This window comes from Exiguobacterium aestuarii, from assembly GCF_020171655.1.
GTDB classification, from domain to species: domain Bacteria; phylum Bacillota; class Bacilli; order Exiguobacteriales; family Exiguobacteriaceae; genus Exiguobacterium; species Exiguobacterium aestuarii_A.
Genome location: NZ_JAIVAC010000007.1, coordinates 1 through 43,904, shown reverse-complemented (window position 1 = coordinate 43,904; position 43,904 = coordinate 1). Strand labels below are relative to the sequence as shown.

At 47.4% G+C, this 43,904-nt stretch carries 43 protein-coding genes, 2 tRNA genes and 1 rRNA gene; 1 reads left to right on the top strand and 45 read right to left on the bottom strand.

The features are described from left to right. Positions 1–389: 389 nt before the first annotated feature. The 35 genes from lysS to metG form a co-directional block, all read right to left on the bottom strand. Positions 390–1,880, bottom strand: coding sequence for a lysine--tRNA ligase (lysS, locus tag LCM29_RS14915; RefSeq protein WP_214786226.1), 1,491 nt, complete (start codon positions 1,878–1,880; stop codon positions 390–392). A gap of 148 nt (positions 1,881–2,028) precedes the next feature. Then, positions 2,029–2,967 carry a tRNA dihydrouridine synthase DusB gene (dusB, locus tag LCM29_RS14910; RefSeq protein ID WP_243834802.1) on the bottom strand — a complete coding sequence of 313 codons (939 nt, stop codon included), beginning with the start codon at positions 2,965–2,967 and terminating at the stop codon, positions 2,029–2,031. A gap of 70 nt (positions 2,968–3,037) precedes the next feature. Then, positions 3,038–3,535 (bottom strand): 2-amino-4-hydroxy-6-hydroxymethyldihydropteridine diphosphokinase, encoded by a 498-nt coding sequence (folK, locus tag LCM29_RS14905; RefSeq protein ID WP_224863743.1) that lies wholly within the window; start codon positions 3,533–3,535, stop codon positions 3,038–3,040. Next, positions 3,532–3,897: a dihydroneopterin aldolase gene (gene folB, locus LCM29_RS14900; RefSeq protein WP_224863741.1), complete on the bottom strand. Its 366-nt coding sequence runs from the start codon at positions 3,895–3,897 to the stop codon at positions 3,532–3,534. The genes folK and folB overlap by 4 nt, the downstream gene beginning before the upstream one ends. Beyond that, positions 3,890–4,675 (bottom strand): dihydropteroate synthase, encoded by a 786-nt coding sequence (gene folP / locus LCM29_RS14895; RefSeq protein ID WP_224863739.1) that lies wholly within the window; start codon positions 4,673–4,675, stop codon positions 3,890–3,892. Before folP ends, folB begins: the two co-directional genes overlap by 8 nt. 11 nt (positions 4,676–4,686) lie before the next feature. Then, positions 4,687–5,505 carry an aminotransferase class IV gene (locus tag LCM29_RS14890; protein WP_214786217.1) on the bottom strand — a complete coding sequence of 273 codons (819 nt, stop codon included), beginning with the start codon at positions 5,503–5,505 and terminating at the stop codon, positions 4,687–4,689. Continuing rightward, entirely contained in the window at positions 5,489–6,073 is a 585-nt protein-coding gene (pabA, locus tag LCM29_RS14885; RefSeq protein WP_214697212.1) for an aminodeoxychorismate/anthranilate synthase component II, read from the bottom strand. The genes LCM29_RS14890 and pabA overlap by 17 nt, the downstream gene beginning before the upstream one ends. Then, a complete protein-coding gene (locus LCM29_RS14880) occupies positions 6,070–7,449 on the bottom strand; it encodes an anthranilate synthase component I family protein (RefSeq protein WP_318247835.1) in 1,380 nt (459 codons plus the stop codon). Before LCM29_RS14880 ends, pabA begins: the two co-directional genes overlap by 4 nt. Before the next feature lie 94 nt (positions 7,450–7,543). Further along, positions 7,544–8,497, bottom strand: a complete 954-nt coding sequence (gene cysK / locus LCM29_RS14875; RefSeq protein WP_214749862.1) for a cysteine synthase A — start codon at positions 8,495–8,497, stop codon at positions 7,544–7,546. A gap of 84 nt (positions 8,498–8,581) precedes the next feature. After that, on the bottom strand, positions 8,582–9,511 hold the full coding sequence (gene hslO, locus LCM29_RS14870; RefSeq protein ID WP_318247834.1) for an Hsp33 family molecular chaperone HslO: 930 nt from the start codon (positions 9,509–9,511) through the stop codon (positions 8,582–8,584). 19 nt (positions 9,512–9,530) lie between these two features. Continuing rightward, positions 9,531–10,295: a type III pantothenate kinase gene (locus LCM29_RS14865; protein ID WP_214697208.1), complete on the bottom strand. Its 765-nt coding sequence runs from the start codon at positions 10,293–10,295 to the stop codon at positions 9,531–9,533. 93 nt (positions 10,296–10,388) lie between these two features. Continuing rightward, positions 10,389–12,413 carry an ATP-dependent zinc metalloprotease FtsH gene (gene ftsH / locus LCM29_RS14860; protein ID WP_074036633.1) on the bottom strand — a complete coding sequence of 675 codons (2,025 nt, stop codon included), beginning with the start codon at positions 12,411–12,413 and terminating at the stop codon, positions 10,389–10,391. Positions 12,414–12,518: 105 nt separating this feature from the next. Then, complete coding sequence (gene hpt, locus LCM29_RS14855) at positions 12,519–13,064, bottom strand: hypoxanthine phosphoribosyltransferase (RefSeq protein ID WP_012727721.1); 546 nt, start codon at positions 13,062–13,064, stop codon at positions 12,519–12,521. 35 nt (positions 13,065–13,099) lie between these two features. Then, positions 13,100–14,326 (bottom strand): tRNA lysidine(34) synthetase TilS, encoded by a 1,227-nt coding sequence (gene tilS / locus LCM29_RS14850; protein WP_224863737.1) that lies wholly within the window; start codon positions 14,324–14,326, stop codon positions 13,100–13,102. 68 nt (positions 14,327–14,394) lie between these two features. Further along, positions 14,395–14,466: transfer RNA gene (locus LCM29_RS14845), tRNA-Glu, on the bottom strand. 9 nt (positions 14,467–14,475) lie between these two features. Continuing rightward, positions 14,476–14,552 (bottom strand) — tRNA-Met (locus LCM29_RS14840). A 142-nt stretch (positions 14,553–14,694) separates the two neighbouring features. Further along, positions 14,695–17,307, bottom strand: a complete 2,613-nt coding sequence (locus LCM29_RS14835; RefSeq protein WP_224863735.1) for a YhgE/Pip domain-containing protein — start codon at positions 17,305–17,307, stop codon at positions 14,695–14,697. A gap of 202 nt (positions 17,308–17,509) precedes the next feature. After that, entirely contained in the window at positions 17,510–18,028 is a 519-nt protein-coding gene (locus tag LCM29_RS14830) for a S1 domain-containing RNA-binding protein (RefSeq protein WP_214749849.1), read from the bottom strand. Positions 18,029–18,102: 74 nt separating this feature from the next. Further along, a complete protein-coding gene (locus LCM29_RS14825) occupies positions 18,103–18,477 on the bottom strand; it encodes an FtsB family cell division protein (RefSeq protein WP_074036621.1) in 375 nt (124 codons plus the stop codon). A gap of 42 nt (positions 18,478–18,519) precedes the next feature. Beyond that, on the bottom strand, positions 18,520–18,792 hold the full coding sequence (locus LCM29_RS14820; RefSeq protein ID WP_214697198.1) for an RNA-binding S4 domain-containing protein: 273 nt from the start codon (positions 18,790–18,792) through the stop codon (positions 18,520–18,522). Next, positions 18,789–20,204, bottom strand: coding sequence for a nucleoside triphosphate pyrophosphohydrolase (mazG, locus tag LCM29_RS14815; RefSeq protein ID WP_224863733.1), 1,416 nt, complete (start codon positions 20,202–20,204; stop codon positions 18,789–18,791). The genes LCM29_RS14820 and mazG overlap by 4 nt, the downstream gene beginning before the upstream one ends. A gap of 1 nt (position 20,205) precedes the next feature. Next, positions 20,206–21,753: a polysaccharide biosynthesis protein gene (locus tag LCM29_RS14810; RefSeq protein WP_224863731.1), complete on the bottom strand. Its 1,548-nt coding sequence runs from the start codon at positions 21,751–21,753 to the stop codon at positions 20,206–20,208. Continuing rightward, positions 21,737–25,264, bottom strand: a complete 3,528-nt coding sequence (gene mfd, locus LCM29_RS14805) for a transcription-repair coupling factor (protein ID WP_224863728.1) — start codon at positions 25,262–25,264, stop codon at positions 21,737–21,739. The genes LCM29_RS14810 and mfd overlap by 17 nt, the downstream gene beginning before the upstream one ends. Positions 25,265–25,309: 45 nt before the next feature. Further along, positions 25,310–25,867 (bottom strand): aminoacyl-tRNA hydrolase, encoded by a 558-nt coding sequence (pth, locus tag LCM29_RS14800; RefSeq protein WP_224863726.1) that lies wholly within the window; start codon positions 25,865–25,867, stop codon positions 25,310–25,312. Positions 25,868–25,922: 55 nt separating this feature from the next. Next, positions 25,923–26,879, bottom strand: coding sequence for a ribose-phosphate diphosphokinase (locus tag LCM29_RS14795; RefSeq protein ID WP_214761676.1), 957 nt, complete (start codon positions 26,877–26,879; stop codon positions 25,923–25,925). A 45-nt stretch (positions 26,880–26,924) separates the two neighbouring features. Next, the gene (gene glmU, locus LCM29_RS14790; protein WP_224863724.1) at positions 26,925–28,280 is read right to left on the bottom strand and encodes a bifunctional UDP-N-acetylglucosamine diphosphorylase/glucosamine-1-phosphate N-acetyltransferase GlmU; all 1,356 of its coding nucleotides are present in this window, start codon (positions 28,278–28,280) and stop codon (positions 26,925–26,927) included. A 184-nt stretch (positions 28,281–28,464) separates the two neighbouring features. Then, on the bottom strand, positions 28,465–28,764 hold the full coding sequence (gene spoVG / locus LCM29_RS14785) for a septation regulator SpoVG (protein WP_214761672.1): 300 nt from the start codon (positions 28,762–28,764) through the stop codon (positions 28,465–28,467). A gap of 140 nt (positions 28,765–28,904) precedes the next feature. Next, the gene (gene purR, locus LCM29_RS14780; RefSeq protein ID WP_012727734.1) at positions 28,905–29,729 is read right to left on the bottom strand and encodes a pur operon repressor; all 825 of its coding nucleotides are present in this window, start codon (positions 29,727–29,729) and stop codon (positions 28,905–28,907) included. A 73-nt stretch (positions 29,730–29,802) separates the two neighbouring features. After that, positions 29,803–30,666 (bottom strand): 4-(cytidine 5'-diphospho)-2-C-methyl-D-erythritol kinase, encoded by an 864-nt coding sequence (gene ispE, locus LCM29_RS14775; protein ID WP_214761693.1) that lies wholly within the window; start codon positions 30,664–30,666, stop codon positions 29,803–29,805. A gap of 100 nt (positions 30,667–30,766) precedes the next feature. Continuing rightward, positions 30,767–31,003 carry a Veg family protein gene (locus tag LCM29_RS14770; RefSeq protein WP_012727736.1) on the bottom strand — a complete coding sequence of 79 codons (237 nt, stop codon included), beginning with the start codon at positions 31,001–31,003 and terminating at the stop codon, positions 30,767–30,769. A gap of 82 nt (positions 31,004–31,085) precedes the next feature. Then, positions 31,086–31,964, bottom strand: coding sequence for a 16S rRNA (adenine(1518)-N(6)/adenine(1519)-N(6))-dimethyltransferase RsmA (gene rsmA / locus LCM29_RS14765; protein ID WP_214749825.1), 879 nt, complete (start codon positions 31,962–31,964; stop codon positions 31,086–31,088). After that, entirely contained in the window at positions 31,961–32,521 is a 561-nt protein-coding gene (gene rnmV / locus LCM29_RS14760) for a ribonuclease M5 (protein ID WP_224863722.1), read from the bottom strand. The genes rsmA and rnmV overlap by 4 nt, the downstream gene beginning before the upstream one ends. Next, complete coding sequence (locus tag LCM29_RS14755) at positions 32,514–33,764, bottom strand: ubiquitin-like domain-containing protein (RefSeq protein WP_224863720.1); 1,251 nt, start codon at positions 33,762–33,764, stop codon at positions 32,514–32,516. The genes rnmV and LCM29_RS14755 overlap by 8 nt, the downstream gene beginning before the upstream one ends. A 32-nt stretch (positions 33,765–33,796) precedes the next feature. After that, positions 33,797–34,564, bottom strand: coding sequence for a TatD family hydrolase (locus tag LCM29_RS14750; RefSeq protein ID WP_214786193.1), 768 nt, complete (start codon positions 34,562–34,564; stop codon positions 33,797–33,799). Between the two features lie 51 nt (positions 34,565–34,615). Beyond that, positions 34,616–36,574: a methionine--tRNA ligase gene (gene metG, locus LCM29_RS14745; RefSeq protein WP_224863718.1), complete on the bottom strand. Its 1,959-nt coding sequence runs from the start codon at positions 36,572–36,574 to the stop codon at positions 34,616–34,618. A gap of 330 nt (positions 36,575–36,904) precedes the next feature. Here metG and LCM29_RS14740 point away from each other — a divergent pair, with 330 nt between their 5' ends. Further along, positions 36,905–37,198: an AbrB/MazE/SpoVT family DNA-binding domain-containing protein gene (locus LCM29_RS14740; RefSeq protein ID WP_012727742.1), complete on the top strand. Its 294-nt coding sequence runs from the start codon at positions 36,905–36,907 to the stop codon at positions 37,196–37,198. A gap of 16 nt (positions 37,199–37,214) precedes the next feature. On the opposite strand, the gene rsmI is transcribed toward LCM29_RS14740, so the two are convergent. From rsmI to rrf, 10 genes are all read right to left on the bottom strand, one after another. Then, the gene (gene rsmI, locus LCM29_RS14735; protein ID WP_224863716.1) at positions 37,215–38,084 is read right to left on the bottom strand and encodes a 16S rRNA (cytidine(1402)-2'-O)-methyltransferase; all 870 of its coding nucleotides are present in this window, start codon (positions 38,082–38,084) and stop codon (positions 37,215–37,217) included. After that, positions 38,056–38,334, bottom strand: coding sequence for a GIY-YIG nuclease family protein (locus tag LCM29_RS14730; protein WP_074036574.1), 279 nt, complete (start codon positions 38,332–38,334; stop codon positions 38,056–38,058). The genes rsmI and LCM29_RS14730 overlap by 29 nt, the downstream gene beginning before the upstream one ends. After that, positions 38,327–39,064, bottom strand: coding sequence for a tRNA1(Val) (adenine(37)-N6)-methyltransferase (locus LCM29_RS14725; protein ID WP_224863714.1), 738 nt, complete (start codon positions 39,062–39,064; stop codon positions 38,327–38,329). Before LCM29_RS14725 ends, LCM29_RS14730 begins: the two co-directional genes overlap by 8 nt. Positions 39,065–39,124: 60 nt before the next feature. Next, positions 39,125–39,460 carry a DNA replication initiation control protein YabA gene (gene yabA / locus LCM29_RS14720; RefSeq protein ID WP_012727746.1) on the bottom strand — a complete coding sequence of 112 codons (336 nt, stop codon included), beginning with the start codon at positions 39,458–39,460 and terminating at the stop codon, positions 39,125–39,127. 23 nt (positions 39,461–39,483) lie between these two features. Beyond that, positions 39,484–40,314, bottom strand: a complete 831-nt coding sequence (locus LCM29_RS14715) for a stage 0 sporulation family protein (protein WP_074036570.1) — start codon at positions 40,312–40,314, stop codon at positions 39,484–39,486. Positions 40,315–40,320: 6 nt separating this feature from the next. Next, positions 40,321–41,313: a DNA polymerase III subunit delta' gene (locus LCM29_RS14710; protein WP_224863712.1), complete on the bottom strand. Its 993-nt coding sequence runs from the start codon at positions 41,311–41,313 to the stop codon at positions 40,321–40,323. Between the two features lie 14 nt (positions 41,314–41,327). Then, on the bottom strand, positions 41,328–41,657 hold the full coding sequence (locus LCM29_RS14705) for a cyclic-di-AMP receptor (RefSeq protein ID WP_031421800.1): 330 nt from the start codon (positions 41,655–41,657) through the stop codon (positions 41,328–41,330). Next, the gene (tmk, locus tag LCM29_RS14700) at positions 41,657–42,295 is read right to left on the bottom strand and encodes a dTMP kinase (protein ID WP_083600200.1); all 639 of its coding nucleotides are present in this window, start codon (positions 42,293–42,295) and stop codon (positions 41,657–41,659) included. The genes LCM29_RS14705 and tmk overlap by 1 nt, the downstream gene beginning before the upstream one ends. A 3-nt stretch (positions 42,296–42,298) precedes the next feature. Beyond that, positions 42,299–43,717, bottom strand: coding sequence for an aminotransferase class I/II-fold pyridoxal phosphate-dependent enzyme (locus tag LCM29_RS14695; RefSeq protein ID WP_224863710.1), 1,419 nt, complete (start codon positions 43,715–43,717; stop codon positions 42,299–42,301). A 74-nt stretch (positions 43,718–43,791) separates the two neighbouring features. Beyond that, positions 43,792–43,904: ribosomal RNA gene (gene rrf / locus LCM29_RS14690) — 5S ribosomal RNA — on the bottom strand; the annotation flags it as partial.

Here is a 43,904-nt window from a genome sequence, read left to right as displayed (position 1 = left end):
AGCCAGGATCAAACTCTCCAAAGAATTTGATATAGCTCTTAAATTGACGAAGCTTGCGCTTCATTCAAAAATTGTAAAACTTATTTTTGCCTCATCGTTCAGTTTTCAAAGTTCGTCTGTCGCTCTTTGCGACTCTTAAAATAATACAAGTCATCGACACAGTTGTCAACCACTTTTTTTATTTCTTTCCGCTGCCATCAGCGGCAACGTTTATTACTTTACCGCACACCTTTAATTAACGCAAGGGTTTTTTATAAAGTTTTTTCAAAAAAGTTTTTCCGTTAGAGTTTACCCTTTATTCAACGGCTTGTTTCCAAGCGTTCATCCGGAAAAATAAAAAAAGAGAAGCTGGATTGCACGTACGTACAAACCGGCTTCTCTACTATTATTCACTGTTGATGACGCATTGTAGGGAAAAGAAGAACGTCGCGGATTGATGGTGCGTTCGTCAATAACATGACAAGACGGTCAATCCCGATTCCAAGTCCACCTGTTGGTGGCATACCGTACTCAAGCGCCTCAAGGAAATCGTTATCGAGTTCATGCGCCTCGTCGTTACCTGCTTCTTTTTCAAGCAATTGTGCTTCGAAACGCTCACGTTGATCGATTGGATCGTTCAACTCCGTGAAGGCATTCGCGTGTTCACGACGAACGATGAACAATTCAAAACGATCTGTGAAGCGTGGATCCGTTTCGTTTTTCTTCGCTAACGGCGACACTTCAACTGGGTGTCCTGTCACGAATGTTGGTTGAAGCAATGTCTCTTCGACCTTTTGCTCAAAGAACTCGTTGACGATATGACCGAACGTCATATGGTCCTGAACTTCCACACCATGCTCTTTCGCAAGGGCACGTGCTTCTTCGTCGGACATTTGTTGCCAGAAGTCTACACCTGTCTCTTCTTTAACAAGGTCGACCATGTGTGCACGTTTCCAACCGATGCCGAGGTGAATTGTATCTTCACCATATTGTACATCTGTTGTACCGAGTACTTCTTTCGCTACGTGCGCAACCAATTCTTCCGTCAAATCCATGATGTCGTTGTAATCGGCATACGCCTCATACAATTCGATCATTGTGAATTCAGGGTTGTGGCGTGTCGAGATTCCTTCGTTACGGAACACACGTCCGATTTCATAAACGCGCTCGAGTCCACCAACGATTAAGCGTTTCAAGTGAAGTTCGATGGCAATACGCATATAAAGTTCCATATCCAACGCATTATGATGCGTTAAGAACGGACGCGCCGCTGCTCCACCCGCAATCGTGTGTAACATCGGTGTTTCCACTTCTAAATATCCTTTTTGATTTAAGAAGTTGCGAATCTCAGAAATGATGCGGCTACGCAAAATGAATGTCTGGCGTGAATCTTGGTTTGTGATCAAATCAAGATAACGTTGGCGATAGCGCTGTTCCACATCTTTCAATCCATGATATTTGTCCGGAAGCGGGCGAAGTGCTTTCGTCAAGAGCTCAAACTCTTCCACATGAATCGAGAGTTCACCTACATTTGTTTTAAAGAGCTTTCCTTTGACACCAACGATATCACCGAGGTCTGATGATTTGAACAAGTCAAACGGCTCATCCCCGACATCGTTTTTACGAACGTAAATTTGAATCTGGCCTGTCACATCTTGAATGTGGGCAAAAAATACTTTCCCTTTCCCGCGTTTCGTCATGATGCGACCCGCTAACGTGACTTCTACGTCCTGCTCTGCTAAAGCCTCTTTTTCAACTGATTCATACTGCTCATGTAATTCACCTGCGTGCGCAGAACGATCAAAGCGTTGACCGAACGGGTCGAGACCGCGCTCGCGCATATCGGTCATCTTCTCAAAACGAACCTGCATTTGATCATTCATTTCTAACTCGTGGCTCACTATTCCATTCACTCCTCTATCCATATTGGGTTTATCCCTAACAAAAAACTGTCGACCCGATGGCCAACAGCACAGCCGAAGCCGTTCATTCGTTGTGGTGCACTTTTTCGCCAAACAAGCTTACCATAAATTAGTTCTTTTCTCTAGTTCACACTTCTGACAGTTGTCGTTCGAGTTGATCAACAAATCCATACAGGACCGCTGCGAAAGCCTCACGCGATTCCGTTTCATTGATTTGTTTGCGAATTGGACCACTGCCTTTCAACCCTTTCAAATACCAAGCCGCATGTTGACGCATTTCACGAACGGCCGTCAGCTCACCTTTAATTGCGCTCAATCGGTCGAGGTGCAACATGCAAATATCAATTTTTTCACGAGCTGCTGGTTCCGGTGGAAGTTCTCCCGTTTCGAGGTACTGAACCGTCTGATAGAGCATCCACGGGTTCCCAAGTGCAGCACGCCCAATCATGACGGCATCCACACCGTATTGATCAATGACACGCTTCGCGTCTTGTGGTGTGGCAATGTCCCCGTTCCCGATAATCGGCACGGTCGCGACTTTCTTCGCTTCACCGATCCAATCCCAGTTCGCAGTTCCTTCATATTGTTGGGCTCGCGTACGTCCATGAATGGCAATGGCTGCCGCCCCACCTGTCTGAGCCGCTTTGACGTTGTCCAAAATAAAGATGTGATCATCGTCCCAACCAAGGCGCATTTTCACCGTGACCGGTTTTTCGACCACATTCGTGACGGCATTGACCATCTCATACACTTTATCCGGATCAAGTAACCACTTTGCACCTGCGTCACATTTCGTTACTTTCGGCACAGGACAACCCATGTTGATATCAATGATGTCGGCATTCGTATTTTGATCGACGTACTGCGCCGCTTTGACGAGTGTATCTTTAGAACCACCAAAAATTTGCAAGCTGAGCGGTTTTTCTCGTTCATCGACATATAGCATGCGCATCGTCCGCGCGTTCTCCAGCAAAATCCCTTTATCACTGACCATTTCAGCACAGACGAGTCCCGCCCCAAATTCTTTTGCAATCAATCGGAATGCCGGGTTGGTCACGCCAGCCATCGGCGCAAGGACTGCACGGTTTTTAATATCTATATTTCCAATCTTAAAGCCTGTCAAGACAACACATCCTTCATTTCACCAAATTCGTTAGCAACTGTAACCGAACGACATCTTGGCGGTCTGCCATCGGTAAATCTGCTAGCCACGACGCGACCGTTCGTCCGCGGACGACGAGTTCTGGCGCAATCTCAGCTAATGGAGCGAGCACAAACGCACGTTCCTGCATCCGCGGATGTGGTACCGTCAAGTGCTCTGATTGTATATCTTCCCCATTATAATAGAGGATGTCAAGGTCGATGGTGCGCGGACCGTTCTTAAAGAGACGCTCTCGACCTAACTGCTGTTCAATTTGTTGAAGGGTGTCTAATAAGTCGGTTACAGATTGATGAGTCTCCACTTCGACCACCATATTATAAAATGATGGTTGATCGATATAACCGACAGGGGCGGTCTCATAAACCGATGATTGTTTCGTGACCATAACACCCATTTTCCCCATTTCATCAATCGCGTCAGACAATTGTGCGGCCCGCTCCCCGATGTTTGCTCCTAATGCGATATAAATCATGACGTGCGTCTCCTTGTCATCTCGATTGCCACCGAGTCGTAATGTCCTGGAATTGGTGGGTCCGGCTTGATCACTTTTACCGTCACGCTTTGAATCAAATCATGATGTGCCAAAACGGCCGTCGTGATGCGTTCTCCAAGTGTTTCGAGTAAATTGACCGGTTCCCCCGTTACAATGTCTTCTGTGACTTGATATAATCCCGCGTAGCTGACTCCATCCTGTAAATCATCTGACTTCCCAGCAGGTGAAAGGTCCAATTCACACATTAAATCCACGTGAAACCGTTGACCGAGACGGTTCTCCTCTTCAAATACACCATGGTATCCATAGAAGCGCATGCCGTTCACAAAAATCTTATCCATGTCCGTTCCCCCTCATCATCGCATCCATCATCTTCGCTGCACGCATATTCTCTTTCACATCATGGACGCGTACCCAATCGCACCCTTTCATGATGCCTAAACACGTCGTCGCAATCGTCCCTTCCACGCGTTCTTCGGTTGGTAAATCGAGCGTTTGGCCGATAAACGATTTACGGGACGTACCTAGTAACACCGGATAGCCAAGACGCGTGATCACATCGAGGTGATTCATGAGCTCTAGATTTTGCGCCACGTCTTTTGCGAACCCGATTCCTGGGTCTAGCCAAATATGCTCATCTTTCACACCCGCTGCATGAGCAATCTCAATCGACTCCTGCAAATCACTCACCACATCTTCAATAAAATGATGGTAGTCTCGATTTTCTCGGTTATGCATCAAAATGATGGGGACGCCATATTCAAAGGCGACACGCACCATCGACCGATCTCCCCACTTCGAGCCCCACACGTCATTGATGATTGTCGCACCCGCTTCTAATGCCGCCCTCGCAACAGCAGGCTTATACGTATCAATCGAGATCGGAACATCTATTTCTTGTACCAATCGTTCGATGATCGGGACGACACGTTCAATTTCTTCTTCTGCAGAAACAAGCGCCGCACCGGGTCGCGTCGATTCACCACCGACATCAATCGCATCCGCACCTTCTCGTACGAGTTGCTTTGCGTGACGTACGGCTTCTTCGACCGCTGTATATCGTCCTCCGTCTGAAAACGAGTCCGGGGTCACGTTTAAAATACCCATGATTTTCGTCATGTTTCAGCCTCCTATCCAAGTGAACGAACGAGCTCCGCCCACACTTCGTTAAATCGTTCCCCGTCTTTACCGGGGTATTGCAGATTTCCATAATGCGTCACCGGAGCGACTTGCTGAATCGAGTTCGTCATCCAAATCTCTTTTGCTGCGGTTAATCCATCAAATGTCACCGATTGCTCCACCACGGGAAAGCAATCGATCACCCATTGTCGCGTCACGCCCGCGAGTGCTCCGCTCGAAAGGGGTGTCGTATACAACACATCATCAGATCCGACCCAAAAGATGTTCGACACGAGCCCTTCCACCACGTAGCCTTGTTCGTCCGCAAACAATCCTTCAGCATCCTGGTCTTGCAAGGTGCGTTTTCCGAGGATATTGTTCATGTAATGATGCGACTTCAATCGAAAAGCCGCTTCAGGACGACTTCTCGGGAAAGGGATCGGTTCGACTCGTTTCTCTTGTGGCACAACTTCCGAGGAGAGCGGTTTGGCAATCAACGTGACGTTCGGTTTTTCATATCGTCCGGCATACAGACCGAGCGGCGCGACTCCTGCCGATACGTTCAATCGGATGTACAAGTCAGGAGCTTCATTTTGACGACACAATTGCTGAATCGCCGTCTCGATTTCTTCCTTCGTGTACGGAAAATCAATCCACAGCTCATCTACACTCTTCATCAATCGTTCCCAATGCGCATCGAACAAGAACGGAATGAAATCATATGTTCGAAACGTCTCGAATAAACCCATCCCATATAAGAATCCATGGTCCTCGACGGGAATCCATGCATCCTCTCGCTCAACAAGGTTCCCGTTATGCCAATACCACATGGCGGTACTCCTCGATAAAGTTTCGAATCATCTCTTTTCCATGCTCGGTCAAAATTGCTTCAGGGTGATACTGAACGCCTTCAATCGGGAGCGTCCGATGTCGGAGTGCCATGATTTCTTTCGTTTCTGTTTCTGCTGTGACCATCAAACATTCAGGTAAGGTAGAACGCTCCACAGATAACGAGTGATAACGGGTCACGACCGTCTGCTGAGGAATATCTTTGAAAATCGACTTCCCGTCATGTTGAATCTTCGACGTTTTTCCATGCATCAGCCGTTCCGCATGAACGACGTCTCCTCCGAACGCTTGCGCAATCGCTTGATGACCGAGACACACACCTAAAATCGGAATGCGACCTGCGAACGCTTGAATCGCCTCGACGCTAATCCCGGCTTCATTCGGTGTACAAGGTCCAGGGGAAATGACTAGGTAGCTCGGAGCAAGTTTCTCAATGTCTTGAATCGTCACTTCGTCGTTTCGATAAACGACCAGTTCTTCACCGAGCTCCCCAAAATACTGCACTAAGTTGTATGTGAATGAGTCATAGTTGTCGATTAGTACAATCATGTTGTCTCCTCCGTCATTTGCTTCGCCGCCCATAGCGCCTTCGCTTTGGACAAAGATTCTTCATATTCTGAGACCGGATCCGAATCGATGACGATGCCCGCTCCCGCTTGAACGTATGCAATCCCATCTTTCACGACCATCGTTCGAATGGTGATGTTGAAGACGAGATCATCGTCCCAACTTAACCATCCATATGACCCGGTGTATAATCCCCGGCGAACTGGTTCAAGTTCCTCAATAATTTCCATCGTTCGAATTTTCGGTGCACCGGTAATCGTACCACCAGGGAACATCGCTGCTAGCGCCTCCGCTCCCGATACTTCATCACGAATCGTACCCCGTACGTTCGAGACGATATGCTGAACATGTGAATACTTTTCAATCACCATCAATTCATCCACATGAACACTCCCGTATGCTGCGACTTTCCCGAGGTCGTTCCGTTCCAAGTCGACGAGCATGACATGTTCCGCTCGCTCCTTCTCGTTTTCAAGTAGCGTGTTCGCCAATTCCAAGTCCTCAACATCGTCTTTTCCACGTGGACGCGTACCCGCGATCGGTCGCGTCGAAATGTCAGACCCGTGTTTTTCAAGCAATAGTTCCGGTGAAGCGGAGACCATTGTCAGTGCGTCATCCACAAAGTATCCCATGTACGGAGATGGATTCATTTGACGAAGCGTATCGTAAACACGACGGGGGTCGGCGCGTAACGGTTCGGATTGACGAACGCTCAAATTCACTTGGAACACGTCGCCTTCCACGATATAAGACTGAATTCGTTTGACCGCCTCCACAAATTCGTCCTGAGACATGGAGCGCGAACGCTCGACAGGCAATTGTTCAGTCGGCTTGAATGCGTAGTGTGATTCGACGTTCCACATGGCTGCCAAGCGATCTGCTTTACGTTCGGCATTGCCCTCTGCTGTGACCATCAAATAGAGCGTCGAATTCTCTTCGTCGAACACAGCCACTTCATCAAACAACAGAAACGAGACGTCCGGCGTCGCTAAATCATCTTCTGCCTGGCTAGGGAGTCGCTCAATCGTTCGAGAAACGTCATAGCTGACATAACCAATCATGCCACCGAAGAAGGGAGGTGCCCCTTCCGGACGCTCAGCTTCAAATCGTTTCCGCACTTCACTAACCATCTCGATTGGTTTCCCATACATCGTTTCAGTCGTTTCCCCTATTTGTAAGAGACCGACACCGTCTTTTACATGGAAGCGACCGAACGGTTCGATTCCCGCAATCGTATACCGTCCTGCCCTTCCACTTTCTAGCCATGCGTGGTACTGCTGGTCTGCTGTCAACGTCATGTATGCCTCATACATCTTTTCTTTCGTCATCCGCTTCGTTCTGAACGCTGTCGATCTCACTTGTCATTCCTCCGTCTATTCATTCATGCCTTTTATTGTACACAAGAAAAGGCAGCAACCGAAAGAGAATGTCTCTCGATTACTGCCTGAAATGTTATACGCGACTCTCGTTTGATTCTTCATCAAATTGATAAAGCGGTGTGCTCAAGTAACGTTCTCCGTTTGACGGGATAATCGCCAATACGTTTTTCCCTTTACCGAGACGCTTCGCCGTATCAAGTGCCGCTGCAATGGCAGCCCCTGAAGAAATCCCACCGAGGACACCGTTCGTGCGTGCCGCTTGGCGCGCGTATTCAAACGCCTGGTCTGTCGTGATTTGAAGGACACCCTCATAAATCTCAGTATCCAGAATGGATGGGACAAAGCCGGCACCAATTCCTTGAATCTTATGAGGTCCTGGCTTCCCACCCGACAAGACTGGGGAATCAACCGGTTCAACCGCCAAAATTTTCACGTCTGGATATTTCGCTTTCACGACTTTTCCTGCACCGGTAATCGTACCACCTGTACCGACTCCCGCGATGAGAGCATCTACCGAAAGTCCTGACTCTTCGAACGCCTCGACAATTTCAGGTCCCGTCGTCATTTCATGCACGTTCGGGTTCGCTGCGTTGTTGAATTGTTGCGGAAGGAAGTAGCCGTTTTTCTCAGCTTCTTCAGTAGCACGACGAATCGCTCCACCCATTCCTTCTGGCCCTGGCGTCAAGATGAGCTCGGCCCCGTATCCACGAAGAAGGTTACGACGCTCCATGCTCATCGTCTCAGGCATGACGAGAATGGCTTTATATCCTTTCGCGGCACTGACCATCGCCAAACCGATTCCCGTGTTCCCGCTCGTTGGTTCAATGATTGTATCACCAGGCTTCAAGGTTCCGTCTTTTTCCGCCGCTTCGATCATGGCGAGAGCAATCCGGTCTTTGACACTTGACCCTGGGTTCATATATTCAAGCTTGAGATACACATCGGCATCTTCTGGTCCAGTCATTCCGTTCAATTTCACAATCGGAGTCTTACCAATCAAGTCTGTCACTGAGTTTACGATTCGCATTACATTTCCTCCTCTATAATTCCGACTATTCCGATATTGTAATCATACCCTATCGAATTGAAATTATGCAATTTGGAACGTTGCTTACGATTGTGCCTGTTCTTTCATCGTTTCTAACTGTTCAGCCGAGAAATGATACTTTTCACCACAGAAGTGACAAACCGCTTCGGCTCCGCCGTCTTCCTCGATCATTTGGCGAATCTCTTCTTTTCCAAGACCGATAATGGCACTTTCCATTCGTTCACGACTGCATGTGCAATTGAACTGAATTGGGTTCGTATCGAGGACATCAAGGCTATCGCCGAGAAGTAATTGCAGCATTTCTTCCGGTGTTTTTTCTTCACCGATTAAAACAGATACCGGCGGGAACGTCTGCAGTGCTTTTTCAAGCGCTTGTACCGTCTCTTCGGAAGCGTTCGGCAGCAACTGAACGATGATACCACCTGCAGCAAGAATCGATTCATCTTCTGGCAAGACGAGAACACCTGCTCCGACGACTGATGGTACTTGTTCAGATGTCGCGAAGTAGTATGTGAAGTCTTCACTGATTTCACCTGTTTGAATCTCTGAAGAACCACCGACATAATCTTTCAAGCCTAAGTCTTTGATGACCGAGACCGTTCCTTTCCCGACCGCTTCGCCGACTTTCAACTTCGTCAATCCTTGCTCGTTGACGAACGTCCCGCCATCGACACGAGGGTAAGATACGTATCCACGGACATCTCCTGCTGTATCTGCGTCTACGATGATTTTCCCGATTGGACCATCACCTTCCACTTTAAGTGTGACGCGTGCCGCACCTTTTTGCATGGCTCCGATCATCGAACCGATTGTCATCGTCCGTCCGAGGGCCGCTGAGGCAACCGGTGTCGTTTGATGACGAAGTTGTGTTTCGTACACTGTCTTTGTTGTACGTGCTGCAAAGGCACGCACCTCTCCATTAAAACCGAGGGCCCGAACGAGATAATCGTCTTTCATTTGATCGAGTAATACTTGTTGTTCTGAATGAATCATATGAGTTAACTCCTTTAGTTTACTTTTGATTGCGCTCGTAAATGAGGCGGAGGCCTTCGAGTGTCAGGAACGAATCCACATGGTCAATCGTTTCTGCATGTTCACTGATCAATCGTGCCAATCCTCCAGTCGCAATGACGGTCGCTTCACCAACTTCACGCTTCATCCGATTCACGATGCCATCCACTTGGGCGACATATCCATAATACGTCCCCGATTGCATCGCTTGAATCGTATTTTTCCCGATAACCGTTGGTGGGGTTGCCAGTTCAATCCGTGGTAATTTCGCAGCACGTTGATAAAGTGCTTCCACTGAAATCATGATCCCTGGTGAGATGATGCCGCCATGGTAGCGACGCTTCTCATCGATGTAACAATACGTGGTTGCCGTTCCAAAATCAACAATTATGAGCGGACCGTCATACTTGGCGATTCCTGCCACCGCGTTGACAATTCGGTCGGCCCCGACTTCGCGGGGATTCTCGACGTGAATGTCTAATCCTGTCTTCACACCTGGGCCCACAACGATTGGACGTACATTGAAGTATCGTTGTGACATTTGTTCAAGTGGGAAAATAACAGGAGGTACGACAGAGGACAAAATGACACCGTCGACTTGATCGAACGAGACGTCCGAATGGTCAAAGAGCGATTTCACTAGCATGCCATACTCATCCGTCGTTTTCGTCCGATCCGTTGAAATTCGCCAATGGTGTACGAGGTTGTCTCCATCGTACATCCCTAGAACAATATTTGTATTTCCAACATCAATCACTAAAATCATGATATAGTTCCTCACTTTGTTGTCAATTGCAGTTCGCTCGAATTATAACACGAAAAAAGACGAATGCCTCGTCAAGGGCATTCGTCTCATTCATTAACGTGATTCGTTGTTCGGACGTTCCGTAGGAGTCGCCTCTGGCTTATCGCCTTCAGGTACGACATCCGGTTGGCTGTCTTGAACAACTTCAGGTTGATCGACGATTTGTCCGTGTTGCACGGCCGCATCATCTTTCTTCGCTGCGTCGTCCGAGTCCGTTGATGCATCCACGTCTTCTTCCGGCTCATGCGGGAGATATTCGCGTGTCTTGATCAAGTGACGAATCTGTTTCGAGTCGAGCGTTTCTACATCAAGCAATGTCTTCGCAACGAGTTCGAGGTCTTCGCGACGTTCTGTCAAAATCTGTTTCGCTTTCGCGTAACAGCGGTTGATGATGTCACGAATCTCTAAATCGATCTCTTGAGCGATCGCATCCGAGTAGTTCTGCTCTGTCTGGAAGTCACGGCCAAGGAAGACTTGTCCGCCATGGTTTGAACCGAGCTGGAGCGGCCCGAGCTTATCGCTCATCCCGTAATCCATGACCATCTTCCGCGCAATCCCTGTTGCACGTTGGAAGTCGTTGCTCGCTCCTGTTGACACTTCACCAAAGATGACATCTTCGGCGACGCGTCCACCAAGAAGTCCGACAATCTTATCTTCGAGTTCAGGTTTTGTCATGAAGTAACGATCTTCTTTTGGAAGCATGACGACGTATCCTCCAGCGTTACCGCGTGGGACAATCGTCACTTTGTGTACTTCATCCGCATTCTCAAGTTCGAGACCGATGATTGTGTGACCCGCTTCGTGATAAGCGACAATGTTACGTTCTTTTTCAGAAATAATTCGGCTCTTCTTCGAAGGTCCTGCAATGACACGGTCAATTGCTTCTTCGACATCGACAACCGATACTGCCGTACGGTTAGAACGTGCCGCAACGAGTGCTGCTTCGTTCAAGAGGTTTTCCAAGTCAGCCCCAGAGAAACCAGGTGTACGTTGTGCGATTGACTTCAAGTCTACAGTTGAGTCAAGTGGCTTGTTGCGTGCATGGACTTTCAACACTTCTTCGCGCCCTTTTACATCTGGACGATCGACCGTGATTTGACGGTCAAAACGACCTGGACGAAGGAGGGCTGGGTCAAGGATATCCGGACGGTTTGTCGCCGCAACCATGATAATCCCTTCATTGTCACTGAATCCATCCATTTCAACGAGCAATTGGTTCAATGTTTGTTCACGCTCATCGTGACCACCGCCGAGACCGGCACCACGTTGGCGTCCGACCGCATCGATTTCATCGATGAAGATGATACATGGAGCATTCTTTTTCGCGTTTTCGAACAAGTCACGGACACGTGACGCACCGACCCCGACGAACATCTCAACGAAGTCAGAACCTGAGATCGAGAAGAATGGTACTCCGGCTTCTCCGGCTACTGCACGGGCCAAAAGTGTTTTACCTGTCCCTGGAGGACCAACGAGTAAGACCCCTTTCGGAATACGCGCACCGAGTTTCGAGAACTTACGAGGGTCTTTCAAGAATTCAACAACTTCGATGAGTTCTTGTTTCTCTTCGTCTGCTCCGGCCACGTCTTTGAATGTGACGCGACGTTTTTCTTGGTCGTATAGTTTCGCCTTCGATTTCCCGAAGTTCATCACACGACCACCACCGCCACCACCTTGCGCCTGGTTCAACAAGAAGAAGAACAAGATGAAGATGATAATGAACGGTAAAATCGCGAAGACGATGCTGAACCAGCTACTGTTCGATTCAGCCTCCTCGATTTGAATATCCGTATTCGCTCGAAGCTGCGTCAATACATCCGCATATTCAGCTTCGTTCGCTGGAATGTTTGTTTCGTAACGCTGGTCGTCATCTCCTGTAAGGTCGCCTGTAATCGAGATAGCCCCCGGGATTTCTTGTACGGTTGCCGTCTCAATCCGATCATCTTCCACATATTCTAGGAATTTCGAATACGAGAGCGTTTCACTCTGACTATTCGGATTCTGCAAATATTGAAGGAACAAGATCAAGGCTAGGAAAATCACACCAAAAACCAATGTGTTTTTCACTGCACGATTCATTCTCTGCCTCCTATTCCGAGAAACGATGTTCTCGCCCATTCAGTATATGCCTATACTTTGGGGATTTCTTTTATCTTACCACGTCACATTTTCAAAAGAAAAACGTTAGCCCCCGTAAACGCTCGGTTTGAGCACACCGACGTAAGGAAGGTTACGATATTTCTCTTCATAATCGAGACCGTAACCGACAACGAATTCGTGTGGAATCACGAAACCGCTATAGTCTGCTGATAAACCATTTTTGCGTCCTGTCGGCTTGTCGAGAAGCGTGACAATCTTCACAGACTTTGCTTTACGGTATTTAAGAAGATCGACGAGATAGCCAAGCGTCAATCCACTATCAATAATATCTTCTACAATCAAGATGTCGCGTCCTTCTACAGATGTATTTAAATCTTTCTCGATTTTTACTTCACCTGTTGAAGAAGTACCTCCGTGATACGTCGACACGTCCATGAAATCCATTTCTAAATGGATATCCATTTCTTTGACGAGATCAGACATGAATGGCATCGCGCCTTTCAATACACACACGAGAAGCGGAAACTCTTCTTTATAGTCTTCGCTAAGTGTTCCAGCGAGTTCTTTCACCTTTTCTTGAATCTCTTCACGTGAGATTAAAATTTTCTCCATATCGTTCATTAATGACATCTTGAAATCCTCCTCTTTCTGTTTCGACACAATCATCATTTTACCATTAATCGTAGGCAAATCGCATCCGACTTGTCTAGAAATTCTGAAACTCGTACCCCAACAATCGCGAGAATTCGTCCTGAGGCATCTTCAAGTAGGGGTAGCGTCGGACGAATCGTCCGCTCAATCTTTTCATCGATCAGGATACGGGACACTTTTTTTGTTCCCACGGCCAATCGCATCCGATCACCTGGTGCACTTGTCCGAATCGTAAGCGGACAAGTGATTTCATGTAACGGAATGCCCTCTTTCCCCTCCTCGACGGATAAAGAGATGGTTCGGTCTCCGAATTCAACAACGGCCGGCAACGAATCGATTTGAATGGGATGAAGTGAACCTGACGCAGAACGCTGTACAAGATTCAGTACCCTATTCTGCTTCGTCATGAACCACTCGCCTGTCAGATGATAGGCTCCTGTATCTTTTTGACTCTGTAGTAGCTTCTCCATCGCCTCGTTCACATTCACCTCGTAACGAGAGGACAGCAATCGACCGACCGTATACCGATCAAGGAATGATAAGCGCTCGAAATCCTCGAGTTTCACATGAAACGCTTTCATTTCAAGTTCGACATATGCCTCCACCCATCGTTCGCACAATTGATACCTGCTATCCCAATCGGCACGGGCCACCTTTGCCGCTTCGCTGACTTCTCTCACAATCGATGGCCGCATCTGTTTCAGTCGCGGCACGATCTCATGGCGAATTTGATTCCTTAAGTAAGTACGTTCTTGGTTTGTTGCGTCTTCGCGCCACTCTAATTGATTCTGTCGTGCATACTCGATCAGTTGAGCTTTCGACTCATGTAACAACGGACGGATGAGCCTCCCGTCACCAAATTTCCGGCTTTCGGGAATCCCTTTTACTTCGATCACGTTTCGATGTAGTTGAATGAGCACTGTTTCTAGCTCGTCATCCGCATGATGCGCCGTGGCCAATGTGTCATATCCATATTTGTTCATGACGTCTTCAAAAAATCGATAGCGGGCTTCACGATAGCGGGCTTGTGATCCTCCATCTTGAAAGCAGAGATGCGTTCCATGAAACGGAATATGGTAGGTTGCCGCGACACGGGCGACGAACCTATACTCTTCGTCTGAAGCTTCTCGTACGCCGTGATGGACATGCGCCACCGCAACATCCCAGCCCTTTTTGACGAGACGATCCAACAAGACAATGGAATCCACCCCACCAGACACTGCGACGAGCACTTTTTTCATGAATTCCCTCCTTGATATAACAAAAGAAGCCATCTCGATTGAGATGGCTTCTTTTCGCTTAGGCTAAGTGACCCGTACGGGATTCGAACCCGTGTTACCGCCGTGAAAGGGCGGTGTCTTAACCGCTTGACCAACGGGCCTAAATAAAATGGTAGCGGCGGAGGGAGTCGAACCCACGACCTCACGGGTATGAACCGTACGCTCTAGCCAGCTGAGCTACACCGCCATGTTATTGTTGTGTCCTAAGCACATTTTCTATAATAACCAGTCACCATTCGAGTGTCAATTCTTTTTTGAAATTTTTTTAATAAAAAAATCGTGCATAGTGTCATCTTCATCACTATACACGATTTCATGACGTTTTTACATCATGCTTCTGATACAACTTGACGATATTTTTTCTTCCACGCAATTCGGAAGTACGCCCACAGTAATGCAAAACATCCAGCAGCCACAAATGCTAAATATGTTGTCGCCGTCTGCAAATACTGCGCACCGTCAGCTGACAAGATTTCTTTATATCCGGCAACCGTATACGTCATTGGAAGGAGCGCATTGAACGGTTGCAGCGCTCGTGGAATCAACTCGAGCGGGAACGTTCCAGCAGAAGTCGTCAATTGCAAGATTAACAAGACGATTGCTACAAAACGTCCTGGGTTCCCAAGTGTGGTTACGAGTAACTGTACAATAAAGAGGAATGTGATGCTCGTCAACCAACTGAATCCGAAGAACTTCAATGGTTCGCTCACTTCAAGTCCTAATAGTTGCACCATCGCCACGTCTAAAATGAGCGCTTGAAGGAACCCGACGACCATGAGAACACCAGACTTCGACAATACCCATGATAGACTACGTTTCGGACGTCCAGCCGGATCATACAATGGATAGACGATCGATAAGAGGAGCGCCCCTACAAAGAGTCCGAGTGACATGAAGTATGGAGCGAACCCTGTACCATAGTTCGGTACCTCGTGAATCGAGTTGTCGACGAGCGACACTGGTCCTGCCATCATCTCGACATTTTCATCGTTCAAGCCGATGTCTGCATCTTTCGCACCTTTTACTAAAGCGTCACGAAGTTCATCGCTACCTGATGCGAGATCTGTCATTCCATCTGCGAGTTCTCCGCTACCATCTGAAAGTTCTTGTCCGCCGTCCGCGAGCTGATTCGCGCCGTCCGTCAACTTGCTTGTTCCTGCCCCGGCAGTCTTCGCGCCATCTGCAAGTTCACGACTACCTTCTTGAAGTTTTTGTCCGCCGTCCGCTAATTGAGTAGCACCATTCGCCAACTCACTCGTTCCCGAACTTGCGCTTTTCGCACCATCGGCAAGCTTCAAACTACCTTCAGACAACTGTCCAGTCGCGGCTACGAGTTTGTCACTGCCTGCCGTAAGTTCAGTTGTCCCGTCTTGAAGTTGTGTTGCACCTTGATTGAGTTTTGAACTCGCTGACACGAGTTCTTGTGAACGGTCGGCTGCAGTTTGTGTCCCTTGCTCGATTTGACTCGAACCACTTGCTAACGCCTGAGCACCTTCCGCTAACTTCGCTTGACCCGTGTTCAATTCAGAAAGTCCTGACGAAAGTTGTCCTGCACCTGTTTCCGCTTGTGCAAGACCTGCCGCCAATGAGGTCTGTCCCTCTTTCACTTGCGTCGCCCCTGCAGCTAATTGATCAAACCCAGCCGATGTCGCTTGTTTTCCTTCACTGAGTTGTGCTGCGATGGCTTGAAGCATTTCAGGTGACGCAGATTGACCGGACTCAGCAAGTGCCGTTAATTGTCCAATCAACTCATCCTGTTTCGCCGTCAATTCAGATTTCATTTGTCCGATTCCATTGACCACTTCAGTTTGACCCGCGATGAGAGCAGTGTTTCCTTCTTTCGCTTTCGTCAATGCACCTGCTAGTTGGTTTGCGCCGTCATTCAGTGCAGACGCCCCTTCTTTTGAACGCTCGATGCCAGCAGCAAGGTCTTGAACGCCTTGATTCAACGTTTTCGCACCCGTGTGAAGCTCATCTAATTTGGACGCGAATGCCCCTGTTCCTTCGACGAGCTGGCTCGTTCCGTCTTGTAAGGCGGATGCGCCATCATTCACGCGGTGTACCCCGTCTGACAAAGCAGTTGACCCGTCGTACACTTGCTGACTTCCATCCGCGAGTACCGATGAACCTTCTGCCAACTGAGTCACACCATCGTTTAACTGGCTTGCACCGTTAGCGAGCTCACGCTGTTTCGAGGCGAGTAGTTTCGTTCCGTTCGCGAGTTCAGATGAACCATCGGACAACTGAGCGATTCCGTCATTTAACTCACTTGCACCGTCTGCAAGTTCGCGTTGTTTTGTTGCGAGAAGTTCCGTTCCATCCGCCAATTTGACGGCACCATCTTTCGCTGACGTAGAACCGTCGGCAAGTTTTGTCGCGCCATCCGCGGCTTCACCAAGTCCGTCCGCCACGTCATTTAATCCATCTTTCAATGCACTGACGTACTGTTTCGATACCTCGGTCGAAAGCTCTGCTTTCACTTGCTCCATTGCGGAGCCACCGATTTGTGCAGCTAGGAAGTTATACGATTCATTCGCAATGTACTTCAATTCAAGTTGCTCTGGATTTTCATCTAGAGCGGTCGTCGCCTTCTCCGAAAAGTCTTCTGGAATCTCGATTGCCATGTAATAATCATGGTCTTTCAATCCAGATTCTGCTTCCTTCTTTGTCGTCTCGACAAACTCAAAGGCTTCCGAATCTAACAACTTATCAATCAGATCGTTCCCGATTTCAAGTGACTCCCCTTCAAATGATGCCCCTTTGTCTTCGTTGACGATGGCGACCGGTAAATCTTTCATCTGTCCATACGGATCCCAGAAAGCCCACAAAAACATACCGGCATACATTAACGGTACGAGTGCGACTGCGAGAATCGGAACCAACACACGTGGGTTCTTAAAGATACTCCGCCACTCCGCCGTCCATAGTTTCCATCCATTCATTTTTTCTCTCCACCTTCACTTATAAAACATAACTATTTTTTCATGTTCCCTATTTTGCTCTCTTCCTCGAAAAAAATCAACTATATTTAGTTATTTTTTATAATTTTTTTAAAACAAAAAAAGTCGTGAACAAAAATGTTCACGACTTGTCTTGTAACAAGACCTATATGGTTACGAGTAGAAGCTAATTGGTATCGAAGGATTACCCGCGTTTGGCTCCACGTCCACCGCGTTTCGAATCTGTTTGACGTTTCAACGTCGAAAGACGCTCGTCGCTGTCTTTCAAGAATTTGCTCATCAACGTATCGAATGTTTCTGGTTCACGACGTTGTTCACCACGACGACCGCCGCCACGTGGGCCGCCGCCACCGCGTGGGCCGCCGCCACCGCGCGGACCACCTTGACCTGGGCCACCTGGGCGTGGGCCACGAGAGAAACGCTCACCGGCTGGACGCTCTGGACGTTCAGGGCGTTCACTTACAGGACGATCGACTGCTTTCTTGATGGATAACCCGATTTTCCCATCATTTTCGACGTTCAACACTTTTACCGTGACTTCTTGACCGACTGTCAACACTTCGTTAATGTCTTTGACGTAAGAGTCCGCCACTTCACTGATGTGTACTAATCCTGTCTTGCCGTTTGGGAGCTCGACGAACGCTCCGAAATGCGTAATCCCTGTAACCTTACCTTGTACCTTGCTTCCTACTTCAATTGACATAAAATAATGTACTCCTTTTTTGATTGATTCTTTTCAATTATACGAGTCGTTTCCTCAACGGTCAACGAACCGACTTATTCCTCTGGGGAGAAGTAGAAAATAATCTCTCCATCTTTGGAGAAGAGGAGCTCGTTTCGCGCTAAGTTCGCGATATAATCCTCATCCTGCAAACGTTCCACTTGTTCCTTCAACTCATCTTGCTCGGCTTTCTGCTCTTGCAACTCCACTTTCGCTTGTGCGTAAGCTTGTTGTTGGTCCGATACATAGCCTACCTTTGAAAAGTAACTCTGTCCAATTAATACCATAACGAATAAAAATAGGAGTGAGGCTGCCGCCAAACGACGTCGAAGATGAACTCTTCGGCGATGTGTGTCTTTTTCCAGCTGTTCTCTACGCTCATCTAGCGCTCGAATGCGCCGTTGTCGATCCATCGGATTACGTCCGTTCATCGCCTCATCCCCCTCCTCTTAATACATTAAGTATACTTTTTTTTACGAGTCGATACTACCGTCCATCTTCTCTTCTTTAAGTAAACGATACATTTCTTTCGCATCTTCTTTGCGTGCATGTTCCGCAATCGAGTCAATGACGACCGTGACAAGCTTGTTTCCGAATCGAATTTGCAGCTCGTCTCCGACTTTAACATCGGTACTCGCCTTCGCCACTTGGCCATTTAGCTGAATCCGCCCTTGATCTGCCACTTCTTTTGCGAGCGTGCGTCGCTTGATCAAGCGGGATACTTTCAAAAATTTATCTAATCTCATAACCCTTTCTCCTTTGCCTCGTTCCAAAGAGCATCCATCTGTTCGAGCGTCATCTGCTGAAGATCACCATTCGCTTCTATATACTCGAATCGACGTTTGAACTTTCGGTTCGTCTGTTCTAACGCTTGCTCGGCATTTAGCCCAACGTATCGCGCGATGTTGACGATGGAGAATAATACATCGCCAAGTTCTGATTCGTCACTCAACTCTTCACGCCACTCGTGCAGTTCTTCTTCCAATTTTTCGAAAGCGCCCGACACGTCATCCCATTCGAATCCGATTTGACCAGCTTTCTTTTGAAGTTGTTCAGCACGCATCAATGAAGGTTGGTCGACGAGTACACCATCGAGTTGCGATTGTTTCTTTTCCCCTTTTTCCGCTTGTTTAATCGTATTCCAATTTTTTACCACGTCGGAGGCATCTTCGACGGTGACATCTCCAAAGACGTGCGGATGACGGCGGACCATCTTTTCACTGATTGCCCCGATGACATCACGAATATCGAAATACCCTTCGTCTGCACCGATTTGGGCATGTAACATGACTTGAAGCAACACGTCACCGAGTTCCTCGATGATGGCATCGTCATCTTCTGCATTGATGGCTTCAATGAGTTCATACGCTTCTTCTAACAAATACTTCCGAAGCGACTCATGCGTTTGTTTGCGATCCCACGGGCAACCGTCCGGTCCACGAAGTGTGGCGATGATTTGTTTGAGCGTTGCAAAATCTTTCGCCAAATAAGCTTCATCCGTGAGTGGCGGAACATAGAGCGTCGTCAAGTTGTTCACTTCCGCCATGCGGTCCATCTCGAACAACGGAATGTGTTCGATTCGTTCTTGTGTGGTACCCGCAGCTGTCACAAGTGTAACAGGGTGCTCATCCGGATAACGTTCCATCAGTTGCACTTTTACGTCTCCCGCTACAAATCCATCGTACACTTGACCAATCAACACATGTTGCGTCACTTGCAGGCGTTCAAGGTCGAGCGCCGTCGCATCCAACAACTGAAAGCCGTTGATTGGATCGATTTGCAAAGCTTGGAACATCGCATCTAAGAAGCTTTGCCCGCCGAGTACGTGAAGGTCCGCTCCACGTTCCACCAAAAGCTCGACAGTTCGCTCGGCGACGAACGGGTGACCGGGTACAGCATACGTGATAGCCATCTCTTCACTTTTGTTCATCAACGTCTCGACAATTTGATCGTACACCTCTTCAAACGTATCACTCGATTCATAAATCGAATCAAACGACTCGAATGCGAGCCCTTCTGACTCTAACTCACGTACGACAGGGTGTTCTTTCGTCCGTAGCCAAACGAGCGGTTGTTGCTTCAAATGACGGTACACTCCGAGTGGCAATTGATTCAGCTCACCAGATCCAAGACCGACCACCGTGATTGTATAACCCATACTAGTTCTCCTTTTTTTCGAGCACATCGAGGAGGCGACCACCGAACGGGATGAACTCCCATTCCGCAAGTGATAGCATTCGCGTGCTCCATAATCTCCATATATAAAGGACGGCTCCGCTACATACCATCCCGATTAACCATCCGAAGGCTGCGATTCGCGAATCGACCCACATCTGACCAACCCAGTTTAACACGGCAACGAGTAATAACATGGGCACCAGCGCTTTCGATAGCGATTTGTAATGCTTCGACCGAAACGACCCGAGTGGAATCGAACGGTCGAGCGCCCGAAAGTTATAGAACGCCATCGCCAAAAAGCCGAGTGAGGTACCGATGGCCGCCCCTTCAATCCCATAGAATGGGACAAGCCCCACGTTTACGACACCTTTTGCCAAAATCGCGACAATCATACTGCGAGCCGCAATCCATTCACGGTCGATTGCTTGAAGGCAAGTCATGCTTGCAATCGCTAACGATGCCGCAAACGTACTCGTTGCCAATAACACGAGCGCCCGCGTACCTGACCCATCTTCAAACAAGGCAACGTTTAAGAAAAACATCACCCCCATCAATCCGACGGTCGCAGCACCCGCAATGGCTGTTGTCACACGAATCATCGAACGGAGCCCTTGTGTCGTTTTTTGCAGATGTCCCGCTCGATAGTGTCGGACGAGTGTTGGGACGTTGGCCATACCGATGGTCGTTGCGAACAGGATTGCAAATTGGACAAGTGGGTATCCCCGGTCGAACACGCCTTTGCTCACTTTCGCCTCGTACGTCCCCCCCATTAAATTGACGATTGTAAAGGAGTCGACGAGTTGCATCCATAAGATTCCGAGCGAGGCAAATCCGACCGCGAGCCCTGTCGTCAACAATAGGCGCAATCCATGTTGAAACGTGACACGTCGTACTTTTACGATTCGTAGGCCGCGCGCCTGATAGATTAAAAAGGCAATCGCCACAACCCCACCGACAAGCGTCGCGCCATACGCGTATTGACTGAGCGTGTATGCATCTTTTCCAAGACGTACGCCAATCCATAAGAGCGACAGCATGACCGTCACGCGTACAAAATTTTCTAACACTTGCGACCACGCGCTCGGTCGTAAATCATCCCTTGATTGAAAGGCACCACGTAACACGGCGGACGCCGGCATGAGTAAGTAACTCAAACTGATTACGCGAAGCGCCGGGGCCAACTGTTCATCCCCGAGCCACATTGCGAGTGTCGGGGCGAAGATCCACATCGTGACAACAAGCGTGATAGAAAGAAGAAGCAACGCATAGAAACTGCTCCATAACACTTCTAGCTTCTGGTTCGACCCCTTCGCGCCGACTCCTATTTTCGCAATGACTACCGGCATCGCATAAATTCCGAGCGATGCGACAATCGCGGCGAACGGATAGACGGTTTGATAAGCATAGAGTCCAAAGTCACCCGCCAAATTTTGATACGGAACGCGATACGCGAAGCTAATCAGTTTCGATACGTAACCGGCAAGGGCGAACAGGACGACACCTTGTGCAAACTTACTTGGCGACCGCATCGCCCACCAACCGCTTCGTCAGTTCTTCTAATACAGTATCGGCATCATTCAAGAGCTCTGTGAGTGGCATTCGACCACTGAGTGACAATTTCAAGGCTCCGTCTTCTTGACCAATTCCTAGTTTACGACCGAGCGGCATCGTCCATTCCATAAAGGATGGTACATCGAGGGCTGTCGTCGAATCTTTCGATAAGACAATTTCAATCCGTCCAGGCGTTTGTTTGATTCGGCTCACTTTCGCCAGTTCTCCGTAAATCCGTAGACGTGTCAGCTGAATGAGAAGGGCGACTGGTTCTGGGAATTCCCCAAATCGCTCAATCAATTCGTCTTGTAAGGCGAACAATGCGTTTGGTGTATCGACGTATTTGAAACGCTTATACATCTCAATCTTCAGCTCACTATCCGACAAATAGTCGTCCGGGATGTAGGCATCCGCTTGGAAGGCGATTTCCGGCTTGAAGACGACTTGTTTCGCCTGTCCACGCATCCGGTCTTTCCGTTCCTCGATTGCTTCGGATAGCATTTGAGAATAGAGGTCGAAACCGACTGAATCGATGAATCCAGATTGTTGTGCACCTAGCAAGTTACCGGCACCTCGAATCGACAAGTCGCGCATCGCGATCTTAAAGCCGCTTCCGAGTTCTGTGAATTCTTTAATGGCTTGAAGACGACTTTCTGCTACTTCGGTCAAGCGCTTATCTTTTCGATACGTGAAGTAAGCATACGCAATTCGATTCGAACGTCCGACTCGACCACGAAGTTGATACAGTTGGGAAAGTCCCATCTTGTCAGCATCATGGACAATGAGTGTATTGACGTTTGGAATGTCGATTCCCGTCTCGATAATCGTCGTCGAGACTAAAATATCCGCTTCCCCTTCAAGGAAACTGATCAATTGGCTCTCGAGTTCGCTCTCGGTCATACGCCCGTGTGCTGTCGCGATACGTGCCTCAGGCAATAAGGCCCGAATCTCTTCCGCTTTCCGCTCGATGCCTTCGACACGGTTGTAGAGGAAGAACGCCTGTCCTCCACGCGCAAGTTCACGCTCTAACGCTTCACGCAAGACGATGCCGTCATATTCCATGACATACGTCTGAACCGGGTAGCGGTTCTCTGGTGGTGTTTCTAACACAGATAAGTCGCGAATTCCAATCATCGACATGTGAAGCGTTCGCGGAATCGGAGTAGCCGTCAACGTGAGTACGTCGATGTTCGTCTTCAATTGCTTCAGACGCTCTTTATGCTTGACGCCGAACCGTTGCTCTTCATCGATGATGACGAGACCGAGGTTCGCGAACGTCACGTCTTTTGACAACACTCGGTGTGTCCCGACGACGATATCAATCGTCCCTTCCTTCAAGCCCTTCTTCGTCGCAGTCATCTCACTCTTTGAGCGGAAACGACTCATGACAGAAACGTTAATCGGAAATTCACTGAATCGCTCGAGCATCGTTTCATAATGTTGTTGGGCGAGGACGGTCGTCGGGACGAGAAACGCGACTTGTTTTCCGGCGAGCACCGCCTTGAATGCCGCTCGGATTGCCACTTCCGTTTTCCCATAGCCGACATCTCCACATAAAAGTCGATCCATCGGACGTGAACGTTCCATGTCTGCTTTAATCTCAGCAATTGAGCGGACCTGGTCCTCTGTCTCAGCATAAGGGAAGGAGGATTCAAATTGCCCCATCTCTTCATCATCCGGTGGAAACGCAAATCCGACCGAAGCTTCTCGTGCCGCATATAATTTAATGAGCTCATCTGCGATATCTTCAACCGACTTGGCGACTTTCGATTTAACTTTCTTCCACTCGGTGCCTCCGAGTTTATAAATCTTCGGTTCTTTCCCTTCGGCGCCGACATATTTTTGAACGAGATCAATTTGATCGACCGGCACATAGAGCGCATCATCACCGGCATACACGAGATGGAGATAGTCCTGATGAATCCCTCCGACCTCGATGGTTTTAATGCCTAAATACTTCCCAATCCCATGATGCACATGGACGACATAGTCGTTCGGCTTCAACTCTTGATAGCTCTTAATCCGTTCTGCGTTCGTTAAGTTCTTCGTCTGACGCTTCCGTTTCGTCACACGTTTAAACAATTCCTCTTCTGATACGACGACGAGACGACTCGTCGACAATTCAAACCCACCTTCGATTTGACCGATGATGACGGATACGCGTCTCGGCTCTAATTCTCCATCGACATTCGTGAACGTTGAATGAATGCCGTAGTCTGAAAGGAGCGCTTCAATCTTGTCCGCGCGTGACTTGTCTCCCGCAAGCACGACAATGCGTTGATCCCCTTGTTGCCAGCGTTCCACTTCTTGCTTTAAGAGATGCATCTGCCCATGAAATGCCGGGAGTGGACGACAGCTCAAATGTACCGTCGCGGTTTCCGGAATCCCGGAGCGACGAGATGGAAGTAGCGAGAACGCTACTTGTTTCAAGTCACGAAACACTTTGTGCATCGGGACAGCAAGCGTGTAATTGCTGACCGCCTCCCCTTTTTCGATGAGTGAAGAGAACCATTCCGCCTCTTCCCGCTCCTGTACGTCCGCGGCATCATCGATTCGCGCCACTTCATCTAAAATAAGTACGGCGTCTTTGCCAATATAGTCTAAGAGCGTCGATGTATAAAGGAGTGGCGAATACTTTCCAACTTTATCCGGGAAATCACCACGCTCTAAGCGCTCGATGTCCGTTACGACTCCTTCCTCAAGCGCTTGACGAATCACTTCGTTCTCAATCAACTCGACGGTTCGGTCATATTGCTTTCGGAGTGAACGCCCGGCTTGTTTCAACTGATCGTCAGTGGCGATGAACTCGGTGGCAGGCGTGATACACACTTCCCCTACCACACCGAGCGAACGTTGCGTCTCGGCATCGAACGTGAAAATAGAATCGATCTCGGTATCAAATAAATCAATCCGATACGGACGCGCTTCTGTGAGCGGGTAGACATCCAAAATACTGCCTCGTACGGAAAATTCGCCAGGCGTCGTCACGGTCGCTGTTCGTTCATACCCCATATCTGTCAATTGTTTCGCAAAGTCTGCCAACTCGAGATCACTTCCCGGCTTTAGCATAACGCGACTATGTTGCCACGCTTCTGGGCTCGGCATATAGCGTCGTAATCCACCAAGCGGCACGACAACGACGCCTCCTGTTTGGTCAAGGAGACGAGTACGGGCATCGATTCGAGCGGCCAACAGCTCAGGACTAGACGTCAGCGACAGTTCAGCGGCCAGCGTCTCATCAATCGGATAAAGCAATGTTTTTTCCGGTCCGATGAGTGATTCGAGTTGATCGAACATTTTTTGTGCTTGATACATGTTATGCGTCACGACGACGAGACGTCTCGATGACGATTTCACAAGTCCTGCGAGGACGAGAGCTTTCGCGCTTGTCGTCAGTCCCGTCACCAATTGACGGTCTACTTTTTGTAGCCGCTCACGAATCACGTTCGTCTCCGGGAGCGCCACCATAAATCTCTCTAAAGCATTCATTTGTTTTCCTCCAACTCATACGACAAAAAAGGGTGCTATGACCCTTTAGTTGTATCGATTCATCAGCGCTAGCCAATCTGTATCCGTGAAATCAGTGGCTGCGGTTACGGCGTTGTCGAGTGTTTCGTTCAACTCCGGCAAGTCCTCTTTCCGATAGTTCATCAACACCCAGTCGACGACTTTGATCGGGTGAGGAGGACGTCCAATCCCAAGTTTCAATCGCTTGAATTCTGCAGTCCCTAAGTGTTGAATGAGCGATTTGATTCCGTTGTGACCACCCGCACTCCCTTTCGGACGGAAGCGCAGTTTTCCTGGCACCATATCCAAATCGTCATAGATGACAAGTAAATCGTCAATCTCAATCTTATAATAATCTAAAATTGGACGGACAGCTTCACCCGATAAGTTCATATACGTAAGGGGTTTAACAAGTACAACGCGTTCACCATTGATTCTTCCCGTTCCCATAAGGGCGTTAAACTTCGCTTCATTCAGCGAGATCCCATGCTTTTCAGCGAGGCGATCAATTGCCAAAAAACCGATGTTATGTCGGGTCATCTCAAACTTTTTACCAGGGTTTCCAAGACCGACGATGCATTTCATATCATTTCCTCCTGAACAAAAAAGCCCAAAGGCGAATGCCTCCGGGCCTCGTTTTTTAATCGAATAGGGTACTGACCGATTTGTGCTCGTGGACACGCATGATCGCTTCCCCAAGCAAATGGGCAACCGACATCTGCTTGATCTTGCTCGAGCATGGACGACCCGTCAAATCGATTGTATTTAAAACAACCAATTCTTTGATCGATGAATTGTCGATACGCTCCATCGCTGGACCAGAAAGGACTGGGTGCGTACAAGACGCATATACTTCTTTCGCGCCAGCTTGGACGATTGCATCCGCTGCAAGCGTGATCGTTCCCGCTGTATCGATGATATCATCAATCAAAATTGCTGTTTTCCCTTCAACGCTTCCGACGATGTTCATCACTTCAGCGACGTTCGCTTTCGGACGACGCTTATCAATGATAGCAATCGGAGCTTTCAAACGTTCTGCCAATTTACGTGCACGTGTCACGCCACCGTGGTCTGGAGAGACAACCACGATATCCTTCGCTTGAAACTCTTCTGTTTCAAAGTACGTCGAGATGAGCGGCACACCGAGTAATTGGTCAACCGGAATATTGAAGAATCCTTGGATTTGCGCTGCATGCAAGTCCATTGTGATGACGCGTGTCGCACCTGCTACTGTCAAAAGGTCAGCGACAAGTTTCGCCGTGATCGGCTCACGCGAGCGTGCTTTACGGTCTTGACGTGCATATCCGTAATACGGCATCACGATGTTGATCGTACGGACAGAAGCACGTTTGAGTGCATCAATCATGACGAGCAATTCCATGAGCGTTTCGTTTACAGGTGAGCTTGTTGATTGGATGACATACACATCATCTCCACGAACACTTTCCTCGATGTTGATATAGAGTTCACCGTCGCTGAAACGTTTGACTTGGCAATCACTGAGCGGGACACCAATTTCTTTCGCGATTTCTTCAGCAAGCGGGCGGTTCGAGTTTAAGCTAAATAGACGAATTTCTCGTTCGTATACAGTAGACATGTTTAGGATTCTCCTCCATCGTTTTCCATAATGATTGGCAGCAAGTTATCGTTTTGAGTAACCTTCTTTATTTGTTTGGCGTTCACGTGCAATCGCGAGCGCCTCTTCCGGTACGTCATTCGTAATCGTCGAACCGGCTGCGACAATCGCACCTTTTCCGACTTTTACCGGGGCAATCAAGTTGACGTTGCAGCCGACGAACGCATCGTCTTCTACCACTGTCTCGAACTTGTTCTTGCCGTCATAGTTTACCGTGATTGATCCACAACCTAAGTTGACACGTTCGCCGATTGACGCATCCCCGATGTAGCTCAAGTGCGAAGCTTTCGCACCGTCACCAAACGACGATTTTTTAATCTCGACGAAGTTTCCGACGCGTGTGTTCGCACCAAGTACAGCTTGTTGACGCAAGTGAGCGAACGGTCCGACCTGAGCCGCTTCACCGATTTTGCTATCTGTCACGACAGACTGACGTACGACTGCATGATCTTCAATCACACTGTTGCGGATGTCTGAGTTCGGTCCGATGACACATTCCGAACCAATTGTCGTCTTCCCAAGGATGACCGTACCCGGATAGATGATTGTATCCGAACCAATCACCACATCTGGAGAAATATACGTCGATGCCGGGTCCATGAACGTGACACCTTCACGCATGAGACGTTCGTTCGTACGTTTACGCATGATTGCTTCCGCCTGTGACAAGGCAACGCGGTCATTGACCCCGATTGTCTCATCAAACGTTGGCGCTGTATGTGCTGCGACGACTTCGCCAGCTTCTTTTGCAATCGAGATGACGTCAGGCAAGTAGTATTCGCCTTGCGCGTTATTGTTTCCGACTTGTTTGAGCGCGTCGAACAATAACTCGTTATCGAACACGTACGTTCCCGTATTGATTTCATTGATGGCAAGTTCTGTCTCAGAAGCATCTTTATGCTCAACGACTTTCGTCACGTTCCCATCTTCACCACGAACGACACGACCGTATCCTGTCGCATCATCTGCAATCGCAGTCAACACAGTAACTTTCGCTTGTTGCGCTTCGTGATGAGCGAGAAGGGCTTCCAACGTTTCTGCCGTTAGTAACGGTGTATCTCCGCAGACGACAAGTGTCGCCCCTGCTTTACCCGCAAGCTCTGCTTCTGCCATTTGAACAGCATGCCCGGTTCCAAGTTGTTCTTCTTGGACCGCATATTCCACTCGTGTGCCGAGCGTATCTTGTACCGCTTCCGCCCCATGGCCAACGATTACGATTTGACGACTGACACCGATTTGGTCTAACTGGTCGACAACGTGCTCGACCATCGGTTTTCCTAGAACCGGATGAAGTACTTTATAAAGCTTCGACTTCATTCGCGTCCCTTTTCCTGCTGCCAAAATGACTGCAAAACGCTCCATTCTTCATTCGCTCCTATCTCACAACAGCTGTGATTGGTCTGTATAGTTCGGCTTTTCTGCAACTAAATCCTATTTACACCGTTTCTACTATATCGAAACCATGCCTTCGTTTCAATAGTTGTACCATTCCTTAACCAATGAAACGCAAAAAAACAGCGGTAGGTAATCTAACCGCTGTTTGATATCATTCATTCGTGCCGTACGACACGTGCTGGGGGTCCAGTACATCCACTTCCATATTGGAATAGGTTTCCAATACAGCCGCTTCAACTTTCTGTCGCATCTCCCCGTTAATCGGATGCGCGATGTCCCGAAAAATACCTTCTGGTGTCCGTTTGCTCGGCATGGCGACAAATAGACCGCTACTCCCTTCGATGATTCGAAGGTCATGTACAACGAATTCATGGTCAAGTGTGATTGAGGCCAATGCTTTCATTCTGCCTTCTGTCGCGACTTTGCGAATTTTTACGTCTGTGATCTGCATGTTTCGCATCCCCTTTTTCATCGTTGTCTATGCCATGGTGTGGTCTTCTGTAAGGTTCAGTTGGTTTCGAACGAACGTCATGACTCGATATTGATAACTCTATACCCTCTAATCATAAATCGAAATCAAAATTTTGCCAATCATTTTAGGAACTGTTCCACATTCCCCCGTGAAATGGTGACAAGACCTTCATCTGGGTCGACGTTCGTCAATTTCATCAAGCTGACGTATTCGCTGACCATCTTCTTCTCGGCGCCCTCTGCTTCCATCAAGACACCAACACCCGCAAGGTTTGCTTCGAATTCATTCAAGAGACTCATCATCCCCCGAATCGTTCCCCCTGCTTTCATGAAGTCATCGATCAAGAGCACATTCGCGCCACGCGGCAGACTACGACGTGCGAGCGCCATTGTGCGAATCGCCTTCGAAGAACCTGATACATAATTGATACTGACCGTCGATCCTTCCGTTACACGACTATCTGAACGGACGATGACAAATGGTACACCTAATTGTTCTGCGACAGCATAAGCAAGGGGAATTCCTTTCGTCGCAATCGTCATGACCACATCGACTTTACGATCGGCAAATACGGACGCAAAGACTTGTCCCATCGGTTTCACCTGACTCGGATTGCCTAATACATCTGTGAGGTAGAGATAGCCCCCTGGTAAGAGCCGCTCAGGTTTTGATAATTGTTCACAGAGCGTATCAATCATCTCAAGGGATTTTTCTTTACTCCAGCCTGGGATGAACATCACACCGCCCGCTGCACCAGGAACGGTCACAAGCTTTCCAATTCCATCATGAGACAGCATCTCACTCACGATGACAAGGTCTTCACTGATTGACGATTTTGCGGCTTTATAGCGACTTGAAAACATCGACAACGAGACAAGCTGATGCGGATGGTCAAGCAAATAACGGGTCATATCGACGAGACGACCACTTCTACGAATTTTCATACGGATTCTCCTTCACATCTTCAATAATAAACGAATGTTCTATTGAGAATATATCACTTTCATTCGTTTTTGTTCAATGTCTTTTGCCGAGAATCCGAACGACGAACACTTCTGGGCAAAATCCTTTTAGACCATTATAGATGCGATGCGCCTTTTGCTCATGCTCAATGAGCGCAAAGACAGTCGGTCCACTACCGCTCATGAGAACACCTTCTGCCCCACAATGCCGCATCGTTTCTTTGATTTGTTTTACTTCCGGATGAAGCTTGAGCGTCACACTCTCGAGCGAGTTTCCAAGATTTTCGCAAATCCCATGAAAATCTTTTTGACGAATCGCTTCTACCATGGCACCTGTGTTCGGATGATGAACTTCATCCATACGCACGGCGCGATACACATCTGCAGTCGATACTCCTAGCTTGGGCTTTCCGAGTACGACGTAGCATGGCGGCGGTGCCGGAATCATTTCTAACTGTTCACCACGACCTCGAGCAATGGCTGTCCCACCGATGACACAAAATGAAACGTCAGACCCGATCTCCGCACCGAGCTCTGCTAGCTCCTCTAATGACAAGTTTAACGAGAATAACTCGTTCATCCCACGAAGCGTCGCCGCCGCATCACTCGAGCCACCAGCAAGCCCAGCTGCCACTGGAATTTGTTTATCGAGTACAATCTCCACACCTTGTTGAATATTAAAACGTTCCCGCAACAACTCTGCTGCACGATATGCCAAGTTCCGATGATCATTCGGCACATAGGCGTGCTCTGATTGAATCCGAATCTCATCCGAATCTAAAATCGTCAACTCTAAGCGGTCTGCTAAATCGACTGTCGTCATTACCATTTCTACTTCATGATAGCCGTCCGGACGCTTTCCGAGGACATCGAGCGTCAAATTAATTTTTGCCGGCGCTTTCACACTGATCGTGCGCATCACGTTCACCCTTCCCATTTGTCTCCTGTTCGACATTGTACCGTAAACAGGCGCACAAAAAAAGAAGCAGCTGCCAATGCATCCGCCCCTCATTTATAAATCAATTGCCGAATTCAATTTTAACTGTATCCGTTAGGACATCAGCGTAGCTATACGAGACACGTTCCACATTATGCAGGTCTTCATCCAATTTCACAACGAACACCGCAGGATATGTCTCAACGAGCGTTCCAAACCGAGTAACGACTTTCTTACGACCGCCGTTTGCTTTCAACGTCAATCGTTCACCAACATGCGATTCGAGTTTCTGTCTGATTTCTTGTAACGTCTTTGGCATACGCTTCACCTCACTGTTACAAGTATAGCATAATTGAATATGAAAATAAAGTTTAATATTATAACGACTCGTTTTAAGGTCGTCAACTATTTTTAAGTGGTAAAATTGTGTCAGACAATCGTGCGAATTCTTCTAGGCTTAACGTCTCTCCCCGACGTTTCGGATCGATTCCTGCCTCATGGAGCGCGCGTTCAAGTTCGACTTTGTGTTCTTTTCCAATATAGTTTGTTAAGTTGTTCAGAATGGTTTTACGGCGTTGTGCGAAGCTTGCGCGTGCGATATCAAAGAAAAAGGCTTCGTCTTTCACCTGCACCGCCGGCTCTTTGCGCATACGGAGTGTAATGACTGCCGAATCGACGTTCGGCGCCGGAATAAACACGTTCTTTGGAACGACAAAACTGACTTCTGCCTCTGCGTAATACTGAATCGCAATCGATAGCGAACCGTATGCCTTCGTCCCGGGTTTCGCCCCAATCCGCTCTGCCACTTCTTTTTGAATCATCATCACGAGCGCGCGGAATTTCACACCACTTTCAAGCAATCGCATGATAATCGGTGTGGTGACATAGTATGGTAAGTTGGCAACAACCGAGATGTCTTCAATGCCTTCTTTCAAAAATTCTTGCTCTACAATCTCACGTAAATTTAATTCTAAAGCATCTCCATGGATGACTTTCACGTGAGGATACGGAGACATCGTATCATCCAGAATCGGTAAAAGACGCTGATCGATTTCAAGCGCCACGACTTTCTTGGCACGCTTGGCCGATTGCTCAGTCAACGAACCGATCCCTGGTCCGATTTCGAGGACACCACTCGACTCACTGAGTTCCGCCGCACCGACAATCTTACTTAAAATATTTAAATCGATTAAAAAGTTTTGACCGAGCGATTTTTTAAATGAAAAACCATGCCGCTCTAAAATGGCTTTCGTTCGTTGGATTGTTGCAATATCTTTCAACCCTGTTCCTCCTCTAATTGAGCAAGTGCTTGCTCCCACTCTTCGACTGTGACGCCGAGCGCCTCGACTCGTTTCACGAATTGTTTCGCATTCGGCTCGCCGATTCGAAGCAATACACCGAGTCGCTTCCGACGTTTCGCTGCCGCTTCTCCACCGATCAAATCCGCGTCTAACACCATTTTTCGCGTGACAATCGGCTGGTTCGTTTCAACACGTGGTTCAAACACGGCGCGTAAAACACGACGAAGCGACTCCGGGCTCGCATGTTCCACTCCGATTTTCCCACGTTTTCCTTTTGCCTCAGCACGTGGCAGATGGGCATGTTTACACCCTTTGACCCTCTCTTCGACGATTGCTCGAATACGGTCTCCCGGATAATCCGGATCGGTCAAAATGATGACCCCACGCTTCTCTTGCGCACGGCGAATTCGTTCAATCGTCTGATCGGATACGGCAGAGCCATTCGTCTCAATCGTATCGACCTCAAACACTTCCTGAAGTCGTGCCGTATCGTCACGCCCTTCTACGACGATGATTTCTTGTATTTTCTCACGCATTGTCTGTTCCTTCTTTCTCTTCTTCCTGCTTTGGAATGACCCAGATGGTAAGCGGCTTGCGACCAAACGTCACAGCCTCCTCCAACTCATCCATCATGATGTCGATTTTTTGACCTTTGATCGCACTTCCCGTATCTAGCGCAATCGCCATGCCAATCCCTTCCACATACACGCGGGTACCGAGAGGAATGATGGCCGGGTCGACGGCGATGATGCGCATGCCCTCAAAGAGAATCGTATCCGTCACATCATAACCGCTTCTTGTCAGTACTCGTCCGTCATACGTCACCGTGTCTTCTGGATTGTTCGTATAAGCTGTTGCTTCTACGAGTAACTGCTTCGCGGATGAGAAATCTAACACATCGTCCGTTTTCGGTGGCTCTGCTATCTCGACTTCAGCTTCCGGGATGAATGGGCTCGACTCGTCCGCTGTCGTAGGCTCTGTAACGGGCTCTGTGACCTTTTTCGTCCCGACTTTGATGATCTGTGGCATTGCTTTACGTAACGTCTCGACATCCGTTTTCGTACGATTTGTAATTGTACCATTTTCCACAGTAAGTGCATACCTTGTCCGTTCGAGTCCAGGAACTCCGACCTGCACGGTTTGCTTCACACCTTCTTCAAGCGTGTCGTCTTCTTCCTCGACCATATCGTACGGAATCAATTGACTCTCGTATTGAACGACATCACGATTCGTATTGACCGTAATCGTCATTCCTTCCCGTATCGGTGTCGATGCGTCTGGTAGCACCGTGTCACGTTCTGTCACGTCAACATTCGCTTCCCTCAGTAACTGTGCTACATCCGTTGCCATCGTATAGATGGTTGACGCATCTTGCCCGACGATTAAATTGACTCCAACAACAGGCTGGTAGCGAATTGTCATCCCATTCGTCACAGCAGTACGTACAGACGGATAAACCGTATCTCCGTCTCGTACAGTCACCCCGTACCGCAGTAAAACATCCTCTACGGTCCGCTCTCTCGTTTGAATGACTTCTGTTTGTCCGTATCCGATTTGAAGCGAGACCTCATGTGAACGTTCGATTCGAATGAGACGATCTTCCGGAACGTCCTCGCTCAATGCCGGAGTAACATAATCCGTTTCGTCTAACGTGATATTCAATTCCTCGAGTACCTCGAGGACGGAATCGGCCCGTGTCTCATGCTCAATTACCACGCCGTCATCGATGACCTTGATTGGTTCAGGTTGCAACATGACGTATGCGACAGACGCAGTCACAATCACGCCTATACTGGCGAATACACGCTTGATCATGGGAGGCGGAACAGTTTCTTCGCGTTGACCGTCGTCGCTTCTGCCAACTCCTCATACGAGATGTCTCGAAGTGACGCGATTTCTTCCGCAACGTACTTCACATAGGCCGGTTCGTTTCGTTTTCCGCGGAACGGAGTTGGCGTCAAGTATGGGCAGTCCGTTTCGACAAGAAGACGATCTAACGGTACTTCTTGTGCGACTAACTTTGGAACTTTCGCATTTTTAAACGTGACCGGTCCTCCTAAAGAAATATAGAAGTTCAAGTCTAGGCAACGAGGGAGAAGTTCTACTGACATGCTGTAACTATGGAAGACCCCACCGACTTCCTCTGCATGTTCTTCTTCCAAAATATCGAGCACGTCTGCCGTTGCTTCGCGGTTATGGATGACGATTGGCATATTTGTCCGTTTCGCGATGGCAATCTGTTGACGGAATAGGCGCTGTTGTACATCTTTCGGTGACTTATCCCAATGATAGTCGAGACCGATTTCACCGAGTGCCATCACTTTTGGGTGACTCATGAGTGTCTCGATCCGTTCTAAATCCGCATCCGTACAGTCGATCGCATCGACCGGGTGCCATCCGACGATGGCATAGATGTCTTCATATGTTTCGGCTAGCTCGATGGCTCGGTCGATGGTCGGCGTATCAAATCCGACGACGAGTAGCGGAGAAACGCCGGCTTCTCTTGCCCGCTCAATCGTCTCCTCCACATCTTCATTGAACTGCTCCGCATTAATGTGCGTGTGTGTATCAATCAACATCTTGGTTCCTCCTTAGAAAAAGAGAGGGAGACCGTGGTCTCCCCCATTTCATTATTTGACGATGGCACCGTTCGGCATTTGATCAGAGACTGTCGCAAGTTCTAACTTGCCGTCACGGTCCGCAGCTAAAATCATCCCTTGTGATAATTCTCCACGGAGCTTGACTGGTTTCAAGTTTGCGACAACAATCACTTTCTTGCCAACTAAATCTTCAGGGGCATACCATTCAGCAATACCTGACACGATTTGACGCGTCTCTTTCCCGAGATCGACTTGAAGTTTCAACAGTTTTTTCGCTTTTTTGATCTTATCAGCTTCCACGATTTGACCGACACGGAATTCGACCTGATCAAAGACATCAATTGTGATTTCAGGACGAACGTCTTCATCGACTTCTTCTGTCGCTATCTCCGTTTCCTCAATCCGCGCTTTCGATGCTTGACGCATCATTTCTTGGATCGCATCCACTTCTTCCTTCACGTCACGACGTGGGAAGATTGGTGTCCCGTCTGTCACGACAGCGTTATTGAAGTCGGCAAACGTCTCTAACGCTTCCCAAGACATGTCTTCCCCTTCGAGTCCGAGCTGACGGAACATTTCTTTCGGTGCACGTGTCATGAACGGTTGAATCATGATGGCAACGTGACGAAGTACGCCCGCGAGGTGTGTCATGACAGAAGCGAGTTCTTCGCGCTTCGATTCATCTTTCACGAGTACCCACGGCTGCGTCTCATCAATATATTTATTCGCACGGCTGACGAGCTGCCAGATGTTTGTGAGGGCGACCGAAAACTCCATGTGTTCCATGGCTTCTTCTGTTTTACGAGTCGTTTCTTTCACCATGCTCAATAACGCGTCATCAAACGCTGTGACATTTCCGTTGTACGCCGGAATATTCCCATCGAAATACTTTTTAATCATCGCGATGGTACGATTCAATAAGTTCCCGAGATCGTTCGCTAAATCAAAGTTCAAGCGATCGACGAACGCTTCCGGTGTGAATGTACCGTCTGCTCCGAATGGTACTTCACGAAGAAGATAGTAACGAACAGAATCCAATCCGTAGCGGTCAATCAACGGAATCGGATCTACCACGTTTCCTTTTGATTTCGACATCTTCCCGTCTTTCATGAGCAACCAACCATGCGCAAACACTTGTTTTGGTAATGGAAGGTCAAGCGCCATTAAGAGAGCTGGCCAAATAATCGTATGGAAACGAACGATTTCCTTTCCGACTAAATGGACATCTGCCGGCCAATAGCGATTGAAGAGCTCGTCGTTGTCTGTCCCGTACCCGAGTGACGAGATATAGTTCGTGAGCGCGTCGACCCATACGTAAACGACGTGTTTTGGGTTCGATGGGACTTGTACGCCCCAATCAAATGTTGTACGTGATACAGCTAAATCTTGCAGACCTGGCTTCAAGAAGTTATTGATCATCTCTGTCTTACGAGATTCTGGCAAGATGAAATCAGGATGTGACTCGAAATATTCAATCAAGCGATCCGCATATTTGCTGAGACGGAAGAAATAGCACTCTTCGCGCACAAGCTCGACCGGATGTCCGCTGTCAGGACTTTTTCCATCGACAAGCTGGGACTCTGTATAGTACGTCTCATCTGGTACAGAATACCATCCTTCGTATTCACCAAGATAAATGTCTCCATTTTTAAGTAACGTTTCAAAGACGTGTTCGACAACCTTCTTGTGACGGTCTTCTGTCGTACGGATGTAATCATCGTATGAGATCTCAAGACGGTCCCATAAGACTTTGATTTCTTCTACAACTTCATCGACGAAGGCTTGTGGCGTCACACCTGCTTCTTTCGCCTTTTCTTGAATCTTTTGACCATGCTCATCCGTTCCCGTCAAATAGCGGACGTCAAATCCTTTTAAACGTTTGTAGCGAGCAACCGCATCACCTGCTACCGTGGTATATGCGTGTCCGATATGCAATTTTGCACTCGGATAATAAATTGGGGTTGTAATATAAAAAGTCGGCTTCGCCATGATTTATTCTCCATCCTTTCGACATATGCAATTCTCATTATACACGGTTCGACAAAAGAATTTCCAAACCTAATTGTTTGGAATTATTTTGCGTTTAGTTCGTCATAAATGTTCCAAAAATACCCTTTCTTTGTTTCAAGTTCAAACTATCGGGGAAATTTAGGTATATATCGCTCTTGATTCGACAAATTTCGAAAAATTGCTTTTCCAGATAGTAAGCAGTTGACTGCAATTGGAAAGTTTAGTATGCTTTTTGCTGTAGTCACATTGTCGAATTTTGACGATTCATGTCACCACGAGATTTCGACACCATTGGAGGAGGAAACACAAATGAAATCTACAGGTATTGTTCGTAAGGTTGATGAGCTTGGTCGTGTCGTTATTCCAATCGAATTGCGCCGTACACTTGGGATCGCAGAGAAAGATGCTCTCGAGATTTACGTCGACAACGATCAAATCGTTTTGAAAAAATATAAGCCAAACATGACTTGCCAAGTTACAGGTGAAGTATCAGACGATAACTTCAAATTGGCAGATGGCAAACTCATCTTGTCACCAGAAGGTGCACAACGTGTTCTCGTTGAATTGAAGAACATGCTCGAAAACTACTACAGCGAAGAGTAAGCAAGGATTTCCTTGCTTACTCTTTTTTGTGCAGTTGATGATACGCATCATATACATCGTTTCGTGATTCACCACGGTCTTTTGCGGTCTGCTTAATGGCCGCGTTCGGCTTCAGTCCCTCTTCTATATAATGAACAACATGTTCATAGACAGAGAGCGCTTCCCACCACATTGTCGTAGGTGCCGCTTCTGTCGCACCGCTCACAAGAACGACGAACTCTCCGCGTACTTCACCTTCGCACCACTGTAACGCTTCATCGACTGACCCTCTCAAAAACTCTTCGAACGTTTTGGTTAACTCTCTACCTAATACGAGCTGACGGTTACCAAACACTTGTCGAATCGCTGTTAACATTTCCTTTAATCGATGAGGGGCTTCATAAAAAACAATCGTGCCCAGCTCATATTGAATCGATTCGAGGACATCGATGCGATCTTTCTTTTTACGTGGCAAAAAACCGTAATAGAGGAAACGTTCTGTCGGAAGACCTGAAGCAACCAATGCCGTTAGCGCTGCATTGGCACCTGGTAAGACGACCACCGGAATGTTTGCCTCGATGGCTAACCGTACGAGATCACTCCCCGGATCTGAAATACCAGGCATTCCAGCATCAGAAACAACCGCAACCGACTTTCCAGCCAAAAGATCTTCAATCAGTCTCGGTCCACTTACTTCTTTGTTGTGTTCATGATAGCTAATCAGTTTTGTCGGAATTTCAAAGTGGCGACAAAGCTTCATCGTTTGGCGAGTGTCTTCCGCTGCGATTAAATCCACTTCTTGAAGCGTTCGCACCGCTCGATATGTCATATCTTCCAAATTGCCGATTGGCGTTGGTACGACATACAATGTTGGTTGTTCAGTTTGATAACTCTTCTGTGAATTCATTAGTCGTCCCCTCCATCAACTTCTCTTTTTGCGCGCGGGTCAATTGTTTAATGGACCATTCGTATTGCATGGCCTCCCGTTTCGTATCGAACGATTGCACATACCGAAGTCGTACGGGAAGGCGAGCTTTCGTATACTTCGCCCCTTTCCCGGCATTATGTGCAATGATTCTCTTTTCCACATTCGTTGTATAGCCTGTATAATATGTCCCGTCCTGACATTCCACGATATACGTATAATGTTTAGGCATCAAGAATGGCTCGCATCGCTTCCGTATACGTATCGTCTTCTTCATATACAACAAATGGTGGTAAAATTTTAAGACCTGCTTTTCCATCTTTCGATCCCTCGATTAATAACGTATTCGCTTCGCGTCCAGCTTTCGGATATACGAGCTGCATTCGCTTCGGTTCAATTCGGTAGGTACGCATCAATGTCAGGATATCGAGTAAACGTTCTGGCCGATGCACGAACGCCACTTTCCCTCCTGGTTTGACGAGTTGACTAGCCGTTTTAATACAATCTTCTAGCGTGCACAACACCTCATGGCGTGCAATGGTATGATGTTCGTTTTGATTCCGTAATGACGTTTCATTTGCTAGAAAATATGGGGGATTACACGTGACCACATCATAACGAGCGTGCCCAAGTTGTGCCGCTGCCGTTTTGACGTCACCTTCTAGAACTTGAATTCGATTCTCGAGGCGATTGACCGCCATGCTTCGATTCGCCATATCGACGAGTTTCGATTGAATCTCTACACCTGTAATCGTTCCTTTTGTACGATACGACAAGAAAAGTGGGATTGCTCCCGTACCGGCGCACAAATCGACCAATTGCCCTTTTTGAATCGGTACCCATACAAACTCCGCCAGTAGTACCGCATCTAATGAAAACGAGAACACATCGTCACTTTGAATAATCTTGCCAGGGCGTCCAAGCAGATCATCAAGGCGCTCTCCATCCTTTACCGTTACCATTGTTTCCTCCTTCTATAAAAGAAAGGCGACGGATAGGGAATCCCTATCTATCGCCCCGTATTAATGTTTATTGAGCATCGACAAACAGAAGAGACAATCCCCATCTTTTCGTACCTGTCCGTAATGGAGGTTACAAATATGGAATCCTTCTTGATACAGCGCAGCCAAATTGTTCTGCCCTTTTCCAGACAATGCGATTTGTGAATCACCATTTGTCGTATCAACTTCTGCCAATTGTTCGACTTTTTCGCGCAAGTGATGATTCTCTAGATACATATGCTGATTCTCTTCAAGCAAATAGGCGAGCTGTTCTTTTAATACGCCTAAGTGCTCCGTTAAGAGTTGCATCTGTTGCTCGATCGCATCTACACGCATCATCACTTCTTTTTTGTCCATTCTTTCCACTGCTCAGCACCCCATCACTGTTTTGACGGTTTTCGTTTAATCGCACCCACTTCAACAAGTTCATCAATCGTATATGTGACGACACGCGTCCGATCGTGAAGTTCAACTTGAATAAGTTGGTCCAAAATGTTGAGACCGATTACACGACCATCACCTTCTGGAATTTTGATTCGCTTGCCGACGTCTGGTAAATCGCGTTTTAATTCTTCGTATGTGTCATTCTCATATTTTAAACAGCACATCAAACGACCACACACTCCAGAAATTTTATTCGGATTTAACGAAAGATTCTGGTCTTTGGCCATTTTGATGGAAACTGGTTCAAACTCCCCAAGAAATGACGAACAACAAAGAACTCGACCACATGGTCCAATCCCACTTAGTAGCTTCGCTTCGTCACGAACACCGATTTGTCGGAGTTCGATCCGTGTCCGAAACACGCTAGCCAAGTCCTTTACCAATTCTCGAAAGTCGACGCGACCCTCGGCAGTAAAATAAAAGATCACTTTATTGCGATCAAATGTATACTCAACATCGACTAACTTCATGTCTAATTGATGTTCTCGAATTTTTTCTTCACAGACGGCGTGAGCATCAACGGCTGCCAGTCGATTATCGCGTACGATATCCGCATCCTTTTGGTCCGCGACGCGAAGGATTGTCTTCAACGGCATGACGACTTCATCTTCGCCGAGCTTTTTATCGACTTGGACGACTTCGCCATACTCAATGCCACGTACCGTTTCAACGATGACATGTTCCCCACGTTTAAGCGTTGCATCGCCTGGTGAAAAGTAATAGATTTTTCCCGCTTCTTTAAAGCGGACTCCAACTACTTCAAGCACGCGCTTCTATCCTTTCTGCAAATCGAACGAAAGTCGTTCGAAAGTTAATTGAGGATTGACGTTTGCCTCGAGACGTCGAATTGCCGCATGCACACTTTCAATTGCATGTGTGAGTTTAGAGACAGATCGATTCTGAATAAATGCGTTATATAAAGCCGCCTCGTTCTTAAATAGCTTTGGAGTATACGTATCTCGAACTTTGAGATGAAGTGCCTCCTCTAACCAATGTTCGAATAATTCGAGGCCAACTCGTAACTCATTTCGTCCTTTAAAATGTCCTAACCATTTTTCCTGGGCGAACAAGAGCAACTCTTGAGGTCGTTTCGTCAATACTTCAATTAATTGTACCACTAGCCCATACGCCTGTACAAACCACTCCTGCTCAACTGCTTCTTTCGCATCATCCCATTTTGGATAAACGGTTAAAGCAAGGTAAGCCAAATCGTACGTACACGACAATTCTTCTGACATCGTTTGTGCTAACTTCGCGCGGTCAATCGGGCGAAAAGCAAGTTGTTGAGCTCGCGAACGAATCGTTGGAAGAAGTAACTGTGGTTGTGTCGTCACCAAAATAGCAAGTTTTCCCACACCTGGTTCCTCAAAGAACTTCAATAAACTATTTGCCGCTTGAGTCGTCATCTTATGAGCTTGATGGATGACATACACTTGGCGATCTCCTTCAGCACCTCGTAATGATAGGTCGCTGAGTAGTTGTTGAATCTGTTCTTTTTTAATGCTAGCTCCGTCCGGCTCCACTTCGATATAGTCAACAATGTTTTTTGAATCCATGCGTCGACAATTTCGACACACTCCACACGGTTCTGCTCCTTGTGGGGATTCACAAAACAAGGCTTTCGCAAACAATGTGGCTGTTTCAATTAAGTATGGTTCATAATCGCCCGAAAAGATGTACGCATGCCCAACTTTATTCGAAATGATTGAATTTTGAATGATTCGAGCAACAACTGTTTGCGACTCATTTAATTCCTGAAAACGCATATGCCCAACTCCCATTAAAACTGATGGAATCCTTCAATCGGCAAGACGAATACAGTCGCACCTCCAACTTGTACTTCGACCGGATAAGGAATATACGAGTCAGCATGTCCTCCCATTGGAGAGATTGGTGTAATCATTTGATCGCGACTCGAACAGTTCGATTGAATCACATCCATTAAATCATCGAGACGTTCCTGTGGAATACCCATCATAAACGTTGTATTCCCTTCTTTTAAAAATCCGCCTGTTGTAGCTAATTTCGTTGCACGAAAATCTTGTTCGACCAATGCGTCAGACAAACGTGCGCTATCCTTATCATGTACAATTGCAATTACCATTTTCATCATTGTTGTACGCCTCCTTGTTGTAATCGTTCTATTGTATAATCGAGTACCTCATCTTGAATACATTCAATCGATTGATCGGCATCAACTCGGATGATTCGCTCTGGGTACTGTTTAAGTAACGTTTGAAATCCTTCGTAAACACGCTCATGGAACGCTTGATCACGACTTTCAATCCGATCGAGTTGCCCTCGATCTTTCATTCGTGCATTCGCTCTTTCAGGGCTTAAATCAAACAAGAAAGTCAAATCCGGTGTCAAACCGTTCGTTGCCCATTCATTCAGCGATTGGATTTGATCAAGGTCATATTGTAAACCGTATCCTTGATAAGCAATAGATGCATCGATGAATCGATCACACAGAACGATTGCCCCTCGCTCCAATGCCGGACGAATCACTTGTTCCACATTTTGTGCTCGTGAAGCAGCATAAAGCATCATTTCCACTCGTGGTGTCATCTCATGATGATCCGGGGATAATAAGACTTCGCGGATTTGATTGCCCACAGTTGTTCCTCCAGGTTCACGGGTTACAACGATGTCATATCCTTTTTGTTTTAGACTCTCGACTAATAGTTGAAGTTGTGTAGACTTACCTGATCCATCTGGTCCTTCAACCGTTATAAACATTCCGCTCACTTTTTAAAACTCCTCTACAATAACGTCAATTTGCTCTATCATAACATGCTTACTTGCTTGAAGCTTCCTCCCTAAGGAAATCCACTCTAGGAGCACACGTATTTTTTCCTCGGTAATCCGCTCTCCTTTTAGAATCCATGGAATCCCTGGTGGATATGGAATCACCGTTTCTGCTGAAACAAATCCGATTGCTTGTTTGAAGGATAAACGTTGCACTTGCTCATTCCCTATTAACGTATAGAGTTCAGATACACGTTGTGTTTGAGGGAAAGGAAAAATCGTTTCATCCTCATCAATGATCGGGACATGTGTAGCTGCCTTTTTAATCAATTTAATCCAATGCTCAATTTCCTGCTTTGTTATTTCCCTTAATGGCAAACAGAATAACACATGATCCACTGCAGCTAATTCAATATCGATTCCGATTGATGCAAGATGTTCACTAAAGACTAATCCATTTTTCGGATACGTCATGACCGTTACTTTCGTAAAATCGTCCCCCACTTTGACAGTAAAACCTGCACGCTTCAGCTCAAGCACAAAATGAGCATGACTCTTTTGAATAGAAGACCATGCTTCGTCCGTTAGACTTTCTAAATAGGACCGTGCGTAGTCTAATGAAGCCATAATAAGATAAGAAGGACTTGATGTCTGAAATGAAGATAATGCATGCTTTAACCGAATTTCATCGATGTCTTCTTTATAATGAATCCAAGCTCCCATCGTCAATGCAGGTAGCGTTTTATGTGCAGACTGTACAACTGCACTCGCTCCCTCAAAAATCGCAGAACGCTGAAGCAATTTAGGATGAATTAAATGGGCACCATGTGCTTCATCGACGAGTAATGGAATCTCAAGTGAAAACAAATAATTTGAAATCGCACGAATATCAGCCATGTCTCCATAGTACGTAGGAGACGTTAACATGACGGCTCGTCCTCCCGGGAATTCTTGAACAGCCTGTTCAATCGTTTCTAATGTCACCACGGTTGGAATTCCTGTCCCACGTTCAATTGTAGGTGTTAATAGGATTGGTTCTAACCCTAGCCATTCAATTGCGTTCCAAACCGACTTATGTGAGTTTCGTTGAACGTATACTCGCTCACCACGTTTTACAGTTGCCGCAAGCATGCTCCAATTTCCAACAGTTGAACCATTGACGAGCCACTTACTTTTACTTTCATACAGTTTACCCAATGCTTTTTCAGCTTGATCGATAATCCCAGAAGCGTCATGCAAATCATCTAAATGTGCCAGTTCCGTCAGGTCATATGGCATCACCTTGGCAAATGCACTCGGTAACGTATGATCAGTCACGGTACCATTATGATGCCCCGGGACGTGAAAAGATACGCGATGTTCACTCACATGCTGTTCTAGAGTCTCTAGAAATGTAAAAGGATTTTTCCGAGAAGGAGCCATCTGTTATTCCTCCTTAACTATTGACTATGAAAAAAAGACGATCAAGCATATGCTTGATCGTCTACTGCGTTGTTGCCTGGCAACGTCCTATCCTCACAGGGGGAGATCCCCCAACTACTTTCGGCGCTGAGACGCTTAACTTCCGTGTTCGGCATGGGAACGGGTGTGGCCGTCTCGCTATCGCCAC

Excerpts from the sequence above, each read along its gene's own strand:
- dusB (WP_243834802.1), bottom strand. The coding sequence starts at position 2,967 with ATGGCTGGCGTGACCAACCCGGCATTCCGATTGATTGCAAAAGAATTT.
- folK (WP_224863743.1), bottom strand. The coding sequence starts at position 3,535 with ATGATTTATATCGCATTAGGAGCAAACATCGGGGAGCGGGCCGCACAA.
- folB (WP_224863741.1), bottom strand. The coding sequence starts at position 3,897 with ATGGATAAGATTTTTGTGAACGGCATGCGCTTCTATGGATACCATGGT.
- folP (WP_224863739.1), bottom strand. The coding sequence starts at position 4,675 with ATGACGAAAATCATGGGTATTTTAAACGTGACCCCGGACTCGTTTTCA.
- LCM29_RS14890 (WP_214786217.1), bottom strand. The coding sequence starts at position 5,505 with ATGTGGTATTGGCATAACGGGAACCTTGTTGAGCGAGAGGATGCATGG.
- pabA (WP_214697212.1), bottom strand. The coding sequence starts at position 6,073 with ATGATTGTACTAATCGACAACTATGACTCATTCACATACAACTTAGTG.
- cysK (WP_214749862.1), bottom strand. The coding sequence starts at position 8,497 with ATGCGAATCGTAAACTCAGTGACAGACTTGATTGGTAAGACTCCGATT.
- hslO (WP_318247834.1), bottom strand. The coding sequence starts at position 9,511 with ATGATTCATTCAGAACAACAAGTATTACTCGATCAAATGAAAGACGAT.
- LCM29_RS14865 (WP_214697208.1), bottom strand. The coding sequence starts at position 10,295 with ATGATTTTAGTGATTGATGTTGGAAATACAAATATTGTTCTAGGGATG.
- ftsH (WP_074036633.1), bottom strand. The coding sequence starts at position 12,413 with ATGAATCGTGCAGTGAAAAACACATTGGTTTTTGGTGTGATTTTCCTA.
- hpt (WP_012727721.1), bottom strand. The coding sequence starts at position 13,064 with ATGTCATTAATGAACGATATGGAGAAAATTTTAATCTCACGTGAAGAG.
- tilS (WP_224863737.1), bottom strand. The coding sequence starts at position 14,326 with ATGAAAAAAGTGCTCGTCGCAGTGTCTGGTGGGGTGGATTCCATTGTC.
- LCM29_RS14835 (WP_224863735.1), bottom strand. The coding sequence starts at position 17,307 with ATGAATGGATGGAAACTATGGACGGCGGAGTGGCGGAGTATCTTTAAG.
- LCM29_RS14830 (WP_214749849.1), bottom strand. The coding sequence starts at position 18,028 with ATGTCAATTGAAGTAGGAAGCAAGGTACAAGGTAAGGTTACAGGGATT.
- LCM29_RS14825 (WP_074036621.1), bottom strand. The coding sequence starts at position 18,477 with ATGAACGGACGTAATCCGATGGATCGACAACGGCGCATTCGAGCGCTA.
- LCM29_RS14820 (WP_214697198.1), bottom strand. The coding sequence starts at position 18,792 with ATGAGATTAGATAAATTTTTGAAAGTATCCCGCTTGATCAAGCGACGC.
- mazG (WP_224863733.1), bottom strand. The coding sequence starts at position 20,204 with ATGGGTTATACAATCACGGTGGTCGGTCTTGGATCTGGTGAGCTGAAT.
- LCM29_RS14810 (WP_224863731.1), bottom strand. The coding sequence starts at position 21,753 with ATGCGGTCGCCAAGTAAGTTTGCACAAGGTGTCGTCCTGTTCGCCCTT.
- mfd (WP_224863728.1), bottom strand. The coding sequence starts at position 25,264 with ATGAATGCTTTAGAGAGATTTATGGTGGCGCTCCCGGAGACGAACGTG.
- pth (WP_224863726.1), bottom strand. The coding sequence starts at position 25,867 with ATGAAATGCATCGTCGGTCTTGGAAACCCTGGTAAAAAGTTTGAGATG.
- LCM29_RS14795 (WP_214761676.1), bottom strand. The coding sequence starts at position 26,879 with ATGTCTACTGTATACGAACGAGAAATTCGTCTATTTAGCTTAAACTCG.
- glmU (WP_224863724.1), bottom strand. The coding sequence starts at position 28,280 with ATGGAGCGTTTTGCAGTCATTTTGGCAGCAGGAAAAGGGACGCGAATG.
- spoVG (WP_214761672.1), bottom strand. The coding sequence starts at position 28,764 with ATGCAGATCACAGACGTAAAAATTCGCAAAGTCGCGACAGAAGGCAGA.
- purR (WP_012727734.1), bottom strand. The coding sequence starts at position 29,729 with ATGAAAATTCGTAGAAGTGGTCGTCTCGTCGATATGACCCGTTATTTG.
- ispE (WP_214761693.1), bottom strand. The coding sequence starts at position 30,666 with ATGCGCACGATCAGTGTGAAAGCGCCGGCAAAAATTAATTTGACGCTC.
- LCM29_RS14770 (WP_012727736.1), bottom strand. The coding sequence starts at position 31,003 with ATGCCAAAGACGTTACAAGAAATCAGACAGAAACTCGAATCGCATGTT.
- rnmV (WP_224863722.1), bottom strand. The coding sequence starts at position 32,521 with ATGCGTGAGAAAATACAAGAAATCATCGTCGTAGAAGGGCGTGACGAT.
- LCM29_RS14750 (WP_214786193.1), bottom strand. The coding sequence starts at position 34,564 with ATGTTGATTGATACACACACGCACATTAATGCGGAGCAGTTCAATGAA.
- metG (WP_224863718.1), bottom strand. The coding sequence starts at position 36,574 with ATGGCGAAGCCGACTTTTTATATTACAACCCCAATTTATTATCCGAGT.
- LCM29_RS14740 (WP_012727742.1), top strand. The coding sequence starts at position 36,905 with ATGAAATCTACAGGTATTGTTCGTAAGGTTGATGAGCTTGGTCGTGTC.
- rsmI (WP_224863716.1), bottom strand. The coding sequence starts at position 38,084 with ATGAATTCACAGAAGAGTTATCAAACTGAACAACCAACATTGTATGTC.
- LCM29_RS14730 (WP_074036574.1), bottom strand. The coding sequence starts at position 38,334 with ATGCCTAAACATTATACGTATATCGTGGAATGTCAGGACGGGACATAT.
- LCM29_RS14725 (WP_224863714.1), bottom strand. The coding sequence starts at position 39,064 with ATGGTAACGGTAAAGGATGGAGAGCGCCTTGATGATCTGCTTGGACGC.
- yabA (WP_012727746.1), bottom strand. The coding sequence starts at position 39,460 with ATGGACAAAAAAGAAGTGATGATGCGTGTAGATGCGATCGAGCAACAG.
- LCM29_RS14710 (WP_224863712.1), bottom strand. The coding sequence starts at position 41,313 with ATGCGTTTTCAGGAATTAAATGAGTCGCAAACAGTTGTTGCTCGAATC.
- LCM29_RS14705 (WP_031421800.1), bottom strand. The coding sequence starts at position 41,657 with ATGAAAATGGTAATTGCAATTGTACATGATAAGGATAGCGCACGTTTG.
- LCM29_RS14695 (WP_224863710.1), bottom strand. The coding sequence starts at position 43,717 with ATGGCTCCTTCTCGGAAAAATCCTTTTACATTTCTAGAGACTCTAGAA.